Origin of the sequence: Blastococcus jejuensis (genome assembly GCF_039534705.1) — a bacterium.
Classification (GTDB): domain Bacteria; phylum Actinomycetota; class Actinomycetes; order Mycobacteriales; family Geodermatophilaceae; genus Blastococcus_B; species Blastococcus_B jejuensis.
The window spans coordinates 1-57,671 of sequence record NZ_BAAAVV010000015.1 but is presented as its reverse complement, the minus strand read 5'-3'; the positions used below and the strand labels follow the sequence as shown (position 1 = coordinate 57,671).

At 73.8% G+C, this 57,671-nt stretch carries 52 protein-coding genes, 2 tRNA genes, 1 other RNA gene and 1 pseudogene (1 of these 56 running past the window's edge); 21 read left to right on the top strand and 35 right to left on the bottom strand.

The features are described from left to right. On the bottom strand, positions 1–297 hold the 5' portion of the coding sequence (locus ABD644_RS20430) for a TlpA family protein disulfide reductase (RefSeq protein ID WP_344690896.1). Its footprint begins 282 nt before the window's first position; 297 of the gene's 579 nt are visible here — the first part of the coding sequence; the start codon lies at positions 295–297; its stop codon lies off the left edge, out of view. Continuing rightward, positions 294–1,109 carry an endonuclease III gene (gene nth / locus ABD644_RS20425; protein WP_344690926.1) on the bottom strand — a complete coding sequence of 272 codons (816 nt, stop codon included), beginning with the start codon at positions 1,107–1,109 and terminating at the stop codon, positions 294–296. The genes ABD644_RS20430 and nth overlap by 4 nt, the downstream gene beginning before the upstream one ends. Positions 1,110–1,177: 68 nt before the next feature. On the opposite strand from nth, the gene ABD644_RS20420 reads away from it, so the two are divergent. Further along, positions 1,178–1,468 carry a hypothetical protein gene (locus ABD644_RS20420; RefSeq protein WP_344690895.1) on the top strand — a complete coding sequence of 97 codons (291 nt, stop codon included), beginning with the start codon at positions 1,178–1,180 and terminating at the stop codon, positions 1,466–1,468. A gap of 152 nt (positions 1,469–1,620) precedes the next feature. Then, positions 1,621–2,295, top strand: coding sequence for a Crp/Fnr family transcriptional regulator (locus ABD644_RS20415; protein WP_344690894.1), 675 nt, complete (start codon positions 1,621–1,623; stop codon positions 2,293–2,295). Between the two features lie 163 nt (positions 2,296–2,458). Here ABD644_RS20415 and ABD644_RS20410 read toward each other — a convergent pair whose 3' ends face one another. From ABD644_RS20410 to sp36, 3 genes are read right to left on the bottom strand one after another with little or no spacing between them, the layout of a single operon-like run. Then, on the bottom strand, positions 2,459–3,259 hold the full coding sequence (locus ABD644_RS20410) for an NUDIX hydrolase (protein ID WP_344690893.1): 801 nt from the start codon (positions 3,257–3,259) through the stop codon (positions 2,459–2,461). Continuing rightward, positions 3,256–3,726, bottom strand: a complete 471-nt coding sequence (locus tag ABD644_RS20405; protein WP_344690892.1) for a RidA family protein — start codon at positions 3,724–3,726, stop codon at positions 3,256–3,258. The genes ABD644_RS20410 and ABD644_RS20405 overlap by 4 nt, the downstream gene beginning before the upstream one ends. After that, positions 3,723–3,893: a Sp36 family protein gene (sp36, locus tag ABD644_RS20400; protein WP_344690891.1), complete on the bottom strand. Its 171-nt coding sequence runs from the start codon at positions 3,891–3,893 to the stop codon at positions 3,723–3,725. The genes ABD644_RS20405 and sp36 overlap by 4 nt, the downstream gene beginning before the upstream one ends. A gap of 62 nt (positions 3,894–3,955) precedes the next feature. Between sp36 and bagA the strand changes: the two genes are divergently transcribed. Genes bagA through ABD644_RS20385 form a run of 3 tightly spaced genes read left to right on the top strand, consistent with a single transcriptional unit; the run spans position 3,956 to position 8,666 of the window. Then, positions 3,956–5,026 (top strand): ATPase BagA, encoded by a 1,071-nt coding sequence (gene bagA, locus ABD644_RS20395; RefSeq protein WP_344690890.1) that lies wholly within the window; start codon positions 3,956–3,958, stop codon positions 5,024–5,026. Next, a complete protein-coding gene (gene bagB / locus ABD644_RS20390) occupies positions 5,023–6,249 on the top strand; it encodes an ATPase BagB (RefSeq protein WP_344690889.1) in 1,227 nt (408 codons plus the stop codon). Before bagA ends, bagB begins: the two co-directional genes overlap by 4 nt. Positions 6,250–6,290: 41 nt before the next feature. Continuing rightward, positions 6,291–8,666 (top strand): penicillin-binding protein, encoded by a 2,376-nt coding sequence (locus tag ABD644_RS20385; RefSeq protein ID WP_344690888.1) that lies wholly within the window; start codon positions 6,291–6,293, stop codon positions 8,664–8,666. A gap of 57 nt (positions 8,667–8,723) precedes the next feature. Here ABD644_RS20385 and ABD644_RS20380 read toward each other — a convergent pair whose 3' ends face one another. Beyond that, entirely contained in the window at positions 8,724–9,176 is a 453-nt protein-coding gene (locus ABD644_RS20380; protein WP_344690887.1) for a GatB/YqeY domain-containing protein, read from the bottom strand. A 31-nt stretch (positions 9,177–9,207) separates the two neighbouring features. Between ABD644_RS20380 and ABD644_RS20375 the strand changes: the two genes are divergently transcribed. The 3 genes from ABD644_RS20375 (at position 9,208) to ABD644_RS20365 (ending at position 12,219) form a co-directional block, all read left to right on the top strand. Continuing rightward, on the top strand, positions 9,208–10,119 hold the full coding sequence (locus tag ABD644_RS20375) for a metallophosphoesterase (protein WP_344690886.1): 912 nt from the start codon (positions 9,208–9,210) through the stop codon (positions 10,117–10,119). A gap of 109 nt (positions 10,120–10,228) precedes the next feature. Beyond that, positions 10,229–10,302, top strand: a tRNA-Pro gene (locus ABD644_RS20370). 66 nt (positions 10,303–10,368) lie between these two features. After that, positions 10,369–12,219 carry a S9 family peptidase gene (locus ABD644_RS20365; RefSeq protein ID WP_344690885.1) on the top strand — a complete coding sequence of 617 codons (1,851 nt, stop codon included), beginning with the start codon at positions 10,369–10,371 and terminating at the stop codon, positions 12,217–12,219. A 100-nt stretch (positions 12,220–12,319) separates the two neighbouring features. Here ABD644_RS20365 and ABD644_RS20360 read toward each other — a convergent pair whose 3' ends face one another. After that, positions 12,320–13,378 (bottom strand): aspartate-semialdehyde dehydrogenase, encoded by a 1,059-nt coding sequence (locus tag ABD644_RS20360; protein ID WP_344690884.1) that lies wholly within the window; start codon positions 13,376–13,378, stop codon positions 12,320–12,322. Further along, the gene (locus tag ABD644_RS20355) at positions 13,375–14,643 is read right to left on the bottom strand and encodes an aspartate kinase (RefSeq protein WP_344690883.1); all 1,269 of its coding nucleotides are present in this window, start codon (positions 14,641–14,643) and stop codon (positions 13,375–13,377) included. Before ABD644_RS20355 ends, ABD644_RS20360 begins: the two co-directional genes overlap by 4 nt. Before the next feature lie 75 nt (positions 14,644–14,718). Here ABD644_RS20355 and ABD644_RS20350 point away from each other — a divergent pair, with 75 nt between their 5' ends. The 5 genes from ABD644_RS20350 (at position 14,719) to ABD644_RS20330 (ending at position 20,633) form a co-directional block, all read left to right on the top strand. After that, positions 14,719–16,311, top strand: a complete 1,593-nt coding sequence (locus tag ABD644_RS20350) for a phospholipase D family protein (RefSeq protein WP_344690882.1) — start codon at positions 14,719–14,721, stop codon at positions 16,309–16,311. A 239-nt stretch (positions 16,312–16,550) separates the two neighbouring features. After that, on the top strand, positions 16,551–17,183 hold the full coding sequence (locus ABD644_RS20345; RefSeq protein WP_344690881.1) for a helix-turn-helix transcriptional regulator: 633 nt from the start codon (positions 16,551–16,553) through the stop codon (positions 17,181–17,183). 176 nt (positions 17,184–17,359) lie between these two features. Continuing rightward, positions 17,360–19,114, top strand: coding sequence for a 2-isopropylmalate synthase (gene leuA, locus ABD644_RS20340; protein ID WP_425547487.1), 1,755 nt, complete (start codon positions 17,360–17,362; stop codon positions 19,112–19,114). Between the two features lie 53 nt (positions 19,115–19,167). Continuing rightward, a complete protein-coding gene (locus ABD644_RS20335) occupies positions 19,168–19,743 on the top strand; it encodes an RNA polymerase sigma factor (RefSeq protein ID WP_344690880.1) in 576 nt (191 codons plus the stop codon). Continuing rightward, a complete protein-coding gene (locus ABD644_RS20330; protein WP_344690879.1) occupies positions 19,740–20,633 on the top strand; it encodes a VOC family protein in 894 nt (297 codons plus the stop codon). Before ABD644_RS20335 ends, ABD644_RS20330 begins: the two co-directional genes overlap by 4 nt. Here ABD644_RS20330 and mnhG read toward each other — a convergent pair. The 7 genes from mnhG to ABD644_RS20295 form a co-directional block, all read right to left on the bottom strand. After that, positions 20,630–21,031 (bottom strand): monovalent cation/H(+) antiporter subunit G, encoded by a 402-nt coding sequence (mnhG, locus tag ABD644_RS20325; RefSeq protein WP_344690878.1) that lies wholly within the window; start codon positions 21,029–21,031, stop codon positions 20,630–20,632. The genes ABD644_RS20330 and mnhG overlap by 4 nt on opposite strands. Then, the gene (locus ABD644_RS20320) at positions 21,028–21,372 is read right to left on the bottom strand and encodes an MrpF/PhaF family protein (protein ID WP_344690877.1); all 345 of its coding nucleotides are present in this window, start codon (positions 21,370–21,372) and stop codon (positions 21,028–21,030) included. Before ABD644_RS20320 ends, mnhG begins: the two co-directional genes overlap by 4 nt. Next, the gene (locus tag ABD644_RS20315) at positions 21,369–21,959 is read right to left on the bottom strand and encodes a Na+/H+ antiporter subunit E (RefSeq protein WP_344690876.1); all 591 of its coding nucleotides are present in this window, start codon (positions 21,957–21,959) and stop codon (positions 21,369–21,371) included. Before ABD644_RS20315 ends, ABD644_RS20320 begins: the two co-directional genes overlap by 4 nt. Beyond that, a complete protein-coding gene (locus ABD644_RS20310) occupies positions 21,956–23,686 on the bottom strand; it encodes a Na+/H+ antiporter subunit D (protein ID WP_344690875.1) in 1,731 nt (576 codons plus the stop codon). Before ABD644_RS20310 ends, ABD644_RS20315 begins: the two co-directional genes overlap by 4 nt. Then, positions 23,683–24,210, bottom strand: a complete 528-nt coding sequence (locus tag ABD644_RS20305; protein WP_344690874.1) for a Na(+)/H(+) antiporter subunit C — start codon at positions 24,208–24,210, stop codon at positions 23,683–23,685. Before ABD644_RS20305 ends, ABD644_RS20310 begins: the two co-directional genes overlap by 4 nt. Then, a complete protein-coding gene (locus tag ABD644_RS20300; protein ID WP_344690873.1) occupies positions 24,207–27,095 on the bottom strand; it encodes a Na+/H+ antiporter subunit A in 2,889 nt (962 codons plus the stop codon). Before ABD644_RS20300 ends, ABD644_RS20305 begins: the two co-directional genes overlap by 4 nt. 340 nt (positions 27,096–27,435) lie before the next feature. Beyond that, entirely contained in the window at positions 27,436–29,256 is a 1,821-nt protein-coding gene (locus ABD644_RS20295) for an ABC-F family ATP-binding cassette domain-containing protein (protein ID WP_344690872.1), read from the bottom strand. Positions 29,257–29,416: 160 nt separating this feature from the next. Here ABD644_RS20295 and ABD644_RS20290 point away from each other — a divergent pair, with 160 nt between their 5' ends. Further along, positions 29,417–30,097, top strand: a complete 681-nt coding sequence (locus ABD644_RS20290) for a hypothetical protein (protein ID WP_344690871.1) — start codon at positions 29,417–29,419, stop codon at positions 30,095–30,097. 7 nt (positions 30,098–30,104) lie between these two features. Here the strand turns inward: ABD644_RS20290 and ABD644_RS20285 are convergent, their stop codons facing one another. From ABD644_RS20285 to ABD644_RS20255, 7 genes are all read right to left on the bottom strand, one after another. Continuing rightward, entirely contained in the window at positions 30,105–30,986 is an 882-nt protein-coding gene (locus ABD644_RS20285; protein WP_344690870.1) for a transglutaminase family protein, read from the bottom strand. After that, positions 30,983–31,948, bottom strand: coding sequence for an alpha-E domain-containing protein (locus ABD644_RS20280; RefSeq protein WP_344690869.1), 966 nt, complete (start codon positions 31,946–31,948; stop codon positions 30,983–30,985). Before ABD644_RS20280 ends, ABD644_RS20285 begins: the two co-directional genes overlap by 4 nt. Further along, positions 31,942–33,606 (bottom strand): circularly permuted type 2 ATP-grasp protein, encoded by a 1,665-nt coding sequence (locus ABD644_RS20275; RefSeq protein WP_425547486.1) that lies wholly within the window; start codon positions 33,604–33,606, stop codon positions 31,942–31,944. The genes ABD644_RS20280 and ABD644_RS20275 overlap by 7 nt, the downstream gene beginning before the upstream one ends. 67 nt (positions 33,607–33,673) lie before the next feature. Beyond that, complete coding sequence (locus ABD644_RS20270) at positions 33,674–34,954, bottom strand: MFS transporter (protein ID WP_344690868.1); 1,281 nt, start codon at positions 34,952–34,954, stop codon at positions 33,674–33,676. Beyond that, the gene (locus tag ABD644_RS20265) at positions 34,951–35,547 is read right to left on the bottom strand and encodes a winged helix-turn-helix domain-containing protein (RefSeq protein WP_344690867.1); all 597 of its coding nucleotides are present in this window, start codon (positions 35,545–35,547) and stop codon (positions 34,951–34,953) included. Before ABD644_RS20265 ends, ABD644_RS20270 begins: the two co-directional genes overlap by 4 nt. A 63-nt stretch (positions 35,548–35,610) precedes the next feature. Then, on the bottom strand, positions 35,611–36,375 hold the full coding sequence (locus ABD644_RS20260; protein ID WP_344690866.1) for a class I SAM-dependent methyltransferase: 765 nt from the start codon (positions 36,373–36,375) through the stop codon (positions 35,611–35,613). After that, a complete protein-coding gene (locus ABD644_RS20255; protein WP_344690865.1) occupies positions 36,372–37,385 on the bottom strand; it encodes a methylenetetrahydrofolate reductase in 1,014 nt (337 codons plus the stop codon). The genes ABD644_RS20260 and ABD644_RS20255 overlap by 4 nt, the downstream gene beginning before the upstream one ends. A gap of 218 nt (positions 37,386–37,603) precedes the next feature. Between ABD644_RS20255 and ABD644_RS20250 the strand changes: the two genes are divergently transcribed. The 3 genes from ABD644_RS20250 to ABD644_RS20240 all read left to right on the top strand — a co-directional run bounded on the left by ABD644_RS20250 (position 37,604) and on the right by ABD644_RS20240 (position 40,100). Next, positions 37,604–38,605: a pirin family protein gene (locus tag ABD644_RS20250; protein WP_344690864.1), complete on the top strand. Its 1,002-nt coding sequence runs from the start codon at positions 37,604–37,606 to the stop codon at positions 38,603–38,605. Positions 38,606–38,632: 27 nt separating this feature from the next. Beyond that, positions 38,633–39,601: a pirin family protein gene (locus ABD644_RS20245; protein WP_344690863.1), complete on the top strand. Its 969-nt coding sequence runs from the start codon at positions 38,633–38,635 to the stop codon at positions 39,599–39,601. Between the two features lie 70 nt (positions 39,602–39,671). Beyond that, positions 39,672–40,100, top strand: a complete 429-nt coding sequence (locus ABD644_RS20240) for a PPOX class F420-dependent oxidoreductase (protein WP_344690862.1) — start codon at positions 39,672–39,674, stop codon at positions 40,098–40,100. A gap of 41 nt (positions 40,101–40,141) precedes the next feature. On the opposite strand, the gene ABD644_RS20235 is transcribed toward ABD644_RS20240, so the two are convergent. The 11 genes from ABD644_RS20235 to ABD644_RS20185 all read right to left on the bottom strand — a co-directional run bounded on the left by ABD644_RS20235 (position 40,142) and on the right by ABD644_RS20185 (position 53,888). Then, the gene (locus ABD644_RS20235) at positions 40,142–40,918 is read right to left on the bottom strand and encodes a VOC family protein (RefSeq protein WP_344690861.1); all 777 of its coding nucleotides are present in this window, start codon (positions 40,916–40,918) and stop codon (positions 40,142–40,144) included. Positions 40,919–40,992: 74 nt separating this feature from the next. Further along, complete coding sequence (locus ABD644_RS20230; protein WP_344690860.1) at positions 40,993–43,026, bottom strand: TPM domain-containing protein; 2,034 nt, start codon at positions 43,024–43,026, stop codon at positions 40,993–40,995. Between the two features lie 65 nt (positions 43,027–43,091). Next, a complete protein-coding gene (locus tag ABD644_RS20225) occupies positions 43,092–44,237 on the bottom strand; it encodes an ABC transporter ATP-binding protein (RefSeq protein WP_344690859.1) in 1,146 nt (381 codons plus the stop codon). Next, positions 44,234–45,313 (bottom strand): ABC transporter ATP-binding protein, encoded by a 1,080-nt coding sequence (locus ABD644_RS20220; RefSeq protein ID WP_344690858.1) that lies wholly within the window; start codon positions 45,311–45,313, stop codon positions 44,234–44,236. Before ABD644_RS20220 ends, ABD644_RS20225 begins: the two co-directional genes overlap by 4 nt. After that, a complete protein-coding gene (locus ABD644_RS20215; protein ID WP_344690857.1) occupies positions 45,310–46,251 on the bottom strand; it encodes an ABC transporter permease in 942 nt (313 codons plus the stop codon). The genes ABD644_RS20220 and ABD644_RS20215 overlap by 4 nt, the downstream gene beginning before the upstream one ends. Before the next feature lie 97 nt (positions 46,252–46,348). Continuing rightward, positions 46,349–47,353, bottom strand: coding sequence for an ABC transporter permease (locus tag ABD644_RS20210; RefSeq protein WP_344690856.1), 1,005 nt, complete (start codon positions 47,351–47,353; stop codon positions 46,349–46,351). Positions 47,354–47,440: 87 nt separating this feature from the next. After that, positions 47,441–49,144, bottom strand: a complete 1,704-nt coding sequence (locus tag ABD644_RS20205; RefSeq protein WP_344690855.1) for an ABC transporter substrate-binding protein — start codon at positions 49,142–49,144, stop codon at positions 47,441–47,443. Positions 49,145–49,411: 267 nt separating this feature from the next. Continuing rightward, a complete protein-coding gene (gene recR / locus ABD644_RS20200; RefSeq protein WP_344690854.1) occupies positions 49,412–50,011 on the bottom strand; it encodes a recombination mediator RecR in 600 nt (199 codons plus the stop codon). A gap of 34 nt (positions 50,012–50,045) precedes the next feature. Then, positions 50,046–50,387: a YbaB/EbfC family nucleoid-associated protein gene (locus ABD644_RS20195; protein ID WP_344690853.1), complete on the bottom strand. Its 342-nt coding sequence runs from the start codon at positions 50,385–50,387 to the stop codon at positions 50,046–50,048. 56 nt (positions 50,388–50,443) lie between these two features. Beyond that, the gene (locus ABD644_RS20190) at positions 50,444–51,595 is read right to left on the bottom strand and encodes an acyl-CoA dehydrogenase family protein (RefSeq protein ID WP_344690852.1); all 1,152 of its coding nucleotides are present in this window, start codon (positions 51,593–51,595) and stop codon (positions 50,444–50,446) included. Positions 51,596–51,599: 4 nt separating this feature from the next. After that, complete coding sequence (locus tag ABD644_RS20185; RefSeq protein WP_344690851.1) at positions 51,600–53,888, bottom strand: DNA polymerase III subunit gamma and tau; 2,289 nt, start codon at positions 53,886–53,888, stop codon at positions 51,600–51,602. Positions 53,889–53,990: 102 nt separating this feature from the next. On the opposite strand from ABD644_RS20185, the gene ABD644_RS20180 reads away from it, so the two are divergent. Beyond that, entirely contained in the window at positions 53,991–54,752 is a 762-nt protein-coding gene (locus ABD644_RS20180) for a hypothetical protein (RefSeq protein ID WP_344690850.1), read from the top strand. Between the two features lie 9 nt (positions 54,753–54,761). On the opposite strand, the gene ffs is transcribed toward ABD644_RS20180, so the two are convergent. After that, positions 54,762–54,857, bottom strand: an RNA gene (gene ffs, locus ABD644_RS20175) — signal recognition particle sRNA small type. Between the two features lie 206 nt (positions 54,858–55,063). On the opposite strand from ffs, the pseudogene ABD644_RS20170 reads away from it, so the two are divergent. Further along, positions 55,064–55,954 (top strand): annotated as a pseudogene (locus ABD644_RS20170) (DMT family transporter); the annotation flags it as partial. A 15-nt stretch (positions 55,955–55,969) separates the two neighbouring features. On the opposite strand, the gene ABD644_RS20165 reads toward ABD644_RS20170, so the two are convergent. Further along, a tRNA-Ser gene (locus ABD644_RS20165) sits at positions 55,970–56,054 on the bottom strand. Between the two features lie 174 nt (positions 56,055–56,228). Between ABD644_RS20165 and ABD644_RS20160 the strand changes: the two genes are divergently transcribed. Both ABD644_RS20160 and ABD644_RS20155 read left to right on the top strand, forming a co-directional pair. After that, on the top strand, positions 56,229–56,576 hold the full coding sequence (locus ABD644_RS20160; protein ID WP_344690849.1) for a hypothetical protein: 348 nt from the start codon (positions 56,229–56,231) through the stop codon (positions 56,574–56,576). Positions 56,577–56,607: 31 nt separating this feature from the next. Then, a partial coding sequence (locus ABD644_RS20155) for a serine/threonine-protein kinase (RefSeq protein WP_344690848.1) occupies positions 56,608–57,671 on the top strand: 1,064 nt, incomplete at its 3' end.

Here is a 57,671-nt window from a genome sequence, read left to right as displayed (position 1 = left end):
CAGCAGCGGCAGCTCCTCGCGGCAGGGACCGCACCAGCTCGCCCAGAGGTTGACGATCGTGGGCACCCCCGGCGCCCGGGCCAGATCCAGCGAGCCCCCGCCGAGGCAGTCGAAGGCCAGCTTCGGCACGGCGCTGCCCCCGGCGGCCGGCTGGTCGGACTGCTCGGGGCAGGCGGCGAAGACCGACGACGTCTGGCCGGTGGTGGGCGACGCGCTGCCCGGCTCCGCATCGGCGGTGCACCCGGCCAGGAGGACACCCGCCGCGAGGAACGCGGCGGCGGCCCGGCGGCGGCTCACTCGGTGTCCGAGGCGGCCGGGGACTTCACGAGCTTGAGCGCCACCTCGGGGTCGATCGGCCCGATCCCGTAGGAGGGGCACCACGGGGCGAGCCCGCAGGCGCCGCACGCCGCCTTCTTCGCGTGGCAGACGCGCCGCCCGTGGAAGATCACCCGGTGGCTGAAGTCGGTCCACTCCTTCTTCGGGATCAGCTGCGCGATCTCGGCCTCGACCTTGACCGGGTCGGTCTCCTCGGTCCAGCCGAAGCGGCGGACGAGCCGGCCGAAGTGGGTGTCGACGGTCAGACCCGGCACACCGAACGCGTTGCCGAGCACCACGTTGGCGGTCTTGCGCCCGACGCCGGGGAGCGTGACGAGGTCGGCCATCCGGCCGGGCACCTGCCCGTCGAACCGCTCGACGAGCGCCTGGCTGAGCCCGAGCACGGAGTTCGCCTTCGCGCGGAAGAAGCCGGTCGGCTTGAGGATCGTCTCCAGCTCCTCGCGGTCGGCGCCGGCGAGGGCGACCGCATCGGGGTACCGCGCGAACAGGGCGGGCGTCACCTTGTTCACCATCTTGTCGGTGGTCTGCGCCGACAGGACCGTGGCCACCAGCAGCTCGAACGCGTTGGTGAAGTCGAGCTCGCAGTGCGCGTCGGGGTGGATCTCGGCGAGCTCGCGGGCCATCCGGCGGGCCCGCCGCGTGCGGCCGAGCGGGGTCTCCGCCGGGTCGAGCGGCGAGGCCCCGGTGCGAGCGGCCAGCGTCGGCCGGCGGAGGCGGACGGGGCGGGCGTAGCCGAGCGGGGACCCGGCCGGAGCGGGCTCGGACGCGGGCATCGACACGCGGTCGAGGGTAAGCGGCCCCGCTGACAGGCCGCGGATCGTGTCATCATCGAGGGAGTTCCGTGCCCGTCGTGCCGCCTCGTGCCGCGCTGTGTCCTGAGGAGGAGATCGGTCTGGTCGCCCTGAGCGTGATCCTGTTCCCTCCGCTGCTCATCGCCTTCCTGCTCGTCATGGAGCGCGTGGAGGAGCCCCTGCGCCGCCCGGCCGGGCCTCGCGAGGTGGCCGAGTTCCTCGACAGCGCCACCCCCGGCGAGGTCGACACCCTGGCCCACTCCGGCCTCCGCCGGGCGCTGACGCGCTGGCGGCGTCGCCGTCGCGGGCGGGGGAACACGACGAATCCGCCGATGGTCTGAGGTCGGCGCCCGGGCGCCTGTGGTGCAGCACACTCGCTCGGACGGAGGACCCCCCGGCCCACCGAACGGGTGACCGGAAGCACAGCCGCCTAGACTCCCTCCGGACACGGACGCCTGCGCGTCCGTCGGATCGGTGCGTGAGAGGACGTGTAGTGGACGAGGTGCTGGCCCAGTCCGGGCTCTTCCAGGGGCTCTCGGACGAGGCGGTCGAACCGGTCGTCAGCCGACTGGAGACGATCACGCTGCCCCGGGGCCGCGTCGTCTTCAACGAAGGCGAGCCCGGTGACAGCCTCTACATCGTCCTGAGCGGGAAGATCAAGCTCTCCCGACGCGCTCCCGACGGACGCGAGAACGTGCTCGCCGTCATGGGCCCGTCCGACCAGTTCGGCGAGCTGTCGGTCTTCGACCCCGGCCCCCGCACCGCGACCGCGACGGCCGTCACCGACGTGAAGATGGCCCGCATGCCCCAGTCGGTGCTGCGGCTGTGGATCGAGGCGCACCCGGAGATCGGCGAGCAGCTGCTGCGGGTCCTCGCCCGTCGGCTGCGGCGCACCAACGACTCGGTCGCCGACCTGATCTTCACCGACGTGCCCGGCCGGGTGGCCAAGGCGCTGCTGCAGATGGCCGACCGCTTCGGCAGCCGCGAGTCCGATGGTCTGCGCGTGAAGCACGACCTCACGCAGGAGGAGCTGGCCCAGCTGGTCGGCGCCTCCCGCGAGACGGTCAACAAGGCGCTGGCCGACTTCGTGCACCGCGGCTGGATCCAGCTGCAGGGCAAGTCGGTCGTCGTCCTCGACGAGGAGCGCCTCCGCCGCCGCGCCCGCTGAGTCGTGGCGAAGGCCCCGTTCCGGATCTGCGGAACGGGGCCTTCGCATGTCTGCCCCCACCGGCACGAGACCGCCGTACGGCCACCAGTACCGCGGTAGAACGCGGCACTCACGACCACACGGCGGCACCGGGTACGCGATGGCCGCGGTGTGATCCGGAGGATCACGAAGGAAGTGGCACGACCAGCTTCACGCGGGAACCGTCGGGGAGGACGGCGAAGCGACCGTCGGGGGTCTCCTCGAAGGTGGGGCTGATCGGGTGCAGCGGCTCCGGCGGCGCGCCGGCCAGCACGGCCGCGACGTCGGGGTAGCGCTCGAGCTGGCCGAGGGTGTGCGTCGTGGGCGGCAGCATCGGGCGGTTCCCGGCCCACGCCTCCGCCAGCGCCGCCGACGGCGTGAGCCACGAGGCCTCGTCGGCCTCCCCGGACACGTGCCGCGCCTCCTGGCCGACCGGCAGGGCGGCCGCGAAGAACTTCGTGTCGTAGCGGCGCGGCTCGACCGGCGGGGTGATCCAGTGCGCGAACGGCCGCAGCAGGTCAGAGCGCAGCGCCAGGCTGCGCCCCGCGAGCAGCTCGGCCAGCGACAGCTCGCGGCTCAGCAGCGCCTGCCGCTGCGCCTCCCAGTCGTCACCGGAGACGTCTGGGACGACGTCGTCCGGCCCGCCGTCGGGCGGACCGGCCAGCAGGACGCCGGCCTCCTCGAACGTCTCGCGGACGGCGGCGCACACCAGCTCGCGGGCCAGCCGCTCGTCGCAGCCGAACGCGGCCGCCCACCGGTCCGGCGAGGGTCCGGACCAGGCGATGTCGATGTCGCCGTCGCGGTCGTCGACGCCGCCGCCGGGGTAGGCGGTCATGCCGCCGGCGAACGGCATCCCCTTGGTGCGGCGGAGCAGGTAGACCTCGAGGCCGGGAGCGCCGTCGCGCAGCAGCAGGACCGTCGCCGCCTGCCGCGGTTGCGCGCTCACCTCAGCTCGACGGTGAGCTCGACCTCGACCGGCGCACCCAGGGGCAGCTCGGCGACGCCGACCGCGCTGCGGGCGTGCTGCCCGGCCTCGCCGAAGATCTTGCCCAGGAACTCGCTGGCCCCGTTGACCACCCGCGGCTGACCGGTGAACCCCTCGGCGCTGGCCACGTAGCCGACCACCCGGACGATCCGCGCGACCGAGTCCAGGCCGACGAGGTCGTCGATCGCGGCGAGCGCGTTGAGCGCGCAGACCTTGGCGTCGGCGGCGGCCGCCTCGATGTCGACCGAACCGCCGACCTTGCCCGTCCGGCGCAGGCCGCCGTCGACGAAAGGCAGCTGACCGGACGTGAAGACCAGCGAGCCGCTGCGGATGGCCGGCACGTATGCCGCGACCGGCGCGGCCACGGCCGGCAGCCGGATACCGAGCTCGGCGAGGCGCGCGTGCCAGCTCTGGGCCGGGGCGCTCACGCCGGGCGCTTCAGGTAGGCGACGAGCTGCTCGGCGCCGCCCGGGCCGGGGAGCACGGTCACCAGCTCCCATCCGTCGACGCCCCAGGAGTCGAGGATCGCCTTGGTGTTGTGGATCAGCAGCGGGATGGTGGCGTACTCCCACTTGCGACGGGCCGGTTCGGTCATGGGACGACGCTAGCGCGCAAGGCCCCGCGGCCCCCTGCAGGGTCCCTTCTACGCTGGTGCAGGTGAGCTCCGATCCGTCCCCCGTGCGGCTGCACGTCGTGACCGGCAAGGGCGGGACCGGCAAGACCACCGTCGCCGCCGCGCTGGCCCTCGCGCTGGCCGCCGACGGCGGGCACGTGCTGCTGGTCGAGACCGAGGGCCGGCAGGGCATCGCCCAGCTGTTCGACACCCCACCGCTGCCCTACGAGGAACGCCGGGTGGCCGTGGCGCGCGGGGGCGGCGAGGTGAAGGCTCTGGCGATCGACGTCGAGGAGGCCCTCCTCGACTACCTCGACATGTTCTACAACCTGCGCCGGGCCGGGCGGGCGCTGCGCAAGATGGGCGCCATCGACTTCGCCACCGCCATCGCCCCCGGCCTGCGCGACGTGCTGCTCACCGGCAAGATCAAGGAGTCGGTGACCCGCCGCCACGACGGGCACCGGGTCTACGACGCCGTCGTCGTCGACGCGCCGCCCACCGGCCGGATCACCCGCTTCCTCGGCGTCACCGCCGAGATGGCGCAGCTGGCGCGCTCGGGCCCGATCAAGACCCAGAGCGACGGCGTCATGGCCGTGCTCCGCTCCTCGCAGACGGCGGTGCACCTGGTCACGCTCCTCGAGGACATGCCGGTGCAGGAGACCGCCGACGCCATCGCCGAGCTCACCGAGGCCAAGCTGCCGATCGGGTCGGTGTTCGTGAACATGGTGACCGACCCGGTGCTGCCGCTCGACGGGCTGGACCGGGCCGTCGAGGGGACGCTGTCCGGCGCCGACCTCGCGCCCGGCCTGGCCCCGGCCCACCTGCCCGGGGGCGACGAGCTGGCCGAGGCCCTGGCCGTCGAGGCGATCGAGCACGCGCAGCGCTGGGCGTCGCAGGACGAGCTGCGCGAGGAGGTCGAGGCGCTCGGCCGCCCCACGGTGGAGCTGCCCCTGCTGGCCGGGCCGATGGACCTGGGCTGCCTGTTCGAGCTGGCCGGCCGGCTCGAGGAGCACCTGCGCGCCGAGGCCGAGGGAGCGGACAGGGGCGTGAGCATCGCAGCGAGGAACGAGCGAGGAGCGGAGCGTCCCGCGGGAGCGACAGGGAGCACCGCGTGAGCGCGCCTGCCGAGCAGCCGCGCAGCGCAAAGCCGAGCCGTCCGGCGCCCGTCGCCCCGGCGATGGACCTGGAGGCGCTGATCGAGGACCCCGCCACCCGGATCGTGGTCTGCTGCGGCGCCGGGGGCGTGGGCAAGACGACGACGTCGGCCGCGCTGGCCCTGGCCGCCGCCGAGGCCGGGCGCACGGTCGTCGTCCTCACCATCGACCCCGCCCGGCGGCTGGCCCAGAGCCTGGGTCTGGAGGAGCTGGACAACGAGCCGCGGCGGGTGGACGTCCCCGAGGCGCCGGGCGAGCTGCACGCGATGATGCTCGACATGAAGCGCACCTTCGACGACATCGTCGTGGCGCACTCGACCCCCGACCGGGCCCGGCAGATCCTCGAGAACCCCTTCTACCAGTCGCTGTCGTCGTCCTTCTCCGGGACGCAGGAGTACATGGCGATGGAGAAGCTGGGCCAGCTGCGGGCCAGCGACCAGTGGGACCTGATCATCGTCGACACCCCGCCGTCGCGGTCGGCGCTGGACTTCCTCGACGCCCCCAACAAGATGGGCCGCTTCCTCGACGGCACGATGATCCGGCTGCTCGCCGGCAGCGGCCGCGCCGGGCTGAAGTTCGCCAGCGCCGGGTTCATGTTCTTCAGCAAGATCATCAGCAAGATCCTGGGCGGGCAGCTGCTGCGGGACATCTCCGCGTTCGTCGCGGCGCTGGACACGATGTTCGGCGGTTTCCGGGAACGGGCGACGGCGACGTACGAGCTGCTGCGCCGCCCGGGCACCTGGTTCGTCGTCGTCGCGACGCCGGAACCCGACGCGCTCCGGGAGGCCTCCTACTTCGTCGACCGGCTCTCCGCCGAGGGGATGCCGCTGGCCGGGCTGGTCGTCAACCGCACCCATCCCCCGGCGACGACGCTGCTGTCGGCGACCCGCGCCGAGGGCGCGGCCGAGCGGGTGATCGAGGCCGACGCGGAGGGCGCCGACCTGGCTGCCGCGGCGCTGCGGGTGCACGCCGAGCGGATGATCCAGGCGGCGCGCGAGCAGCACCTCGCCGACCGGTTCACCAGCGCCCACCCGGAGGTCGCCGTCCGCACCGTGCCCGCCGCCGCGGGCGACGTGCACGACCTCGACGGGCTGCGGGTCATGGCCGAGGAACTCACCGGTCCCGACGACGACACCCCGACCGGCACGCCGCGCACGAGGATCCTGCCCGCGCGCCGGGCCTGACCTCGGCGGACAGGGCCGCCGGGCAGGTACCTTCGACGCCGATGTCGGAGAACGCGCGTATCCGGACCCGCACCCTCGCCAAGCTCGCCGCGACGATCGTCGTCGCCGGTGCGCTGCTGGCCGGTCTCCTGCTGCCCTGGGTCGGGGGCACCGGGCTGGTGGCCCGCAACTCCGCCTCGCTGCTCGACGCCCTGCCGGTCGAGCTCACCGACGCGACGCCGGCCGGCAACACCCGGGTGCTGGCCGCCGACGGCTCGCTGATGACGATGTTCTACAAGCACAACCGCACCCCGGTGGCGCCCGACCAGATCTCCGACGTGATGAAGCAGGCCCTCGTCGACATCGAGGACTCGCGCTTCTACGACCACAACGGCCTCGACGTGCAGGGCACCCTGCGCGCGCTGCTCACCAACGTGGCCGCCGGGTCGGTCCGCGAGGGCGGCTCCACGCTGACCCAGCAGCTGGTCAAGCAGACGCTCCTGCAGACGGCGACGACGCCGGAGGAGGCCGCCGCCGCCGACGAGGAGAGCGTGGCCCGCAAGCTCCGCGAGGCCCGCCTCGCGCTGGCCCTGGAGGAGAAGTACTCCAAGGACGAGATCCTCACCCGCTACCTGAACATCGTGTACTTCGGGCACGGGGCCTACGGCATCCAGGCGGCCGCGCAGACCTACTTCAGCGTCAACGCCGCCGACCTCACCCTCCCCCAGGCGGCGATGCTGGCCGGTCTGGTGCAGAGCCCGGCCAACGACGACCCGATCGCGAACCCGGAGAACGCCCAGGTCCGCCGCGACCAGGTGCTGCAGCGGATGCTGGACCTCCGGCACATCGACCAGGCCGAGTTCGACGAGATCGCCGGCCAGCCGGTCCAGGTCGTCCCGGGTCAGGCGCCGCCCAACGGCTGCATCGACTCCTCCATCGGCGGGTTCTTCTGCGCGTACCTGGAGGACTACCTCACCGGCGAGCTCGGTCTCACCCAGGCCCAGATCGACGACGGCGGCCTGACGATCCGGACGACGCTGCGACCCGACATGCAGGCGGCCGGTGACCAGGCGGTGCTCAACACCCTGCCGATGGGCGACCCGCTGGCGGGCATGTACACCGCGGTCGAGCCCGGCACCGGCAACGTGCTCGCCATGAGCGTCAACCGCCGCTTCGGGTGCGCCGAGGCCGACTGCGAGTCCGTCGTCCTCAACACCGTGGCCAGCCAGGGCGCCGGCTCCACCTACAAGACGTTCGTCGCCGCCGCGGCGCTGCAGCGCGGGTTCTCGCAGTACTACACGCAGACCACCGGCGACCCCTACACCTCGCGGGTGTACCGCGGGCCGTGCCAGGGCCGCAGCACCAACGGCATGTACTGCGTGCGCAACGCCGGCCGCTACCCGGCCACGCTCGATCTCGAGCGGGCCCTCTACATGTCGTCCAACACGTACTTCCTGGCCCTGGAGGACGCACTGGGCAGCATCGAGCAGCCCGTGCGCATGGCCGAGGCCATGGGCATGAACTTCGACCAGCCCAACCAGACCCCGGCCGACCAGATCATCGCCGAGAACAACGGCTCGTTCACCTTCGGCCCGTACGCGACGAGCCCGCTCGACCTGGCCAGCGCCTACAACACGCTGGCCGCCAACGGCACCCAGTGCGACCCGTCCCCGGTCACCGAGATCCTCGACCGCACCGGCCAGCCGCTGACCGACGCCGACGGGAACCCGGTGGTCCTGACGCCGGAGGAGCGGTGCACGCCCGAGGCGATCCCGCCGGGCGTCGCCACGACGCTCAACCAGATGCTGCGCAAGGACGTCGAGCCCGGGCACTCCGGGCAGACCGGGTCGCGCGCGTACGTCCCGGGGCACCAGATCGCGGGCAAGACCGGCACCTCGCAGAGCAACTTCTCGGTCGCGTTCGTCGGCTACACCCCGCAGTACACGGCCAGCGTGATGGTGCTCAACCCGAAGCGGAACCAGAACGTCGGCGGCTTCGGCGGCGGCAAGGGCGCCACCATCTGGCACGACGCGATGGCGCCCATCCTCCAGAGCCAGCCGAACGTGCCATTCCCGCCCGCCGACCCGCGGGTCCAGGAGGGCAACACCAAGATCGTCCCGAGCTGCGGCGGGGTGAACGACTGCGAGTCGAGGCTGCAGGCGGCCGGCTTCCGCACGATCGTCGTCGAGGTCGACAGCGACCGGAAGGCCGGCGTCGTCGTCGGCACCAGCCCGGCGGCCGGCTCCCGCGCGGTGCTCGAGCAGGAGATCGCGATCCAGGTGAGCAACGGCTCCGCCTATGTCGAGCCCACGCCCACCCCGACCCCGGCCCCGGCGCCGGCACCACCCCCGGCGCCCCCGGGCGACAACGGCGGGAACCCCGGTGGGGGACGCCCCGGTGGCGGCGATGGCGGCGGCAACGACGGCGGGGACGACTGAAAGGACCCGCCCTCCCCACCCGTCGCACGCTCAGGGCGGGACCCAGGACGGGGCCGATCAGCCCAGCTGGCGGCGGACCTCGGCGGCGACGCGGCCGCCGTCGGCCCGGCCGGCGACGGCGCCCTGCACGGCCCCCATGACCTTGCCCATGTCCTTCATGCCCGAGGCGCCGGTGCGGGTGACGACGTCGGCGACGAGCGCGGCCAGGTCGGCGTCGTCGAGCTGCGCGGGCAGGTAGCCGGCGAGCACCTCGCCCTCGGCCTCCTCGCGGGCGGCCTGCTCGGCGCGGCCGGCGGACCCGAAGGCCTCGGCGGCCTCCCGGCGCTTCTTCGCCTCGCGCCGCACGACAGCCTGCACCTCGTCGTCGGAGAGCTGGCGGGCCTCCTTGCCGGAGACCTCCTCCGCGCTGACGGCGGCGAGCACCATCCGCAGGGTCGCGGTCCGCAGCTCGTCGCGGGCCTTCATCGCGGTGGTCAGGTCGGTGCGGAGGCGATCCTTGAGGTCAGACACCCCTCCAGCCTGGCACGTACGCTGGCTCATCGTGCGCTGGTACACCGCCCTCCCCACCGTCGCCGTCGCCGGCGGCGCCACGATGACCGCCTACGCGAGCCTCTACGAGCGGACCCGGTGGACGCTGCGCCGCTTCGAGGTCCCGGTCCTCGCCCCGGGGTCGAAGCCGCTGACCATCCTGCAGATCTCCGACCTGCACATGACCGCCGGTCAGCGCTCCAAGCAGGAGTGGGTGGCCGGCCTCGCCGAGCTCGAGCCCGACCTGGTCCTCGACACCGGCGACAACCTGGCCGGCTTCGACGCCGTGCCCGCCGTGCTGCGCGCCCTGGACCCGCTGCTCGACCGCCCGGGCGCGTTCGTGACGTCGTCCAACGACTACTACGCCCCGAAGCCCAAGAACCCGCTCAAGTACTTCTTCCCCGACCACAAGCGGGTGCACGGGGTGCAGCTGCCCTGGCGCGACCTGCGCGACGGTCTGAAGGGGCGCGGCTGGCTCGACCTCACCAACGCCACCGGTGAGCTCGTCGTCGACGGCCGCCGCATCGTCTTCGCCGGCGTCGACGACTCGCACCTCCGGCGCGACCGCTACGACCTGGTCGAGGGCGAGGCCGACCGCTCCGCCGACGTCCGGATCGGGCTCGCGCACTCCCCCGAACCCCGGGTGCTCGACCGGTTCGCCGCCGACGGCTACGACGTGGTGCTCTGCGGGCACACGCACGGCGGGCAGCTGCGGGTGCCGTTCTACGGGGCGCTGGTCACCAACTGCGGCATCGACCGCGAGCGGGTGCGCTGGCTGCACCGGTGGGCCGACCCCACCCCGCAGCACCCCAACGGCACCTGGCTGCACGTCTCGGCGGGCCTGGGCACCAGCCCCTACGCCCCCATCCGGTTCGCCTGCCCGCCGGAGGCGACGCTGCTCACGCTGACCGCGCGCGAGGCCTGAGGAAGGACCCCCTCCTCCTCATCCCTCGCAAGCTCGGGACGAGCCTCGGGAGGGGGCCTCCCCCACTGCCGGGGCGCGGGCTGCCGGGCGCTAGACTCGGCAGGCACCGCGGGGTGTGGCGCAGCTTGGTAGCGCGCGTCGTTCGGGACGACGAGGCCGCAGGTTCAAATCCTGTCACCCCGACCCACTGCTCAGGGGCCGCCGATGGCGGCCCCTGAGTGCGTTCGGACCAACTGCGAGGATGGGCCGGTGACTGCCGAGCCGACGTCCGGATCTCCCGACCCCGCCGCGACGACCGTGATCCCGGAGACCCCGACCCCGTACGCGACCGCGCTCCCGGCGGAGGTCACCGCCCGCTGGCAGGCCCGCTTCCGGGCGCCGCGGGTGTCCCTGCCCGGCTGGGCCGAGGACGCCCCGCACCGCAACCTCTACACCTCCGACGTCAGCGGCGTCGTCGAGCAGTACGCGTGGGACCGCGGGACCGATGTGCACCGCCAGGCCACCGACCGGCCCAACGGCACGCTGATCGGCACGCTCTCCCCCGACGGCGAGACGATCTGGTGGTTCGCCGACACCGACGGCGACGAGTTCGGCATCTGGATGACCCAGCCCTTCGCCGGCGGCGAGGACGCCGTCGCCGTCCCCGAGGTCGAGCCCGCGTACCCGGCCGGGCTCGAGGTCGGCCGCACGCTGTCGGCGATCGGGCGGTCCACCGACGACGGCAGCGAGCTCTGGCTGGCGCCGTCCGGCTCGGCCCCGCGGGTCGTCTACCGGCACCCCGACCCCGCCTCGGTCGACGCGCTCACCCGCGACGACGAGCTGCTGGTGATCTCGCACTCCGAGCACGGCGACCCGCGCTACCCGGCGCTGCGCGTGCTGCGCACGGCTGACGACTCGGTCGTCGCCGAGAAGTGGGACGGCGAGGGGCGCGGCCTGCACGCCCTGGAGTTCGGGCCGCGGCCCGACGACCGGCGGCTGCTGGTCGGGCACGAGCGCCGCGGCCGCGAGGAGCTGCTGGTGTGGGACGTCGTCGCCGACACCGAGGCCGAGATCGTGCTGGACCTGCCCGGTGACGTGACGGCCGGCTGGTACCCCGACGGCTCGGCGCTCCTGGTCGGCCACGACCACGCCGCCCGCAGCGAGCTCTACCGCTACGACCTGACCTCGGGGGCGCTGGAGCGGCTGGACACCCCGCCGGGCGTCGTCCGTGGTGCCACCGCCCGCCCCGACGGCACCGTGGAGCTGGCCTGGTCCTCCTCGGAGCGCCCGCCGGTGATCCGCCGGGCCGACGGTCCCGTGGTCCTCTCGGTCGGCGACGGCGAGCCGCCGGCGGCCTACCCGGTCGAGGACCGCTGGATCCCCGGGCCGGGCGGCGACGTGCACGCCCTGCTGGTGCGCCCCCAGGGCGAGGCCCCCTACGCGACGGCCTTCCTGGTGCACGGCGGCCCCGAGGCGCTCGACGACGACTCCTATCGCGCCCGCCGCGCCGCCTATGTGGACGCCGGGTACGCGGTGGTGCACGTGAACTACCGCGGGTCCACCGGCTACGGCTCGACGTGGCGGGACGCGCTCACCGGCCGCCCCGGGCTGACCGAGCTCGAGGACGTCGGCGCCGTCTACGACGCGCTGGTCGCCGAGGGGATCGTCGACCCGGCGCGCGCCCTGCTGTCGGGTGGCTCGTGGGGCGGGTTCCTCACGCTGCTCGGCCTCGGCACCCAGCCCGAGCGCTGGGCCGCCGGGATCGCCGAGGTGCCGGTGGCCGACTACCTGGCCGCCTACGAGGACGAGATGGAGGGTCTGCGGGCCTACGACCGGGCGCTGTTCGGCGGCTCACCGGAGGAGGTGCACGACGTCTACGTGCGCTCCTCACCCATCACCTACGTCGACGCCGTCGCCGCGCCGGTGCTCGTCGTCGCCGGTGCCAACGACCCGCGCTGCCCGATCCGGCAGATCGACAACTACCTGGGCCGGCTCCAGGAGTTGGGCAAGGAGCACGAGGTCTACCGCTTCGACGCCGGCCACGGCTCGCTGGTCATCGAGGAGACCATCCGCCAGGTCGAGGTCGCCCTGAGCTTCGCGCTCCGGAAGATCAAGCCGTAGGGGACCACCGCGGTGGTCCCTGGCGCGGGGCCCGGAGGGTTCCCGCCAGGGAGCCACGCAGCGGCTCAGCGCGATCGGGGGACGGCACCTGGCCGCGGTGTCACGCGGAGCGTGACGATGCAATGAGCTCCGCGATCTGGATGGTGTTGAGCGCGGCGCCCTTGCGCAGGTTGTCGTTGCTGACGAACAGCGCCAGCCCGCGGCCGCCGTCGACACCCGGGTCCTGCCGGATGCGGCCCACGTAGCTGGGGTCGCGGCCGGCGGCCTGCAGCGGCGTCGGGACGTCGGAGAGCTCCACCCCGGGCGCGGTCGAGAGCAGCTCGGTGGCCCGCTCGACACTGAGCTCACGCTGGAATTCGAGGTTGAGCGACAGCGAGTGCCCGCTGAACACCGGCACGCGCACGCAGGTGCCCGAGACCCGCAGCTCCGGGATGCCGAGGATCTTGCGGCTCTCGTTGCGGAGCTTCTGCTCCTCGTCGGTCTCGAACGAGCCGTCGTCGACGACCGAGCCGGCCATCGGCAACACGTTGAACGCGATCGGGCGCACGTACTTCTGCGGCTCGGGGAAGTGCACGGCCGACCCGTCGTGGGTCAGCTCGGCGGCCTTGTCGACGACGGCCTTCACCTGGCTGTCCAGTTCCTCGACGCCGGCCAGCCCGCTGCCCGAGACGGCCTGGTAGGTGCTGGCGATCATCCGCACCAGCTGCGCCTCGGCGTGCAGCGGCGCGAGCACCGGCATCGCGGCCATCGTCGTGCAGTTCGGGTTGGCGATGATGCCCTTGCGCATCTCGGCGAGGGCGTGCGGGTTGACCTCGCTGACGATCAGCGGGACGTCGGGGTCGCGCCGCCACGCCGAGCTGTTGTCGATGACGGTCACGCCGGCCTCGGCGAACCGCGGGGCCTGGGCGCGCGAGGTGGTGGCACCCGCGGAGAACAGGGCGACGTCGAGGCCGGTCGGGTCGGCGGTCGACGCGTCCTCGACGGTGATCTCGCCGTCGCCCCAGGGCAGGGTGCTGCCCGCCGACCGCGCGGAGGCGAAGAAGCGCAGCTCGGCCAGCGGGAAGTTCCGCTCGGCGAGGATCCGCCGCATGACGGCGCCGACCTGCCCGGTGGCACCGACGACGCCCACGCGCAGGCCGTCACTGCTGAACGTGGTCATCGGCCGGTCCCTCCGTACACGACGGCCTCGACCTCGTCGGAGCCCAGTTCGAACGCGTCGTGCACCGCGCGCACGGCCACGTCCACGTCGGTGTCGCGGCAGACCACGGAGATGCGGATCTCCGAGGTGCTGATCAGCTCCAGGTTCACACCGGCGTCGGCCAGGGCGCCGAAGAACCGTGCCGAGACGCCGGGGTGCGAGCGCATGCCCGCCCCGACCAGCGACACCTTGCCGATGTGCTGGTCGAACCGCACGTCGCTGTAGCCCACCGTGTGCTTGACCTTCTCCAGCGCCGCGAGCGCTGTCGGCCCGTCGCTGACCGGGAGCGTGAAGGAGATGTCGGCGAGCTTGCTGGCCTCGGCCGACACGTTCTGCACGATCATGTCGATGTTGATCTCGGCGTCGGCGAGCACGCGGAAGATCTGCGCCGCCTCGCCGGGCCGGTCCGGCACGCCGTAGACGGTGATCTTGCCTTCGCTGCGGTCGTGCGCGACGCCCGTGATGATCGCCTGTTCCACCGGGAGGTCCTCCATCGAGCCGGCCACGATCGTGCCGGGAAGCTGTGAGTAGGAACTGCGGACGTGCACCGGGATGCCGTACCGGCGGGCGTACTCGACGCAGCGCAGCATGAGCACCTTCGCCCCCGACGCGGCCAGTTCGAGCATCTCCTCGTAGGTGATGGTGTCCAGCCGCCGGGCGTTGGGGACGATCCGCGGGTCGGCGGTGAAGACGCCGTCGACGTCGGTGTAGATCTCGCAGACGTCGGCGTCCAGGGCCGCGGCCACGGCGACGGCGGTCGTGTCGGAGCCGCCACGGCCGAGCGTGGTGATGTCCTTGGTGTCCTGGCTGACGCCCTGGAACCCGGCGACGATCACGATCGACCCGTCGTCGAGCGCCGAGCGCAACCGGCCCGGGGTGACGTCGATGATCCGGGCCTTGCCGTGGCTGCCCGTCGTGATGACGCCGGCCTGCGAGCCGGTGAACGACCGCGCCTCGTAGCCGTGCGTGGAGATCGCGATGGCCAGCAGCGCCATCGAGATCCGCTCGCCGGCGGTCAGCAGCATGTCGAGCTCGCGACCGGGCGGGTCGTCGGTGATCTGGCTGGCCAGGTCGAGCAGCTCGTCGGTGCTGTCGCCCATGGCCGAGACCACGACGACGACGTCGTCGCCGTTCTTCTTGGCAGCGACGATCCGCTCCGCGACGCGCTTCATGTGGTCGGCGGACGCGACGGAGGAGCCGCCGTACTTCTGGACGACGAGGGCCACGGGTCCACAGGCTACCGAGGTCGGTCCCGGACCCGGCGGTTGCGTCCGGACGGGGCACGGGTTGTGATCACCTGCGTGGACGACCCGGAGCAGTGGCTGCTCAGCGCCGAGGAACGCGGGAACCCCCACACGGCGATCCCCGGCTGGACGGCGGGCAACCTCTGCGAGCCCCTGTTCCACGGCGCCGCCTACTTCGACCGGCTGGTCGAGGAGGTGCAGGCCCTGAACGGCGGCGACCACCTGTTCTTCACCGACTGGCGCGGCGACCCCGACGAGCGCCTGCGCGACGGCGGCCCCACCGTGGCCGAGCTGTTCACCGACGCGGTCAAGCGCGGGGTGTGCGTGCGCGGCCTGGTGTGGCGCTCGCACATGCAGGCCCTCTCGCTGAACAAGGAAGCCAACCGCAGGCTGGACCGGGAGATCGAGCACGGCGGCGGCGAGGTGATCCTCGACCAGCGGATCCGCCGCATGGGCAGCCATCACCAGAAGCTGGTGGTGCTCCGGCACGACGAGGACCCCTCCCGCGACATCGCCTTCGTCGGCGGCATCGACCTCTGCTACAGCCGTCGCGACGACGCCGAGCACCGCGGCGACCCGCAGGCCCTGCCCATGGCCGAGGTCTACGGGCCGAACCCACCGTGGCACGACGTCCAGCTGCAGATCCGGGGGCCCGCGGTCGGCGTGCTCGACACGGTCTTCCGCGAGCGCTGGGACGACCCGACCAGCCCCGATTCCCACAACCCGATCGCGTGGCTGCGCGACAAGTGGCACAACGCCCGGCTGCAGGCCGACGAGCTGCCGCCGCAACTGCCCTCACCGCCGGAGTGCGGCCCCCACCTGGTGCAGAACCTCCGCACCTATCCCGCGGTCCGCCCGGGCTACGACTTCGCCCCCGACGGCGAGCGGTCGGTCGCCCTCGGCTACTCCAAGGCGGTCAAGCGGGCCCGGCGGCTGATCTACCTCGAGGACCAGTACATGTGGTCAGGAGAGGTGGCCCGGCTCTTCGCCGAGGCGCTGCGCGCCCACCCCGACCTGCACCTGGTGGTCGTCGTGCCACGCGTGCCCGATCAGGACGGGGCCTTCGCCGAGCGCCCGCAGCTGGTGGGCCGGTGGCAGGCGATCGAGATGTGCCAGAAGGCCGGCCGGGACCGGGTGCACGTGTTCGACGTCGAGAACCACCAGGGGACGCCGGTCTACGTGCACGCCAAGGTGTGCGTGGTGGACGACGTCTGGGCCAGCGTCGGCAGCGACAACTTCAACCGCCGGTCGTGGACCCACGACAGCGAGCTGTCCAGCGGCGTCCTCGACACGACCCGGGACCCTCGCGAGCCCCGCGACCCGGCGGGCACCGGCGACGGCGCCCGCGTCTTCGCCCGCGACCTGCGCCTGGCCCTCGCCCGGGAGCACCTGGACCTCCCCGGGGACGGCAGCCGCGACGACGACGTCCTCGACCCCGACCGCTTCGTCCAGACCCTCACCGCCGCCGCGGAGGCCCTCGACGCGTGGCACGAGGGCGGTCGCCAGGGACCGCGCCCGCCCGGCCGGCTGCGCCCGCACAAGGCGGAGCGGCTGCCGCTGCTCACGCGGCTCTGGGCGACGCCGGTCTACCGGCTCGTCGACGACCCCGACGGGCGCCCGCTGCGGCTGCGCCGAAAAGGCACGTTCTGAGCCGGCCGATCAGCCGCCGCGGAGTGCTCGCACCGTCGCCGAGCCGGCCGCGGCCCCGCACCCGGACCCTCCTCCCCGCGTTCTAGTGCTCTGCCCACCCCTGAGGGCAGAGCACTAGGATCGCGTGCAAAGGTTTCTTTGCATGCTTGTGCTCTGCCCACGCCTGTGGGCAGAGCACAACTGTCCACAGATGTGGTCCAGGGCTCCCCCGCGCGGCGCGCCGGCCGCACGCTGCACACGTGTCGTTCGACCTGCCCGGGCTGCTGCGGCGGATCCGCCGGCAGGCGGACATGTCCCAGCGGGAACTCGCGGGCGCCATCGACGTCTCGAAGTCCGCGGTAGCCGCGGCGGAGTCCGGGCGCTCCGGCCTCGACGCCCGGCTGCTCGCCCGGGCAGCGGGGCTGGCCGGCCTGCGGCTGGCCCTCCTCGACATCGCGGGCACCGAAGTGGCGGGAATGGCCGAGGGCGCCGTCCGCGACATGGCCGGGCGGCGCTTCCCCGCTCACCTGGACACGCGCTACGGCGACCAGGCCTGGTGGCACGGTCCGGAGCGCTACAGCCGTACCCAGCCCTGGTACACGTTCGACCGGGTCCGCGAGACCCGCGACTGGGAACGAACCCACCGCGGCACGCCCGACGACCACCAGCTGCCGCGGCCGGGTGACTCGCCCGCCGAGCGGGCCGAGGCCCGACGGCGCGCCTGGCTGGAGCGGCGGGACGAGGAGTTGCGGCGGTGGCTGGCCGAGCAACCGTGGACGCCGTTCGACGACGGCTTCACCTGCACCTGCCCGCCGCGGTGCGCGGAACTCGACGACCATTCCGGACCACCCGTGCACGCAGCGGATTGCGCATGTCACTGCGACCTGGCCTGATGCGCTGCTACCGTGGTCACGTGCGCGGCAGCCTCCTGCTTACCCGCCGCGGCGAGGCCCTCTCCTAGGTCGGCCCCCTCGCCGCGGTGATCTGCCGTGACCGAGTGCGTTCCCGGCGCCCGCTGACCGCCCCATCCCGGAGCTGAGTCCAGCCCGCGCCAGAGGAGCCCGAGACCGTGAGCACGAACCAGAGCGCCACCCACCCCGCCCATCCCCACGTACGCCATCCGCAGCAGCCGAGCGGCATGCCCATCCACCGCTACGCGCCCTTCATCCCGGTCGACCTGCCCGACCGCACCTGGCCGCAGACGGTCACCACGGTGGCCCCGCGCTGGTGCGCCGTCGACCTGCGCGACGGCAACCAGGCCCTGATCGACCCGATGACGCCCGACCGCAAGCGGCGCATGTTCGAGCTGCTGGTCCGGATGGGCTACAAGGAGATCGAGGTCGGCTTCCCCGCCGCGAGCCAGACCGACTACGACTTCGTCCGCCAGCTCATCGAGGAGGACCTGGTCCCCGACGACGTCGTCATCCAGGTGCTGACCCAGGCCCGCGACGAGCTGATCGAGCGCACCTTCGAGTCGGTGCGCGGCGCCAAGCAGGCGATCGTGCACCTGTACAACTCGACGAGCACCCTGCAGCGGCGCGTGGTCTTCGACTCCGACCGCGCCGGCATCGTCGACATCGCCGTCCACGGGGCGCAGCTGGTACGCAAGCTGGCCGAGCAGATGACCGAGACCGAGATCCGGTACCAGTACTCCCCCGAGTCCTTCACCGGCACCGAGCTCGATTTCGCCGTCGAGATCTGCAACGCGGTCACCGACGTCTGGGAGCCGACCCCGGAACGGCCGACCATCATCAACCTGCCGGCCACCGTCGAGATGGCCGAGCCCACGGTCTACGCCGACCAGATCGAGTGGATGCACCGCAACCTGGGCCGGCGCGACTCGGTCGTGCTGTCCCTGCACCCGCACAACGACCGCGGCACCGCCGTCGCCGCCGCCGAGCTGGGCTACCGCGCCGGCGCCGACCGCATCGAGGGCTGCCTGTTCGGCAACGGCGAGCGCACCGGCAACGTCGACCTGGTCACCCTGGGGCTGAACCTGTTCAGCCAGGGCATCGACCCGCAGATCGACTTCTCCGACATCGACGAGATCCGCCGCACCGTCGAGTACTGCAACCAGCTCGGCGTGCACGAGCGGCACCCCTACGGCGGCGACCTGGTCTACACCGCCTTCTCCGGCTCCCACCAGGACGCGATCAACAAGGGGTTCAAGGCTCTCGACGCCGACGCGCAGGCCGCCGGGAAGACCGTCGACCAGATGCCGTGGGCCGTCCCGTACCTGCCGATCGACCCGAAGGACGTCGGCCGCAGCTACGAGGCCGTGATCCGGGTGAACAGCCAGTCCGGCAAGGGCGGCGTCGCCTACATCATGAAGACCGAGAACCACCTCGACCTGCCCCGCCGGCTGCAGATCGAGTTCAGCGCGGTCATCCAGCGGCACACCGACGACGAGGGCGGCGAGGTCACCGCCGCGCAGATGTGGGACGCCTTCAGCAACGAGTACCTGCCCGACACCGTCGCGCCGTGGGGGCGCTTCGCCCTCACCGGGCACCGGCACCAGGCACACGGTGAACAGCTCGACGAGATGGTCGTCGAGCTGACCGACGGCGGCGTCCCGGTCAGCATCGAGGGCCGCGGCAACGGCCCGATCGCCGCATTCGTCAATGCTCTGGCCGCGCTGTCGGTTGACGTCCGGGTGCTGGACTACGCCGAGCACGCCATGTCCGCCGGCGGCGACGCCCGGGCCGCGGCGTACGTCGAGTGCGCCGTCGGGGACCGCGTGCTCTGGGGTGTCGGCATCGACCCCAACATCGTCACCGCCTCGCTGCGCGCGGTGGTCTCGGCGGTCAACCGGGCCCAGCGGTAGAAGAAGTCGTGGCGGGGGCGTCGGAGAACAGCGCCCCCGGACGACGACGGGACATGAGCAGCCCGGGATCGCGCGCGGTGGGACCACCGCCCGATCCCGGGCTGCTGTCGCTCTACGACCGGGCGCTGCCCGAGGTGTACGGCTACCTGCTGGCGCGCTGCGGGCAGCGCGCCCTGGCCGAGGACCTCACCGCCGAGACGTTCCTCGCGGCCGTGCGCGCCGAGGCCGACGGCGGCGGCCCCACGAGCGTCGGCTGGCTGATCGGCACCGCCCGCCACAAACTGGTCGACCACTGGCGGCGACGCGAACGCGAGCAGCGGTCGCTCCGGCTGCTCGACGGCGGTGCCGACGACGCCGAGGACCCCTGGGACGCGCGACTCGACGCCCTGCGCGCCCAGCAGGTCCTCGAGCGCCTGACCCCGGCCCAGCGCGCCGCCCTGACCCTGCGCTACCTCGACGACCTCCCGGTCCCCCGGGTCGCCGCCCTCCTCGGCCGCACGGTGCACGCGACCGAGGCGCTGCTCGTCCGGTCCCGCATCGCGTTCCGCCGCCGGTACGAGGCGACCGACACCGACACCGACACCGACACCGACACCGAGACCACGGAACCGACGGGAGGTGCCACGTGACCGACCCCGAACGGCCGTTCCGCGCCCTCGCCCGGCCCGTCACGCCGGTCGAACCCGACCCCGCCTTCGCCGCGGCGCTGCGCGACCGCCTGCGCCGCGCGCTGCTGAGCCAGCAGCCCGCCGTCCCCGCCCGAACCCCCACCCCCGGAGGTCGACCCGCCATGTCCCCGCTGATCCCCTACCTCGCCGTCCGGGATGCCCGCGCCGCCATCGCCTGGTACGTCGACGCCTTCGGCGCCCGGGAAGTGGGCGACCACTACGTCATGGACGACGACCGCATCGGGCACGCCGAACTCGACGTCGCCGGCGCCACCCTCTACCTGGCCGACGAGTACCCGGAGCTGGGTCTGACCGGGCCCGAGGAGGGGAAGACCAGCGTGTCGCTGCACCTCACGGTCTCCGACGTCGACGCGGCCGTGGCCCGCGCCGAGGCGGTCGGCGCCACCGTGACACGGAGGCCGGCCGACGCTCCCTACGGCCGGACCGGCGCGATCGTCGACCCGTACGGCCACCACTGGCTGCTCCAGACGCCGACCCGGCCGCCCGAGCCCGGTCCCCGCCCCGGCGACGCGGTGTACCTGACCCTGCAGGTGCCCGACGGCGCGCGGGCCCGTGACTTCTACGAGGCGGTGCTGGGCTGGTCGGCCGCGCCGGGCCGGGTGCCCGACGGCTGGCAGGTCGAGGGCACCACCCCGATGATCGGCATCGGCGGGGGCTCGTCCGAGCCGGGCACCGTGCCGATGTACGCCGTCGACGACATCGAGGTGGCCGTCGCCGCCGTCCGCACCGCAGGAGGTCAGGCCGGCGACATCGAGCGGCAGTCGTACGGGCTGTCGGCGCTGTGCCGCGACGACCAGGGCCTGCCGTTCTGGCTCGGTCAGCTGGCCTAGGAGCCCTGCTCCGGCGGGGCGTCGGCCGGCTCGTCCCCGCGGTGGACGGTGTCCTGGCTCTCCCCGCTGCGCAGCTCGTCGACCAGCAGCAGGTCCCGCCGCACGTGCCGGCGCCGGTAGGCCACCCGGCTGATCATGTGCGCGCTGACCGGCGCGGTGAGCAGCTGGAACGCGGCGACCAGCAGCAGCATCCAGGTCGCCGACCAGCCCTGCAGCCGGATCGCACCGCCGATCATGATCAGCAGCACGCCGAGCACCTGCGGCTTGGTGCCCGCATGCATGCGGGCGAGGACGTCGGGGAACCGCACCAGACCCAGGCCCGCCGTCAGACACAGGAAGCACCCGGCGAGCAGCAGGACGACGGCGACGACGTCGCCGACCGAGGCGGGGTCGATCATCGGTCGGCCTCCCCCGTCTGCCGGGCTTCCTGCTCCTCCGCGGCAAGCGGCAGCCCGACATCGGTGCCGTCGTCGGCGGAGTGGACGAGCATGCCGCCGACGTAGCGGGCCACGGAGACCGAGCCGACGAAGGCCAGGAGCGAGACCACCACCAGCACCGGGACGACGGTGGGGTCCCGCTGCAGGGCCGCGTACACGGCCAGCCCGGCCGAGATGATGACCAGCAGGATGTCGGTGGCGACGACGCGGTCGAGCAGCGACGGGCCGCGCGCCAGGCGGACCAGCGCCAGCAGGGCGCCCCCGCCGAGCATGCCGTAGGCGAGCACGAACACGACGGTCACGGCGTGGACCTCCCCGGGGTCGCGGCGGAATCCCGCGCCGCCCCGTCGAGGGCCGCGATCTCGGCGGCCGAGCCGAACGCGCGCACCACCCGGTCCTCGGTCAGGAGCACCGAGGCGCGGCGGCGCTCGACGTCGGCCAGGTCGGTCACGTGCAGGACGTGCACCGCCAGCGTCTGCCGCTCCCGGTCCATGTCGATGACCAGCGAGCCGGGCACGAGCGCGGTGGCCTCGGCGACGATGGTCATCAGCAGGTCGGAGTCGGTGCGCAGCTGCACCGAGAGGATCGCGCTGCGCCGGATGCCGCTGGGCCGGATCGTCTGCCAGGCCACCTGCGCGCCGGAGATCACCAGGTCGAGCAGGAACGTGCCGAGGAACACCAGGAGGGCGACCGGCCGGACCCGGGTGCCCCCGGTGACGGGGGGCAGCGGCAGCAGGACGGTGACGGCGAGAGCGACCAGCGTCCCCGAGATCAGGTTCGCCCACGACCAGGTGCCCCAGAGCAGGTTCCAGACGAGCACCAGCCAGACGAGCAGCGGCAGCTGGTGGCGCAGCCGGTGGCCGGCGTCGGCGACGGGTTCGGCGGTCACGGGTCCACCAGGTCGTCGAGGACCGCCTCCACGTAGGGGCCGCGGTCGAGCAGGTCCTCGGCGGCCTGGTCGGTCACGCCGTACAGCGGGCCGGCCAGCGCGGTCAGCGACACCGTGACGACGACCATGGCCGCGGTCGCACCGACCATCACCTGCGGCAGCGGCCGCAGCGCGCGCCGGCTGCCGACCTCCTCGCCCAGCCCGTCGGTGGCCGGCGTGGTCGCGGTGGCGACGGCGGTGTGCCGTTCCCACGCCGCGCGCCGGGCCGCCGTGCGGGGCGAGGGCCCGGCGTCGACGTCTTCGTCGGGCGGCTCCTCGTCCCCGCCGTCCCCGGTCGGCGCGGCGCCGGTCTCCGGGCCGGCGTCGGCGACCGCCGCGCCCGCCGTGTCCGCGGCCGGGGACTGCGCCGGCGGCCGCCAGAACGCCCGGCTCCACACGCGGGAGACGGCCACGAGGGTGAGCAGGCTGGTGACGACACCCGCGGCCACCAGGACGTGGGGCAGCCAGCCGCCGGTCGCGACGCCTGCCTCGAGCAGGCCCAGCTTGCCGATGAACCCGGAGAACGGCGGGATCCCGGCCAGGTTCATCGCCGGGACGAAGAACAGGACGGCGAGCAGCGGCGACGCCTTCGCCAGGCCGCCGAGCCGGTCCACCGCCGTCGAGTCGCCCCGGCGCTCGATCAGCCCGGCGACGAGGAACAGCGTGGTCTGGATGGCGATGTGGTGGACCACGTAGAAGATGGCCCCGGCCAGCCCGGCCGCCGTCGACAGGGCGATGCCGAACACCATGTAGCCGATGTGGCTGACCAGGGTGAACGACAGGATCCGGCGGATGTCGGTCTGCGCGACCGCCCCGAGGATCCCGACGACCATGGTCGCCAGCGCCGCCCACATCAGCACCTGGTCCAGCGCGCCGCCGGGGAACAGCAGCGTCTGGGTGCGGATGATCGCGTAGACGCCGACCTTCGTCAGCAGCCCGGCGAACACCGCGGTGACCGGCGCCGGCGCGGTCGGGTAGCTGTCGGGCAGCCAGGCCGAGAGCGGGAAGACCGCGGCCTTGATGGAGAACGCGATCAGCAGCAGGGAGTGCAGGAGCAGCTGGACGCCGTCGGGCAGGTCGCCGAGCCGCCCCGCCAGCTGGGCCATGTTCACGGTGCCGGTGGAGGCGTAGATCAGCGCGATCGCGGCCAGGAACAGCAGCGAGCTGAGCAGGCTCACCACGATGTAGGTGACACCGGCCCGGATGCGCGGCGCCGAGCCGCCGAGGGTCAGCAGCACGTAGCTGGCGGTCAGCAGGATCTCGAACCCGACGTAGAGGTTGAACAGGTCACCGGCGAGGAACGCGTTGGCGACGCCGGCCATCAGCACGAGGAACGTCGGGTGGAAGATCGAGATCGGCGTCTCCTCGTCGCCGTCGGCCGAGCCCTGGCCGACGGCGAACACCAGGACGCCGAGCCCGACGGTGGTGGCGACGACCAGCATCAGCGCCGAGAGCCGGTCGACCACCAGCACGATGCCCAGCGGCACCGGCCAGCCCCCGACCGAGACCGCGGTGGCCCCCTCGTCGTGGGCCAGCAGGAGCAGCAGCACCGACACGGTGAGCACCGACGCCAGGACGGCGATGCTCAGCGTCCGCTGCGTGCGTGGGTGCCGGCCCCCGACGAGCAGCGCGGCCGCGGCGCCGAGCAGCGGCAGCAGCACCGGCAGCGGGGTGAGGACGCGGATCACCGGCGTCTCCCCTGCGTGGGCGGGAGGTCGACGTCGTCGGACGGGATGCCGGCGTAGTGCCGGTCCAGCAACTCCTCGACGTGCCGATCGGTGTGCAGGCTGTCGGCGTGCGCCGGGAACCGGTCCTCGGGCGCCAGGTCGTCGGGGTCCATCTCGTCGGCGTCGGTGCCCGAGCGTCGGGCCACCCGGCGGTCCTCCTCGTCGACGCCGACCACCTCCTGGCGGACCAGCCGCCACGAGCGGTAGATGATCGCCAGCAGGAACGCCGCGATGCCGAAGGTGATGACGATCGCGGTGAGGATGAGCGCCTGCGGCAGCGGGTCGCTCATCTCCTCCGGCTCGGCCACGCCGAGGATCGGCGCCAGCCCCGCCGCCCCGCCGGTGGACAGCAGCAGCAGGTTGGTGGCGTTGCCGAGCAGCAGGAACCCGAGCAGGACGCGGGTGAGGCTCCGGTCGAGCAGCAGGTAGACACCGGCGGCGTACAGGCCCCCGATGATCACCGGCAGGACGACGGTGGGGGTCATCGGAGGATCACCTCGTCGGGGGCGGCGTCGATCGGGTCGTGCTCCTCGACCTGGCGGTCCAGTTCGGCGCCGAGGCTGCGGAGGACGTCGAGCACCAGGCCGACGACGATCAGGTAGACGCCGATGTCGAAGAACAGCGAGGTCACCAGCTTCACGTCGCCGAGCACGGGCAGCGTCGTCTCGAGGATCGCCGTCTGCAGGACCTCGGCGCCCAGCGCCAGCCCGACCACGCCGGTGCCGCCGGAGAACAGCAGGCCGGCGCCCAGGAGCAGGCCGGGGTCGACCGGAGCCGCCTCGCCGAGCTCGTAGCGTCCGCCGGCCAGGTAGCGCAGCACCAGCGAGAGACCGGCCACGAGGCCGCCGGCGAAGCCGCCGCCGGGGTCGTTGTGCCCGCTGAACAACAGGTACACCGAGAAGACGACGATGGTGTGGAACAGGATCCGGGTGATCACCTCGAGCACCACCGACCGGCGCTCGGGGGCCAGCGCGATGCTGGCGGCCAGCCACTGGCGGCGGGGTGCGCGCCGGCCCCGCCGTCCCGACTGCTCGTCGACCTGCCCCGGGGCGAGCCGGTCGACCGTGCCGGTGCGGCGGCGCAGGAACACCAGGCTGGCCACGCCGGTCGCGGCGACGACGAGCAGCGAGATCTCCCCGAGGGTGTCCCAGGCCCGGATGTCGACGAGGGTGACGTTGACGATGTTCTGGCCTCCGCCGAAGTCGTACGCCGCCTCGGGGTAGTCGACCGACACGGGCTCGGCGGTGCGGGCGCTGAGCGCGACCGCGCCCACCGCGGCCATGAAGACCCCGACGGCGACGGCGATGACGCCGCGGACGGCGCGTTCGCGGGGACGGTGCCGCTCGGTGATGTCCTTGGGCAGCTTGCGCAGCACCAGGACGAAGACGACCAGGGTGAGCGTCTCGACGAGGAACTGGGTCAGGGCCAGATCGGGAGCGCCCTGCAGCGTGAAGAGGACGGCGAGGCCGTAGCCGGTGACGCCGACGACGAGCACGGCCGACAGCCGTTGCCGGATCCGCAGCGCGAGCGCGGCGGCGACCAGCACGACCGCGCCGACGAGCGCCTGGATCGGGGTGTCCCAGGCCCGCCACTCCCCCGGCCACGGCGCGCGGAACAGCAGCACCGAGCCCGGCAGCGCGAGGACGACGACGAGGATCGTGCCGAGGTAGGCCGGCAGCGACCCGCGCTGGGTGGTCCCGGTGACCAGGACGGCGAGGCGGTCGAGGGCCTGCATCGTGTTCCAGTAGCCCTCGTCGGCCGAGGCGCCGACGGCGTGCCGCTGCTGGAAGCGGGTCAGCGCCGCCCGGCCGGCGAACAGCGCCGCGCCGCCGAGCAGCGTGACCGCCGAGAGCGCGAGCGCCGGCTGCAGCCCGTGCCAGAGCCCGAGTTCCTCCGGCTCCGCGGCCAGCAGCGGGAGCGTGTCGGCGTACCCCGCGGCCAGCGGCTCGAGCAGCGGGCTGGCCAGGCCGGCGACCAGCCCGGTCAGGGCCAGCACTGCCGGGGCGGCGAGGAACAGCGGGCCGGGCGGGTGGACCAGTTCGGCGGGTTCGGTCGGGGCCAGCCCGGGCTTGCGGGCGAACGCGCCCCACACGAAGCGCGCGGTGTAGCCGGCGGTGAGGGCGGAGCCGAGGACCAGGACGACGAGCACCGTGACCGCCGCGGTCCGGTCGGGCAGACCGCCGTCCCAGAGCGCGGTGAAGGCCGCCTCCTTGCCGACGAAGCCCAGCAGCGGCGGCAGCCCGGCCATCGAGGCGGCCGCCAGGCCGCCGACGACGGCGAGCGCGGGCAGGCGGCGGCCGAGACCGGAGAGGGCGCGCAGGTCCCGGGTGCCGGTGGCGTGGTCGATGACGCCGACGGTGAGGAACAGCGTGGACTTGAACAGGGCGTGCGCGACGGTCATCGCGAGACCCGCGGCGGCCAGCTCACGGCTGCCCGCGCCGACGAGCACCATGAGGAACCCGAGCTGGCTGACCGTGCCGAAGGCGAGCAGCAGCTTGAGGTCGTTCTGCCGCAGGGCGCGGTACCCGCCGACGAGCATGGTCGCGAGGCCCAGCCCGAGCACGATCGGCCGCCAGCCGGGGACGTCGGCGAACCCGGGCGCGAGGCGGGCGACGAGGTACACGCCGGCCTTCACCATCGCCGCCGCGTGCAAATAGGCGCTGACGGGGGTGGGCGCCTCCATGGCGGCGGGCAGCCAGAAGTGGAAGGGCACCATCGCCGATTTGGTGATCGCCCCGACCAGCACCAGGACGGTGCCGCCCACCAGCAGCGCTCCGCCGCCGGGGTCGGCCGCCACCTCGGACAGCAGGTAGCTGCCGCTGGACTCGCCGATCATGATCAGCCCGAGCAGCATCGCCAGGCCGCCCGCGGTGGTGAGCACCAGCGCCTGCCCGGCCGCCCGCCGCGCGGCCACCCGGGTGCCCGAGCCGCCGATGAGCAGGAACGAGAAGACGGTGGTGAGCTCCCAGAAGACGTAGAGGAGCAGCAGGTCGTCGGCCAGGACCAGCCCGAGCATGGACCCGGCGAAGGCGGTGAGGTTGCCGGCGAACCGGCCCACGCCCTCGTCGCCGGGCTCGAAGTACCGGGCGCAGTAGAGCAGGACCAGCGCGCCGACGCCGGTGACCAGCCCGGCGAACGCCAGCGCCAGCGGATCGAGCCGGAGCGTGATCGTCAGGTCGAGGGCCGGCACCCACGGCGTGGCCTCGCGCACCTCGCCGCCGCCGGTGACCGTCGCCCACTGCGCCACGACCCAGCCGAAGGCGGCGGCGGGGACGAGCGCGAGGACGAGGAAGGCCTGCCGCCCCCACCACCGCACGAGAACCGGCGCCAGGACGGCGGCGACCACGTGCAGGAGCAGGAGTGTGGTCACGGGTCTCCGGGAGTCGGGGGGCGGCTCGGGGACCACAGACGTCGGTCGGGACGACGGCCGGCGGTACCTGGAGTCTATCCGGAGGACGGCCTGCCCCGGCCGCGCCGCCTGACCCGGGGAGCCGGCCGCCCGGCACCTGTACCCCGGATCCTTGTGCTCTGCCCACCCTCGTGGGCAGAGCACAAGCCGCGGCGCAAGGAAGTCTTTGCAAAGCAATCGTTGCAAACAAACCCTTGCGCCGAACGCTTGTGCTCTGCCCACCAGAGGGGGCAGAGCACAAGCGTCGGCGGGGGAAGTCTGGGTGGCGGGCTGCTGCGGTCCCGGCTGGGCGACGAGGGGGTCAGCCCTCGGCGAGTTCCGCCGCTGCCAGCCACGCCTCCTCGACCTGTTCCTTCTCGGCGTGCACGGCCTTGAGCTGGGCGTCGAGCTCGGCGGCCCTCGCGTAATCGGACGCGGCGGCAGCCAGTTGCTCGTGCAGCTTCTTCTCGTCGGCGTCCAGCTTGAGCATGCGGCGCTCCAGCCGGCTCGCCTCCTTCTTCGCCGCGCGGGCATCGGCGGCCGACACCGCCGGTGCGCCGGCGGACGGCGCCCCGACCGACCGCGGCTCGGCAGCGGCGGCGGCGGTGGTCAACGGCGCACCGCCGGCCGCGCGCCGGGCCAGGTACTCCTCGACGCCGCCGGGCAGCTCCGCCAGCGTCCCGTCGCCCAGGAGCGCGACCACCTTGTCGCAGACCCGGTCGACGAAGTACCGGTCGTGGCTGACCACCAGCACCGTGCCCGGGAAGGAGTCGAGCAGGTCCTCCAGCGCGGTGAGCGTGTCGATGTCGAGGTCGTTGGTCGGCTCGTCGAGCAGCAGCACGTTCGGCTCGGCCATGAGCAGCCGCAGCAGCTGCAGGCGCCGACGCTCTCCACCGGAGAGGTCGCCGACCGGCGTCCACTGGCGGTTGGCGGCGAACCCGAACCGCTCGGCCAGCGACGACGCGGAGATCTCCTGGTTGCCGATCCGCGCGATGCGGGCGACCTCCTGCACCGCCTCGAGCACCCGTGCCCGCGGCGGCAGCTCCGTGACGTGCTGCGAGAGGTACGCCGGCGCCACGGTCTGGCCGACGACGACGCGGCCGGCGTCGGGCCGGGTCTCGCCGACGAGCAGCTTGAGCAGCGACGTCTTGCCGGCCCCGTTGACGCCGACGATGCCGATCCGGTCGCCGGGTCCGACGTGCCAGGTCAGGCCCGTGAACAGACTCCGCGGACCGTCCTCGGTGGGGACGGCGTAGTCGACGTCCTCCACGTCGTAGACGGTCTTCCCGAGCCGACGGGCGGCGAAGCCCTTGAGGGCCATCGAGTCACGGGGCGGCGGCTCGTCGGCGATCAGCGCCTGCGCGGCCTCGATCCGGAACTTCGGCTTGCTGGTCCGGGCCGGCGGGCCACGGCGCAGCCACGCCAGCTCCTTGCGGACCAGGTTGAGCCGCCGCTCCTCGGTCACCGCCGAGATCCGGGCCCGCTCCGCGCGGGCCAGCGTGTAGGCCGAGTACCCGCCCTCGTAGGCGTGCACCGAGCCGTCGGCCACCTCCCACGTCGTGGTGCAGACCTCGTCGAGGAACCAGCGGTCGTGGGTGACGACGACCAGCCCGCCGGCCCGCGCCCGCACGTACTCGGCGAGCCACGCCACGCCCTCGACGTCGAGGTGGTTGGTCGGCTCGTCGAGCACCAGCAGGTCCAGGGGCCGGATCAGCTGCGCCGCCAGGGCCACCCGGCGCCGCTCGCCGCCGGACATCGGCGCCACCGGGGCGTCGAGGCCGAGCCGGTCGAGCTCCAGACCGGTCAGCACCGAGCGGACGGCGGCGTCGCCGGCCCACTCGTGCTCGGCGGCGAACATCGACGGCGGGAGGACGACGTCGCGCACCGTCGTCCCGGCCGGGAGGGTGCCGGACTGGTCGAGCACGCCCATCGCCAGGTCCCCGCGGCGGGTGACCCGGCCGGAGTCGGGCTCGTCGGCGCCGGTCAGCAGCGACAGCAGCGTGCTCTTGCCGCCGCCGTTGCGGCCGACGACACCGATGCGCTCGCCGGCGGCGACGCCCAGGGAGACGTCGTCGAGGATCACGGTCGTGCCGTGAGCCTTGTGCACCCGCTCCAGGTTGACCAGGTTCAGGGGTGCGCTCATCGGGCGGTGGAGGCAGTCATGGGCCCCCAGTATCGCGGTCACGGTCCGGACACGAGTCGGGCCCTAGCTGTATCCAAGGCCGCTCCAAGTGATCTCCGGAGAGTCGAGCCCGACACAGCCGACGGTCGTCCCCGCCTCGGGGGACGAGAGGAGCGCCACGATGACTGCCCCGGCAGCCCGCCACGACGACCGCCACGACGACGACGACCCCGACGGCGGGCACCACCCGCACCGCGCCGGACTGCGGGCGGTCACGGCCCCGGGCGACGACGACCTGGCGACGGCGCCGGTCTGGTGGGCGCGGCTGGCCCACCGCGACAGCGTCCCGGTCGAGCACTCCCTGGTGGCGGTCGGTTCGGCGCGGTTCCCGGACGGCAGCGCCGTCGACCTCACCGCCGTCGACCCCCGGGGCCGGCGACCCGCCGGCTGGCTGGTCGACGTCCGCTACCGGGCCACCGACGGGCAGATCACGGGCCTGGAGGTCGCCGCCGACCCCGGGATGCCGCTGTGGTTCGCCGAGATCGCCCACGCGACCAGCGACGTCCCGTCGGCCTCGCTCGTCGTCTTCCGGGGCGACGCGTTCCCCGCCGGGACGCTGGTGACGCCCCGGGAGGTCTGCGCGCGCGGGCTGGCGATGACCGACAACGTGGGCGAGCTGCGCTGGTGGACCCGGTCGGGCCTGATCGAGACGGTGACCGTCGCGGACGAGCTCGCCGGGCGCGGTGTCGACCGGATGCTGACCGCGCTGGCCGGCGGCATCGCGAAGCTGCGCAACTGGCCGCCGCTGGTGCGCGAGCTCACGATGCACCCGGTCGTCGAGGACCGGATGCGCCGGCGGTGACCACGCGTCAGGCCAGGCGGGTGACCTCCACGGTCACGGTGTGGCCCTCGCTGTTGGGGCCGCTGAACAGGCCCTTGAACGGCGGGACGTCCCCGTAGTCGCGGCCCCGGCCGAGGGTCACGTGGCGGGTGCCGATCTCGACGGAGTTCGTGGGGTCGAAGGCGTTCCAGCCGCCGTCCCACCACTCCACCCACGCGTGGCTCTCACCGGTGACCGGGTCCCCGACCGCGGCGTCCTTCCGGGGGTGCAGGTAGCCGGAGACGTAGCGGGCGGGCAGGCCGAGCGCGCGCATCAGCCCGACCGTGACGTGCGAGATGTCCTGGCAGACGCCCTTGCCCTTGGTCCACGCCTGCATCGCGTTGGTCTTCACGTTGGTGGCGCCCGACAGGTACTCCATCCGCTCCCGGACGAACCGGCACAGCAGCGCCCCGGCCTCGTGGGGGCGGGCGTCCCCGATCGCCGCGCGCGCCTCGGCGACGACGTCGTCGTCCATGGCGGTCAGCGGCGTCGGTACCAGCAGCTCGCCGAACTGGTCGCGCACCTCGCGCGCGGCCAGCGCGTTCCAGCCGACCCGGTCGTGCCCGGCGAGGTCGGGGCCGGCCTCGACGATCGACGTCCCGGTGACCACCAGCTCGCTGTGCGGGCTGTGCAGGTCGAACGCGGTGACCGTGGCCCCCCAGTAGTCGCGGTAGGCGAAGGCGGAGGCGGCCGGCTCGATCTCGATCTTGGAGCGCAGCGTCGTCTGCCGGGTGCTGTTCTCCGGGGTCAGCCGCGCCTCGTTGTAGGAGGAGCGGACCGGGCCGCTGTAGTGGAACGTGGTGCGGTGCACGACCTGCAGCCGCCAGCGGCCGGCGGCCCGGGATGCCGTCTGGGTCTGGCTCTGGCTCACCCTGCCTCCTCCGGCACCCACACCTGCGGCGCCTGCTCGGTGAAGAAGCGGTGGGTGATGGCGGCGCTGGCCGCCGAGGACGCCCGCTGCAGCATCTCCAGCCGGGTCGGCAGCTGGCTGAGCAGCTCGGGCGTGCTCATGAACTCCAGCATCGTGCGGGCCCGCCCGACGATGCGGTGCGCCTCGCCGGCCACGCCGATGCGGGTGGTGTCGCGGACGGTGGAGCGCTCCAGCTCGACCAGGCACGCCTCGGCCTGCTCCAGCGCCGCGAACACCGAACGCGGGAACAGCCGGTCCAGGAGGAGGAACTCCGCCGCCCGGCTGGAGTCGACGACGCCGCGGTAGGTGCGCAGGTAGGGCTCGTAGGCGCCGGTGGAGCGCAGCACGAGGGTCCACGACGGCGCGGCGTCGCCGGCGAGCACGCGGGTGGAGATGATCCGCGAGGTCATGTCGACCCGCTCCAGCGAGCGGCCGAGGATGAGGAACAGCCAGCTCTCGTCGCGGCTCATCGTCGCGTCGGCCAGCCCGAAGACCATCGCCGAGCGCTCCCGCACGAACCGGAACAGCGAGTGCGGCCCGTACCGGCGGGCCATCGTCCGCTGCTGGGGCAGGGCGTTGTGGGTGACGTTCAGCGACTCCCAGATCTCGGCGGAGAGCACCTCGCGGGCGCCCCGGGCGTTCTCCCGCGCGGCCGACAGCGCGCCCACGATCGAGCTCGGGCTCGCACGGTCGAAGGCGAGCGCGGCCAGCACGCTCTCGGTGTCGGCGTCCTCCTGGGACGCCGGCCCGTCGGCCCCGGGGTTGCCCATCAGCGTCAGCAGATTGGCGCAGGCCCGGTGCTCGTCGATCCACGGGTCCTCGACCAGGCGCTGGGTGTGCACGTCGAGGATGCGGGCGGTGTCGTCGGCCCGCTCGACGTAGCGGCCGATCCAGAACAGCGACTCCGCGATCCGGCTCAGCACGGTGAAAGGTCCTCTTCGATTGCGCCCTTCGGCCTCGCCCGGAGGCTCGGCCCGAGCGTGCGAGGGTCGAGGGGGGCGAGGTCCTTCTCCTGCTGCTGCTGCTGGGACTGGCCGACGACGGTGTCGTTCAGCGGGCCCGGGTCCTGGGCCGGCGGGTCCTCGGGGAGGTCGTCGACGGTGAACTCGATCCGCGTGAGGTCGGGCTCGACGTCGTCCATCGACTGCCGCGGCGGGCTGAGCACCCAGGTGTCCTTGGAACCGCCGCCCTGGCTGGAGTTGACCACCAGCTCGCCCTCCGGCAGCGCGACGCGGGTCAACCCCCCGGGCAGCACCCAGACCTTGCTGCCGTCGTTGACCGCGAACGGCCGCAGGTCCACGTGCCGCGGCGCGATCCGGCCGCCGACCAGCGTCGGGCAGGTGGACAGGCCGATCGGCTTCTGCGCGATCCAGTCCCGCGGGCGGGCCCGCACCTTGCCCGCCAGCTCCTCGAGCGTCTTCTCGTCGGCGCGCGGGCCGATGACGATGCCCTTGCCGCCGCTGCCGTCGACCGGCTTGAGCACCAGCTGGTCGAGCGACGCCAGCACCCACTCCACGATGTCCTCGTCGTCGAGCCGGTAGGTCTCGGCGTTCTGCAGCAGCGGCTCCTCGGACAGGTAGTACCGGATGAGGTCGGGCACCCAGGTGTAGAGCAGCTTGTCGTCGGCGACGCCGTTGCCGACGGCGTTGGCGATGGTCACCCGCCCGGCGCGTGCGGCGTTGAGCACGCCGGCGCAGCCGATCACCGAGTCGGGCCGGAAGTGCACCGGGTCGAGGAAGTCGTCGTCGATGCGCCGGTAGATGACGTCGACCCGCTGCTGGCCGTCCGTCGTGCGCATGCTGACCTGGTTACCGGCGCAGACCAGGTCGCGGCCCTCGACGAGCTCGACACCCATCTGGCGGGCCAGCAGCGCGTGCTCGAAGTACGCGGAGTTGTAGACGCCCGGGGTGAGGACGACGACCGTCGGCTCGGCCACGCCGCTGGGCGCCGAGGCCTTGAGCGCGGCCAGCAACCGGCTCGGGTAGTCGGCGACCGGCTGGATGCGGTGGTCGGCGAACAGCTCGGGCAGCACCTGGCTCATCGCGGCGCGGTTGGTGATGACGTAGCTGACGCCCGACGGCGAGCGCAGGTTGTCCTCGAGCACCCGGAAGTCCCCGGCCTCGTCGCGCACCAGGTCGATGCCCGAGACGTGCACCCGCACCCCGTTGGGCGGCACCAGGCCGTGCGCCTGCCGGTGGAAGTGGGCGCTGGTGGTGACGACGCTGCGCGGGACGACCTGGTCGGCGAAGACCTGGCCCGGGCCGTAGACGTCGGCCAGGAACGCCTCGAGCGCGTGCACCCGCTGGGCGACGCCGCGCTCGATCACGGCCCACTCCTCGGCCCCGATCACCCGCGGCACGATGTCGAGCGGGAACGGCTGCTCCTCGCCCGCGTGCGCGAAGGTGACACCCGCGTCGCGGTAGGTCTGGCTCAGCAGGTCGGCACGGGCCGCGAGCTCCTCGCCGGCCATGGGCTGCAGCGACGCGAAGAGCCCGGTGTAGGGCGGCCGTGGCTCGGCGACCCCGCCGAACATCTCGTCCCACTGCTGCCCGAGGGGGTAGCCGTCGAAGAGGTCCGCCATGCGTCGAACCTAGTGACGCCGTGTGAACCGCGCGTTTCGAGGCCGCGGATCCACCCCCGCGCCGGGGTCAGGCGGGCACGAGCTCGACGGGCGCCTCGGGGCGGGTGGTGCGCGGAAGGCGGAGGCAGGCCACGCCGCCGAGCAGGACGACGCCGCCGACCGCGAGGAACGCGGCCTCGATGCTGACCGCATCGGCGAGCCCGGGGATCACCAGGTTGCCGAGGATGCCGCCGAGCGCCATGGCCAGCGACATCGCCGAGACCGCCGTCGCCCGGTGGGTGGCGCTCACGCGGGTGTGCAGCACGGCGCTCAGCAGCGGCCAGGTCGCCCCGTGGGCGAGGTAGAAGACCGCGAAGCCGGCCCCGGCCACGACCAGGACGTCGGGGCCGGCCACCACGACCAGCGCGCCCGCGCCCAGCAGGAACAGCGCCGCACAGGTCGCCCGGGTCGATCCCCGCAGCAGCCGCCGCAACGCCGTCGTCGCCATCGACCCCACCGCGGCGGCGGCGAAGGACACCGCCAGGACGGCGCCGTAGACGGCTGCGCCGTCGGCCCGGTCGCCGGTCAGGGCGGCGAAGCGCACCGGGCCGAGCAGCTCGCACACGACGAGGGCGGCACCGCCGACGGCCGTCAGGACGAGGACCAGCCGCATCGGCCGGTCGGTGACCGACAGCCGGACAGCCCCCGCGACGGTCGCCGGCACCGCCCGGACGCCCGCCGCCAGCGCCGCACCGACGCTCCCCTCGCGCGGCGGGCGCTGCTCGGTCAGCAACCGGGCGACGGCCAGGATGAACACCAGGTCGAGGACGGCGGCGCCGACGAAGGGCAGCGCAAGCCCCGCGGCCCCGGCGCCACCGAGCAGTCCCGGCAGGAAGCCGCCGACGACCGCGCCGACGGCCAGGCTGCCGCCGTCGGCCGCGGAGTGCCGGGCCAGCCCCGGGGCCACGTCGGCCGACGGGTCGAGCCGGTGCACGGTGTCGACGTACCAGGCCTCGACCGGGCCGGAGTCGAGCACCCGCCCGAGACCGAGCGCGACGATGCCCGCCAGGAACCCGGCGAAGCTCGTCGCGGTCGCGAACAGCACGCACGAGACGATGTGCAGCACCGCACCGGCGAGGACGACCGGCCGCCGTCCGAGCACGTCGGCCAGCCCGCCGGTGGGCAGCTCCAGGGTGACGACCAGGACGCCGTGCACGGTGAACAGCAGCCCGATCTCGGCCAGGGACAGCCCCCGCGCCTGGGCGAGCAGCACGGTGATCGGCGTGGTCAGCCCCACCGGAAGCCAGCGCAGCGCGGTCAGCCCGACCAGCCGGCGGGTGGCCGAGCGGACGGTCTGCGGCGCGCTCACCGCGGCATCTCCTTCAGCGGGACGACGTCGGCGAGCACGACGACGAGTTCGGCACCCTCGGCCGGCCGGTCGGCGGGGTGCGCCTCCATCCACCGGGTCAGGACGGCGGAGAGCTCGTCGCTGAGCGCCCGCGCCTGGTCCGGCCGGAGCCGCAGCGCGTAGTCGCTCAGGTCGGCCGCCCCGGCCCACTCCGGGCCCAGCCGGTCCTGCTGCTCCTGCCCGGCGCCGAGCACCCGCACCTGCACGTCGATGGCCATGCGCGTCATCTCGTCGCGCACCTCCCGGCCGCCCTCCTGGTCGACGAGATCGGTGGGCGTCCAGCTGGTCAGCCGGTGGCGCGCGCGCCACCAGCGCTCGCGGGCCGTGCCCTGGCCCTCGACCTCCTCGACGAAGCCGTAGGCCGCGAGCTGGCGCAGGTGGTAGCTCGTCGAGCCGCTGCTCTCGCCCACCACCCGGCCCAGCTGGCTGGCCGTGGCCGGGCCGCCCAGGCGCAGCTGCCCGAGCAGCCGGTTGCGGAGGGGGTGGGCGAGCGCCCGCAGGGCACGGACGTCGGTGACGCGGACGGCGGGCTCCAGCGGCTTCTGGTCGGGCACGGACCGACCCTAGGAGTGCAAAGACTTCTTTGCAAGGGTTTCTTTGCACCCTCCGTGCATGCACTACCCGGCGACGGCCACCCCCAGCCACGCGCGAAGCGATCCGTCCGAGAGCAGCCGGCCCACGCGGCCCGACTGCTCCTCCGCCTCGCGGAACGCCGGGTCGTCGCCGTGCCTCCTGGCGACCTCCGCCTCGACGGCGTCGGCCCGCTCGGTCCACTCCGGTGGGCTGTCGGCGAGGTCGGCCTCCGCGGTGCCGGTCAGCCGGAACCGCGCCCCGCGGAGCAGCGCGCGCAGCTCGGCCTCGCTCGGGAACTCGTTGCCCTCCGGCGCCGGCGCCGACAACGGCCCGTCGGCGACGAACACCAGCAGCCCGAGCCGGCCGCCGTCGGCCAGGACCCGGCGGAGCTCGGCCAGCGCCCCCGCCTTGTCCGACGTCGTGCAGAGCACGCCCAGGCACCAGGCGACGTCGAAGGACGCGTCGGGGAACGGCAGCGCCTGCCCGAGCGCGACGACCGACGGCAGGCCGAACAGCCGGCGCCCCGCCCCGGCCGCCGCGGCCATCGGCTCCGCGCAGACCGGCCGGACGCCCCGCTCGGCGGCCAGCCAGCCGGCCGGTCCGCCGACGCCCGCGCCGGAGTCGAGCACGCGGGCGCCCGGAGCGAGGTCGAGCCCGTCGGCCAGCCAGCGCAGCGCCCCCTCGCTCCCGCTCCCCCGGCACCCGGCGGGGATGGCGTGCTCGGGGCCGAGTGCCCGGACGGCGTCCTCGGTCCACCCGGCGACGGTGCCGAACTCCGCCTCCATCGCCTCGCTCTCGAGCTCGCTCATGGGCACTCCTCCCGCAGTCGTCCGGCGATCTCGGCCTTGACCCGCGCTCCGTCGTCGGCCCCTCGGCTCGAGCCCGAGCCGGACAGGTTGACGCCGACCACCCCCGGCACCGCCAGCAGCTCCCGCGCCTCCGTCACCGCCGCCTCGATCCCGGCCGCGCGGGGGTCGGGCGCAGCGAGCACCCGCTCGACGACGGCGTCGTCGAGGTGCAGGCCGGGGAACCGCTGGAGGATCCGCGCCGAGGCCTCGTCGGTGTACACCGCCACCCCGGCGACGAACGGCACGGTGGCTCCGGCCGTGCGGGCCGCCGCGACGAACCCGCGCACCACGCCCGGCGTGCTGACGTGGTTGAGCACGCACACCTGGGCGCCGGCCCGCTGCTTCTGCGCCACCCGCGCGGGGCGGTGCGCCACCGGCGGCGCCTCGGGCGACTCCGCCACGGCCACCGCCAGGCCCATGCCGGCGGCGAGCGCGGCCAGCCGGGTGCTGTCGAGGTCGAACACCTGGGTGACCCCCGGCCGGACGCCGGGTCCGCGACCGTCGCCGGTCACGCACAGCACGCCGTCGATCCCCAGCACGGCCAGGCCCGCCAGCTCCTGCTCGAGGACGACGCGGTTGCGGTCGCGGCACGCCAACGTCGTCCAGAGGCGTCCGCCGGCGCCGAGCACCTCGGCGGCGACCATCGTCGGCGGTAGGTCGGGCCGCTCGGCGTGCTCGCCCACCAGCAGGGCGTCGGCCGCCGGCCCGAGGACGGCGACGACGCGGCGCAGGGCGGCCGGGTCGAACGGCGGGACCGAGAGGTCGGCCAGGACGACGGGGCCCTCGGCCGCCGCCGTCACCAGGGCGGAGGACGCGACCGGCGCCGCGGGCGGGCCCGGCCACTCGACCGGCGGCTCGTCGAGGAAGACGCACCGGTGCTCGGTGAGCTCGCAGCGCTCGTCGTCGCGGACGCCCCCGCAGGGGCCGAAGACCATGCGCTTCGGGCACCCGAGCCGCCCCGCCGTCTCCACGCCCCGGAGCCTGCCCGCCGCCCCCCTCCCCCGAAACCCGCTCCACCCCCTTCTCCTGTCCGGGCCAGATCTGCACATTCGCCCGCTTCAGGGCGCGGAAGTGGGCCAGTGTGCAGATCTCGCCGGTTGTCGGGGAGGAGCAGAATCCGGTGGGAAGACAACGGGGGTCCGGAGCGCTACAGTCACCGTTAGTTGAGCCCTCAACCAAGGAGGCCGTCATGCCCGCCGTGACCGTCGAAGACACCACCGCCCTGCCGCGCGTCCCGGTCCCGGCCCCCGGCAGCGTCCGGCGCCGCGTCCGCTCGGTCACCACCGCGCCGTCCGGCTTCGAGGGCGAGGGCTTCCCGGTCCGCCGCGCCTTCGCCGGCGTCGACCTGCGCGACCTCGACCCGTTCATCCACATGGACCAGATGGGCGAGGTCGAGTACGCGCCGGGCGAGCCCAAGGGCACGTCGTGGCACCCGCACCGCGGCTTCGAGACCGTGACCTACATCATCGACGGCACCTTCGAGCACCAGGACTCGCACGGCGGCGGGGGCTTCATCACCAACGGCGACACCCAGTGGATGACCGCCGGCGGCGGCGTCCTGCACATCGAGCGGCCGCCGGAGCACCTCGTCCTCAGCGGCGGCCTGTTCCACGGCCTGCAGCTGTGGGTGAACCTGCCCAAGGCGCAGAAGTGGGTCGAGCCGCGCTACCAGGACCTGCGGGCCGACGAGTCCGTACTGCTGGCCAGCCCCGACGCCGGCGCGTTCCTCCGCGTCATCGCCGGTGACGTCGCCGGGCACCAGGGGCCGGGCACGACGTACACGGACATGGCGATGGTGCACGCGACCATCGCGCCCGGCGCCACCCTCGACCTGCCGTGGCGGCGCGACTTCAACGCCCTCGTCTACGTCCTCTCGGGTGCCGGATCGGTCGGCATCGACGGGCAGCCGGTGCGCACCGGCCAGCTCGCCGTGTTCGGGCCGGGCGACACGATCACGATCAACGGGGCCGTGAAGCAGGAGTCCCGGACCCCGGCGCTCGACGTCGTGGTCCTCGGCGGTGCGCCGATCCGCGAGCCGATTGCCATGTACGGGCCGTTCGTCATGAACACCCGCCAGGAGGTCATGGACGCGTTCACCGACTTCCAGGCCGGGCGCCTCGGGTCGATCCCGGCGTCGTACGTGCCCCACGGCGCGGTCAAGGGTGAGACCGGGCAGACCCCGGAAGCCTGACGGGCCGGCACGGAGGGGAGGACCCCGATGAGCAACCTCGACCGCCGTCCCGCGGCCCAGGAGCTGGGCGGGCTGGCGGCCACGGCCGCCGGCCCGGCGCTCGATCTGCTGCCGGGCAAGGAGGTGCTGCTCGGGGAGAGCACCCGCGTGCGCCGGCTGCTGCCGACCCTCGGCCGGCGCATGGTCGGGGCCTGGGCGTTCGTCGACCACTACGGGCCCGACGACATCTCGCGCGGCTCCGGCATGCAGGTCGCCCCGCACCCGCACACCGGGCTGCAGACGGTGTCGTGGCTGCTCGAGGGCGAGGTGCACCACCGTGACTCGATCGGCAGCGACGTGCGGTTCGGCCCCGGCCAGCTGGCGCTGATGACGGCGGGTCACGGGATCGCCCACTCCGAGCAGTCGCCGGCCACCCACCCGCGCTTCCTCCACGGGGCGCAGTTGTGGGTCGTGCTGCCCGACGCCGACCGGGAGACCGCCCCGGCGTTCGAGCACCACGCGACCCTGCCCGGGTTCACGTCCGACGGCCTGACCGCGACCGTGCTCATGGGCTCGTTCGGTGGGGCGACGTCGCCCGGGACGGCGTACACGCCCCTGGTCGGCGTCGACCTGGACCTGGCTGCCGGTGCCGACGTCGAGGTGCCGCTGGACCCCGACTTCGAGTACGGCCTGCTCGCCTCCTCCGGGTCGGCCGCGGTGGAGGGTGCGCCGCTGGACCGCGGCGCGATGCTCTACCTCGGCACGGGACGGCGCTCGCTGCGGCTGTCGGCGGCCGAGGCCACCCGCCTGCTGCTGCTCGGCGGCGAGCCGTTCGAGGAGCAGATCGTCATGTGGTGGAACTTCGTCGGCCGGTCCGGCGGGGAGATCGCCGAGTACGCCGAGCGCTGGAACGCCGAGGACGAGCGCTTCGGCGCGGTGCTCGGTTACGACGGCGCCCGGCTGGAGGCCCCGCCGCTGCCGCCGGTGCCGCTGAAGGCCCGGGGCAGGGAGAGGTGACGGGCCGGACCCGCGCCCCCGCACGCTCGCCACGGGGCCCGGGCGGGGGCCGAACTGCGAGCATGAGCCGATGAGCCCCGAGGCCCGCATGCTCGACTTCGTCGCCGGTCAGCACTGGGGTGTACTGGCGGTCGTCAAGGCCGACGGCCGCCCGCACCTGTCCAACGTCGGCTACGCCTACGACCCCGACGCCCAGCTGTTCCGGATCTCGGTCACCGACACCCGCGCCAAGACCCGCCACCTGCGCGCGGACCCCCGCGTCACGCTGCACGTGGCGTCGAAGGACTTCTGGACGTGGGTGGCCGTCGAGGGGACGGCCGAGCTCACCCCCGTCGCGGCCGCCCCGGACGACGCGACGGTCGACGAACTGGTCACGTACTTCCGCGCCATCAACGGCGAGCACGAGAACTGGGACGAGTACCGGGCGGCGATGGTCGCCGATCGCCGTCTCGTCGTCCGGTTCCGCCCCGAGCACACCTACGGGCAGCTGCCCTCCTGATCGGCGGACCGGCGCGCCCCGCCCGCGCCGGCCGCAGCGCGTTAGCTCGCGGCCGCCGGACCCATCACCTCGAACTGGGCGCCCCACGGGTCCGCGACGACGGCGAACCGGCCGAAGGGCGTGTCCATCGCCGGCATGACGACCGTGCCTCCCTTGCCCTGCACCGTGGCCACGGCGGCGTCGGTGTCGGCCACCGAGAAGCAGGTCAGCCAGCCCGTCGGCATGCCCTCCTGGGTCGCGCCCAGCCCGCCGAGCGGGTTGCCGCCGGTGGAGAAGGTCGTGTAGTCCATGTCGCCGCCGCCTGCCTCGGGGGGCATCTCGTCGAACCGGAACCCGAAGACGGCGCTGTAGAACGACCGGGCCGCTGCGGAATCGGCGACCATCGCCTCGTTCCACGCCAGCGAGCCGGGCTCGTTGTGGATGCGGCAGCCGGTGTGCGTGCCGGACTGCCACAGCCCGAACGGGTTCCCCTGCGGGTCGAGGGCGACGACCATCGTGCCCATCGGCCCGACCTCCATCGGCTCGACGACCACGGTGCCGCCGGCGTCGCGGATCTTCGCGACGGTGGCGGCGGCGTCGTCGGCCGCGAAGTAGGTGGTCCAGCGGGGCGGGTCGGCCGGGTCCATCTGCGGGCCGAGACCGGCCGCCTCCCGCCCTTCGCTGGTGGCGTTGAGATACCCGCCGAACTCCGGGTCACCTCCCGTGTACTCCCAGCCCAGCAGGGCCGAGTAGAAGGCCCGGGCGGCGTCGAGGTCGGCGGCGCCGTAGTCGACCCAGCAGGGCGTGCCGTTGGGCCACGGGGTGTCACGAGTGGGCATGTCTCCTCCTTGGGGACGGGAGGAGCACGCTCCCACCAGGGTCCGACAGTTCCCAGCGGTCGCGGCGCGTGGGATCAGAAGCGGCCGCCGCCGCCTCGGCGACCGCCGCCACCACCGCTGCGGCCGCGGCTGCGCGAGCCGCCGAAGCTGCCGCTGGACCGCCGGCCGCCCCCGAAGCCACCGCCCGAGTAGCCGCGGTTGCCGCCCCCGCCGAAGAGGATGCCGCCGAGAACGAGGCTGCCGAGATCCACGCCTCCCCGGCCCCCGCCGTACCCGCCCCCGAACCCGGGGGGCGTGCCATAGCCGCCGCCACCGCCCCCGCCGTACCCGCCGCCGGACCCCCAGTCCGAGGACCACCGGGACACGTCGGACTGGGCCAGGCTCAGCGCCGCCTGCGCCATCGAGCCCGCCTGCTGGGCCTCCCGCAGGGCGGTCACCGGGTCGTCGCGGCTCTGGTCGACGGCCACCTGGAGGTGGCGCTCGGCCTCCGCGAGGCGGGTGCGGGCCTCGGGACCGACGGCGCCACGGCGGGTGGTGATGAAGTCGCCGGCCGCGGCGATCGTCGAACGCGCGCTCACCAGGGCCTGCTCGAGCAGCTCCCCGGCACGCCGCACCCGGGTCTGCGCGTCGCGGGCCACCGAGAGGGTCTGCTCGAGGGCGATGTCGGCCTCCTCGAGCTGCCGCAGGACGGCGAGCGGGTCGGGCAGCGCGCCGTCGGCAGGGGCCAGGGCGGCGTCGGCCGCCGCGAGCGCCGCCTCCGCGCGGGCGATCTGCGGGCCGAGCCCGCTGCGGTCACCCCCCGCGACCAGGGCCTTGGCCTCGGCGATGTCCTTCTCGGTCTCGGTGCGCACCTCGGCCACGCGCCCGGCGGCGGCGTCGAGGTCGGCCGCGAGCCGGGCGATCGCGTCCATCAGGGTGATGCTCTGCGCGACGGCGTCCTCGGCCGCCCGGATGCCCCCGACGGCCGCGCCCGGCCGCTCGGCCGCCAGCGCCTCGCGCGCCTCGCGGACCTCGAGCTCGGCGGCATCGAGGCGGGCGCCGACCTGGTCGATGTTGTCCCGCACGGTCGCCGTCGCCGTCTCCGCGTAGCGCTGCTCCAGGCCGGCCAGCCGCTGCTCCTCCTGCGGGATGCGGGCGCGGAGCTCCGCGATGCGGGGAGTGAGCTCGTCGAGCACCTCCGGCGCGGTGTGCTCCAGGTCGCGCAGGCCGTCGAACGCCTCCGCCTGCGCGTCCAGCCGCTTGTCCGCGGCGTCGGTCAGGCTCAGCATCTCGCCCAGCATCTGGCGGGTGGTCGGCTCGTCCTCCGGGATCTCGTCGTCCAGCTGCTGGCGGATGGTGAACGCGCGGGACAGCTCGTCGCGCGACTGCGCGAGCGCGGTGCCGAAGCCCGCCACGGCCTCCTCGCCGTACTGCAGGGTGGCGAAGTCCAGGTCGAGCTGCGAGGTCTTCACCGCCTCGTCGAGCTCCAGCAGGGCGGTGTTGGCCCGGGCCTGCAACTCCGCCGTCGTGGTGCCGGCGTACGGGTCGGGCTTCTCCAGCCGGACCACCGGCGGCGGCTCGTTCGCCTTGCGCTTCCGCCGCGCCCGGCTCACCAGGTAGGCGCCGCCCCCGACGACGGCGATCGCGCCGACCACCAGCAGCGCGCCGCCGCCACCGGAACCGCCACCGAGCCCGTCGGCGAGGGCGATCGCCGCGCCGTCGAAGTCGCCGGCCGACAGCTCGGGCTCGACGTCGGAGGCGATCACGTCCTCGATCTCGGCGTCGGACAGCGGGAAGCCCTCGGACGGCAGGAACTGGTAGGCGCGGTCCTCCACGGCGACGGCGAAGAGCACGTCGTTGTCCCCGAAACCGGAGAGCTCGAACGTCTCGGCGGTCCACTCGGTCGGGGCGATGCCGTCGAAGGTGTCGACGTAGACCACCCAGAGCTGGATGCCCTCGTCGGCCTGCAGCTCCTCCACCGCGTCCTCGACCGCGGCCGTGTTGCCGACCAGCACGTCGGCCTCGTCGGTGACCTGCTCGGGGACGCGGAAGGGCTCCTCCGCCAGGGCCGGCCCGCCGGTGAGCAGCACGAGGGCGAGCACCCCCAGCACGACGCTCGACCGGCGCACGGGTTCCTCCTGGGAAGCGGGGATCGATCCGGAACCCCGACCCTACCGACGCCGGCGCCCCGCGCTCAGGTGCGCTCGATGGGCTCGTCGACGCCCTGCACCAGCGCGTCGGTCTCCATCGCCTCCGCGCCGGTCGGCCGCACCTCGACGCCCATCGTCGCCGCCACCTCCTCAGCGGACCGGGGACGCAGGGCGCCGTCGCGGATCTGCTCGGCCCAATGGCAGCTGACCAGCCGACCCGGCAGGAGCTCGCGCAGCACCGGCACCTCGTCGTCGCAGCGCGTCTCCTGCCGCCACGGGCAGCGGGTGTGGAACCGGCAGCCGCTGGGCGGGTTCGCCGGCGAGGGCAGATCGCCGGCGAGCAGGATCCGCTCGCGCCGCTCCTCGACCACGGGGTCGGGCACGGGGACGGCGCTCATCAGCGACCGCGTGTACGGGTGCAGCGGCTCCTCGTAGAGCGCGTCGGCCGGGGCCTGCTCGACCAGCGAACCGAGGTACATGACGCCGACGACGTCGCTGATGTGCCGGACGACGGCGAGGTCGTGGGCGATCACCAGGTAGGTCAGCCCCAACCGCTCCTGGAGCTCCTCGAGCAGGTTCAGCACCTGCGCCTGCACCGAGACGTCGAGGGCCGACACCGGCTCGTCGGCGATGAGCAGGTCGGGCTCGAGGGTCAGCGCCCGGGCGATGCCGATGCGTTGGCGCTGGCCGCCGGAGAACTCGTGCGGGTACCGGCGCAGCGCGGCCGTGGGCAGGCCGACCGCGTCCAGCAGGCCGCGGATCTTCGCGGCGATCCCCGTCGTCCCGCCGCCGAGGCCGTGCGCCTTCAGCGGCTCGGCCAGCAGCGACTCCACGTTCTGCCGCGGGTCCAGGCTGCCCAGCGGGTCCTGGAAGACCATCTGCATGCGCTGGCGCATGTGCCGCAGCGGCTCGCCCTTGAGCGCGGCGACGTCGGTGCCGTCGAACAGCACCCGCCCGGCCGTGGGCTCGACCAGCCGGAGGATGGCCCGGCCGAGGGTCGACTTCCCGCAGCCGGACTCCCCGACCAGCCCGTAGGTGGACCCGCGGGGCACGGCGAGGTCCACGCCGTCGACGGCGCGGACGTGCCCGATCGTGCGGTCGAAGAAGATGCCGCGCTTGATCGGGAAGTGCACCTTCAGGCCCTCGACGCGCAGCAGATCGTCGGTGCCGACGGTCGGGACGGCGGTCATCGGGCGGCTCCCGTCGCGGTGGCGTCGGCGGCCGACGGGTACTCGATCGGGTGCCGGCAGCGCAGTTCCCGGCCGGGACCGTCGTACTCCAGCGGCACGATGCTCCCCGACACCTCGGTGAGGCAGTCGTCCTCGGCGTTGTCGCACCGCGGGGCGAAGGCGCAGCCCTGCTCCCAGGCGATCGTGTCGCGGGCCGAGCCGCGGATGGGGTGCAGCGGCGTGCCCCGCCCGGTGTCCAGGCGCGGCACCGATCCGAGCAGCCCGCCGGTGTAGGGCTGGCGCGGCCGGGCGAACAGGTCGTGCCGGTCGGCGGTCTCGATGATCTTCCCGGCGTACATGACGTGCACGCGGTCGCAGAGCCCGGCGACGACGCCGAGGTCGTGGGTGATCATCACCAGCGCCGTCCCCGAGTCGACGACGAGCTCGCGCAGCAGCTCGAGGATCTGCGCCTGGATCGTGACGTCGAGGGCGGTGGTCGGCTCGTCGGCGATGAGCAGCCGCGGCGAGCAGGCCAGCGACATGGCGATCAGCGCGCGCTGCCGCATGCCGCCCGAGAGCTGGTGCGGGTACTCGCCCAACCGGCGCACGGGGTCGGGGATGCCGACCCGGTCGAGCAGGTCGACCGCCTTCTCGACGGCCTCCTTCTTCGACATCTCCGTGTGCTCGAGCAGCACCTCGGTGACCTGGGTGCCGATCTTCACCGTCGGGTTCAGCGAGGACAGCGGGTCCTGGAAGATCATCGCCATGTCCGCGCCGCGCAGGCGCCGCAGCTCCCGGTCGCCGGCGCCGAGCAGCTCCCGCCCGTCGAGACGGACCGAGCCGGTGACCTGCACGCCGCGGGTGGGCAGCAGCCCCATCACGGCCAGCGAGGTGACCGACTTGCCGCAGCCGGACTCCCCCACCAGGCCGATCGTCTCCCCCGGCGCGACGGCGAAGCTGACGCCGTCGACGGCGCGGGTGCCCTGCTCGCCCTTGCGCTTGAAGGTGACCGCGAGCTCGTCGACCTCCAGCACGGGTGTGGTGGTGCGGACGTCGGCCGGCGGGGTGGCTCCGATGGATCCGGTCAGCGGGCTCACCTCCGGAACTTCGGGTCGAGGGCCTCGCGCAGCGATTCACCGAGCAGCGTGAAGCCGAGCGCGACCACGATGATGCACAGCGCGGGGTAGACCGCCAGCTCCGGGCGGATCGACAGGAACGCCTGCGCGTTGGCCAGCATCGCTCCCCATTCCGGGCGGGCGAGGTCGGGGTCACCGAGGCCGAGGAAGGAGAGCGCGGCGGCCTCGATGATCGCCGTCGCCAGCGACAGCGTCGCCTGCACGATGACCGGCGACAGCGAGTTGGGCAGCACGTGCCCGAACACGATCCGCCCCTTCTTCACCCCCAGCGCCTGCGCCGCGACCGCGTAGTCGCTGCCCCGCTGGGCGAGCATCGACCCCCGGAGGAGCCGGGCGAAGATGGGCACCTGGGTGACCGCGATGGCGATCATCAGCGCGTACTGGTTCTGGCCCAGCAGCACCGAGACGCTGATCGCCATCAGCAGGCCGGGGACCGAGAGCAGGATGTCGACGAACCGCATGACCACGGTGTCCACCCAGCCGCCGAACGCCCCGGCGAGGACGCCGAGCGCCATGCCGACGATCACGCCGAGGATCGTCGAGACGACCCCGATCATCAGTGACTGGCGGGAGCCCCAGATCAGCCGGGAGAGCAGGTCGCGGCCGAGGTTGTCGACGCCGAGCGGGAAGCCCTCCCGGCTGCCGGGGATGGACCCGGGCCGGATCTCCGACAGCAGCGTCTGGGCCAGCGGGTCGCGCATCGCCAGCAACGGCGCGAAGGCCGCCACCAGCAGGAAGACCACGACGATGACCGCGCCGATGATGGCCACCGGGTCACGGCGCAGCCGGCGGAACGCGCTCTTGGTGAGCGAGACCCCGCCCTCGCCCTCGGGCACCTGACCCGCCCGCGCGGCCAGCTCGTCGATCCGCCGGCGCTTGAGATCACCCACCGTGCTCACCGACCCCACCCCCGGTCCGCCGCCGCCGGCGCAGCTTTCTGTACCGAAAGCTGCGGTGGCGACGTGAGCTTTCGGTACCGAAAGCTGGAGGGGGCGGTCATCGGACGCGGACTCTCGGGTCGAGCAGGCCGTAGGAGATGTCGACCAGCAGGTTCACCAGCACGTAGACGACCGCCAGCATCAGGATGAAGCCCTGCAGGACGGCGAAGTCGCGGGCGAAGATGGCGTCGTAGATGGCCGAGCCGACCCCGCCGAACGCGAACACGGTCTCGGTGAGCACCGCGCCCGACAGCAGCAGCCCGGTCTGCAACCCGATCGTCGTCGACACCGGGAGCAGCGCGTTGCGGATGATGTGCCGCCGCCGCACGGTCGCCGTCGCCAGGCCCTTCGCGTTCGCCGTCCGGACGTAGTCCTCGTTGACGACGTCGAGGACCGACGCCCGGGTGATCCGCACGATGATCGCGAGCGGGATCGTGCCCAGCGCGATCGCCGGCAGGATCAGGTGCAGGACGGCGTCCCAGGCGGCGTCCCACTCGCGGGTCAGGAGCCCGTCGAGGACGTAGAAGTTGGTGATGCGGGTGGCGTCCATCCGCACGTCCTGTCGGCCGGAGCCGGGCAGCCAGCCCAGCTCGACGGCGAACAGCAGACGCAACAGGTAGGCGAGGAAGAAGACCGGGATGGCGACGCCGATCAGCGAGCCGATCACCGACGTCGAGTCCAGCCAGCTGCCGTGCTTGCGGGCGGCCAGGTAGCCGAGCGGGATGCCGAGCCCGATCGCGAAGATCATCGCGACGATGGTCAGCTCGATCGTGCCCGGGAAGCGCTCGAGGAACTCCGTCGTCACGGTGCGGCCGGTGCGCGCGGAGGTGCCGAAGTCGAGGCGGATCGCGCGCCCGAGGAACCGCAGGTACTGGACGGCCAGCGGCTCGTCGAGCCCGAACAGCTCGTTGTAGCGGGCGATGGCCTCGGGGGTGGCGCGCTCACCGAGCGCGGCTTGGGCCGGCCCCCCGGGGAGTGCGCGCAGCCAGGCGAAGAGGAGGACCGACAGCCCCAGCAGGATGGGGATCAGCTGGAGGAGCCGCCGGACGATGAAGCGGAGCACGCGCTCGGTTCAACCTTTCCGGAGCCGGGAACGATGCGGCCGCGCCGACGGTAGCTGGTGCCACCGCCGGCGCGGCCGACGAACCGATCAGTCGCTGAGCGACACCGTCGAGAAGACCTCGGCGGTCAGCGGGCTGGGCTCCATGCCCTGCACGTTCTCCGCCACGACCAGGGCCGGGGGCGAGTGCGAGATCGGGACACCCGGCAGGTAGTCCATGATCAGGCGGTTCGCCTCCTGGTACTGCTCGGTGCGGTTGGCCGGGTCCGGCTCGGCGTCGGCCTCGGCCAGCGCCGCGAAGATCTCCGGGGCGCTGAAGGCACCGAACTCCGCGGACGCCTGGTTGTTCGAGGCCTCGGCGAAGAAGGTCCCGATGAAGTTGTAGGCGTCGTTGTAGTCACCGGTCCACCCGAGCAGGTGGATGTCGGCCTGGCCGGCCTGGACCGCGTTCAGGTAGTCCGGGTTCCAGGGCAGCGCCGTCGGCTCGATGGTGAAGCCGGCGTCGGTCAGGTTCTGGCTGATGACCTGGAACATCGCGGCCGGGTCCGGCAGGTACGGCCGGCTGACGTCGGTCGGGTAGAAGAACCGCAGCGTGGTGCCCTCGGCGCCGGCCTCGGCCAGGAGCTGACGCGCCCGCTCCGGGTCGTAGTCGTAGGTCGTCACGTCGTCGGCCCAGCCGTCGACCGTCGGCGGCATGAACTGCGTGGCCACCTCGGCGCCCGCGGGGAGCAGCGAGTTCACGATCGTCTCGCGGTCGATCGCGTGGGCCAGGGCCTGGCGCACGCGCTCGTCCTGCAGCGCCGGGTTGGCCTGCGTGCCCTCGACGTTCCCGCCGTTGATGCCCAGGTACAGGATGTTGAACGGGTCGCGCGGGAGGACCTGGAAGCCGGCGTCCTCGAGCGTCTCGTAGTCGGCCGGGGCGACGAAGTCGTAGCCGTCGATCGAGCCGGCCTCGAGCTCCTGCCGGCGGGTGTTGCCGTCGGAGATCGTCCGGAAGATGACCTCGTCGAGCAGCGCCGGCTCACCCCAGTAGTCGTCGTTCTTGACGATGGTGACCTCGCCGTTGCCGCGGTCCCAGCTCTCGAACTTGAACGGGCCGGTGCCGACGGGGTGCTCGAGGGCGTACTCGGAGTAGGTCAGCGCGTCCTCGCTGCCGGACACGTTGTCCGCGTCGTACTCCTCCAGCGCCGTCGGGCTCTGGATCGAGAACGAGGGCAGCGCCAGGGCCGCCGGGAACTTCGAGGTGACCTGGGTCAGCGTGATGACCGCGGTGTTCTCGTCGGTCGCCTCGCAGCTCTCGTAGATGCTCGGGGTGTCCGGAGTGTCCGCGAAGCCGCCGAAGACCGCCTGGTAGTAGTACGAGGCGCTCGGGCTCTGGGCCAGGCCGGTGAAGTTGTACCAGCGGTCGAAGTTGAAGCAGACCGCCTCGGCGTTGAAGTCGGTGCCGTCGTGGAACTTCACGCCCTCGCGCAGCGCGAAGGTGTACTCGAGACCGTCGTCGCTGACCTCGTAGTCCTCGGCCAGCTCGGGCACGGGCTCGGTGCCGCCGATCTCGTTGCCCAGCAGGCCCTCGAAGATCTGGCGGGAGACGCGGAAGGTCTCGCCGTCGCTGCCGAACGCGGGGTCGAGCATGGCCGGGTCGCCGGCCGCGCCGAAGACGAGGGTGCCGCCGGTCTGCTCGGCGGCGTCGCCGCCGTCACCGGAGTCACGATCACTGGAGGCGCACGCAGACAAGGTGACTGCGGTCAGTGCGGCCGCGGAGGCGGCGAGCACTCGGGAGTGGCGACGTTGCATCGCGGAAGACCTGCCTTCTGGACCCTTGCGGGCCGGATGAGCTCCGGACGGGACAGCCGTGGACGCGAAGACGTCCACAGACGCGCCTAGCGACCCTAGGACGCCGCCGTCGGTGCTGGTGAGGGCGTGATCGGCATCGTCACCAAGCCGTGATCTCGGCCGACGCCGGTCTTGCGCGACTTCTGCTGCGCTTGCGGCGGTACATCGGCGCAACAGCGGTGGAAACCGCGCAAGAGCTGCGCTGAAAGCGTCCGGGCAGGCCGCCTGTCAGGCGTCGATGCGGCGGCGGCCCTCGAAGGCCCGGCCCAGCGTGATCTCGTCGGCGTACTCGAGATCCCCGCCCACCGGCAGCCCGCTGGCCAGGCGGGAGACCGCCAGCCCCATCGGGGAGACCAGCCGGGCCAGGTACGCCGCCGTCGCCTCGCCCTCGAGGTTGGGGTCGGTGGCGATGATCAGCTCGGTGACGGCGCCGTTCATCAACCGGGTCATGAGCTCCTTGACCCGCAGGTCGTCGGGGCCGATGCCGTCGATCGGGCTGATCGCCCCGCCGAGCACGTGGTAGCGGCCGCGGAACTCACGGGTGCGCTCGATGGCCACGACGTCCTTGGGCTCCTCGACCACGCACAGGACGTCGTCGGTGCGGCGCGGGTCGCGGCAGATGCGGCACTGCTCGCCCTCGGCGACGTTGTAGCAGGTCACGCAGAAGCGGACCTCCTCCTGCACGCGGGTCAGGGCGGCGACCAGCCGGCTCACGTCGGCGGACTCGGCGGCCAGCAGGTGGAAGGCGATGCGCTGGGCGCTCTTGGGCCCGACGCCGGGCAGGCGCCCGAGCTCGTCGATCAGGTCCTGGACGGCACCCTCGTACACGGAGTTCCTCGGTTCTTCGCAGAGTGTGGGGCGCTCAGAGCCCGGGGAGCCCCAGGCCGCCGCCGCCGAGGCCGCCGGCCAGCGGGCCCATCGTCTTCGCGGCGAGCGCGTCGGCCTCGCGCTTGGCGTCGTGCAGTGCGGCGACGACGAGGTCCTGCAGCGTCTCGACGTCGTCGGGGTCGACGGCGTCCTTCGCGATGGTGATCGCGGTGACGTCGCCGCTGCCGGTCATCGTCGCGGTGACCAGGCCACCGCCGGCGGAGCCGGTGACCTCGGTGCGCGCCAGCTCCTCCTGGGCGGCGACCAGTTGCTGCTGCATCTGCTGCGCCTGCTGGAGGAGCGCTGCCATGTCGGGCTGACCACCACCGGGGAACATGCCACGAGAGTAGGCCGCGGGTACGACCTGCGACGGCACGCCGTCACGCCTACCCCTCAGGCCTCGCGGGCGCGCTCCACGAGCTGCCGGGCGATGACGCCGCGCTGGATCTCGTTGGTGCCCTCGCCGACGATCATCAGCGGCGCGTCGCGGAAGTAGCGCTCGATGTCGACCTCGGCGGAGTACCCGGCGGCCCCGTGGATGCGCATCGCGTCGAGCGCGACCTGCATGCACGTCTCGGAGGCGAACAGCTTGGCCATGCCCGCCTCGAGGTCGCTGCGCCGGCCGGCGTCGATGCTGTCGGCGGCGTCGAGGGTGAGCAGGCGGGCGGCGCGGGTCTTCGTGGCCATGTCGGCGAGCAGATTGCCCACGGACTGGTGCTGCCAGATCGGCTGCCCGAACGACTCGCGCTGCTGGGCGTAGGCCAGGGCGTCGTCGAGGGCGGCCTGCGCGACGCCGACGGCGCGGGCGGCGACCTGCACCCGTCCGAGCTCGAGCCCGGCCATGAACTGCGCGAACCCCCGCCCCTCCTCGCCGCCGAGGAGCGAACCGGCCGGCACGCGCGACCCGGCGAAGGAGAGCTCGCAGGACTCGACCCCCCGGTAGCCCAGCTTGGGCAGGTCCTTCGACACCTCCACCTGGTCGGGCTCGACGAGCAGGATGCTGATGCCACGGTGCCGGGGCTCGGCGTCGGGATCGGTCTTGACCAGCGTCGCGATCAGGCCCGCGTGCCGCGCGTTGGTGATCCAGGTCTTGCTCCCGTCGACGACGTAGTCGTCCCCGTCCCGCACCGCGCGGGTGCGGATGTCCTGCAGGTCGGACCCGCCGCTGGACTCGGTGAGCGCCATCGCCGCCCGGACCTCGCCGGTGGCCATGCGCGGCAGCCAGCGCTCCTGCTGCTCCTCGGTGCCGAAACGGGCGAGCAGCCGGGCGACCACGCTGTGCCCGCCCATCGCGCCGGCCAGGCTCATCCAGCCCCGGGCCAGCTCCGCGGTGACCAGGGCGAAGCAGCGGGTGGACACGGCCGACTCGCTCCAGCGCTCGGGGACGGCGAGCCCGAAGACCCCCATCTCCTTCATCTGGTCGATCAGCGCCGTCGGGTACTCCTGCGCGCGCTCCAACCGGCCGGCGTGCGGGCGCACCTCGCGGTCGACCCAGCGTGCGACGGCCTCGACGATCGCCTGCTCGTCGTCGCTGCGCGCCGTCATCGCGTCAGCCGTCGACGGGCCGGGCGCCGAGCTGGGCGCGGAGCAGCGAAAGCGCGGCCTGCTCGGGGTCGACGACGGGCTCGGGCTCCTTGTCCCCGCCGGTCTCGGCGGCGCGCTCGGCCATGAGCTCGCGGGCCTCGGCCGCCTCCGCGGCGCGGGCCGCCTCGCGAGCCTGCTCGGGCGGGACGGTCGGGCCCGAGGTCGCCGCCGCTCCCTCGACGACGGCGTCGACCCGCCAGCGGACCCCCAGCAGCTCGTTGAGCGCCTCGCGGACGACGTCCTTGTTCAGGTCGTCGGCGAGCCGCCGCGCCAGCGCGGGCGACGACGTCGACAGCGTCAGGACGCCGCCCGCGAGCTGGTGCACCTGCGCGTTCTTGAGCAGCGCCTCGGTCGTGCGCTTGTGCCGCTTGACGACGGCGAGCAGCTCGGGCCACACCCGCCGGACGTCGGCCGTCGTCAGCTCGCCGTCGGCGGCCTGCTCGGGCGGGTTGGCGGAGACGACCGGGGTCGGCTCGGCGCCGCGAGGCGTGGGCGCGGACTCGGCGGCCGCGCGGGGCGGGTCGGCGGGTGCGCTCGGCTCCGCGACCCGTGCCGCGGCCGCCTGCACCGCGGCCGGGCTGGCGGCGTGCGGCCAGTCCTCGTCGTCGGTCGGCTCGGGCGGCAGCGGGATGTCGGGATCGGCGGCGGCGGGAGGGGGCTGCGTGGAACCTGCCGGGGCTGCGGGGGCTGCCGGGGCGGGGGGCCGTGCTGCGGACGCCGCGGGTGCGGCCGGCTCGGCGGGCCTGCGGGCGGCACCCGACCCGGGGGGCACGGTCTCGGGCCAGTCGTCGGCGGCGGCCGCCTTCGCGGCGGGCGCGGGTGTCGGCTCGGGCCGGGCGCGCGGCGACTCGCTGCCCTGGGACCGCCGGACGAACTCGCGCCGGGGTGCGGCGGCCTCGCTATCGGCGGCCGGAGCCGCCGGCGGGGCGGCTGCCGGCGGGGCAGCTGCCGGCGGGGCAGCTGCCGGCGGCGCCTCGCGGACCGGGGCCTCGCGCACCGGCGCCTCGCGGACCGGGGCCTCGCGCACGGGGGTCGCCTGCGCCGGAGCCTCGGCCGGCCGCTCCCCACCCGTTCGGCCGGGGTGCTCGCCGGCGATCGACATCCGCCGTTCGAGACGTTCCAGCCGCTGCAGGGTGGCCGCGGCCGAGCCGTCGGTGGCCGGCAGCAGCATGCGGGCGCAGACCAGCTCCAGCAGCAGCCGGGGTGCCGTCGTGCCGCGCATCTCGGTGAGGCCCTCGTGCACGACGTCGGCCATGCGCGAGAGGGTCGCCGACCCGAGGGCCTGGGCCTGCTGGCTCATCAGGTCGACCCGGTCGGGTGGGCAGTCGAGCAGCCCGTTGCCCCCGGCGTCGGGCACGGCGTCGAGCACGATCAGGTCGCGCAGCCGGTCGAGCAGGTCGGTGGCGAACCGGCGCGGGTCGTGCCCCGCCTCGACGACGCGGTCGACGGCGCGGAACACCCCCGGGGCGTCGTGCGCGGCCAGGGCGTCGATGGTCTCGTCGAGCAGCGCGTCGTCGGTGACGCCGAGCAGGCCGACCGCGCTGCGGTAGGTGACGCCCTCGGGCCTCGCGCCGGCGAGCAACTGGTCGAGGATCGACAGCGAGTCGCGCACCGAGCCACCGCCGGCGCGGACGACCAGCGGGAAGACGGTGGGCTCGACGGTCACGCCCTCGGCCTCGCAGGTCTTCTCCAGCAGCCCGCGCAGCGTCGTCGGCGGGACCAGCCGGAAGGGGTAGTGGTGGGTGCGCGACCGGATGGTCGGCAGCACCTTGTCGGGCTCCGTCGTCGCGAAGACGAAGACGAGGAACTCCGGCGGCTCCTCGACCACCTTGAGCAGGGCGTTGAAGCCCTGCGTGGTGACCATGTGCGCCTCGTCGACGATGTAGACCTTGTAGCGGCTGCTCACCGGGGCGAAGAAGGCGCGTTCGCGCAGGTCGCGGGCGTCGTCGACGCCGCCGTGGCTGGCCGCGTCGATCTCGATCACGTCGAGCGACCCGGGACCGTCGGGCGCGAGCGCGACGCAGGACCCGCACACCCCGCACGGGGTCGACGTCGGCCCCTGCTCGCAGTTCAGCGAGCGGGCGAGGATGCGCGCCGACGACGTCTTCCCGCAGCCGCGCGGGCCGCTGAAGAGATAGGCGTGGTTGATCCGGCCGCCGTCGACCGCGTTGACCAGCGGGCCGGTGACGTGCTCCTGCCCGACCACCTCGGCGAAGGTCGCCGGGCGGTACTTGCGGTAGAGAGCCAGGGCCACGCCGCGAGGTTACGTGGCGCCACCGACGCTCCGGCGGCCGTTCCCGGTCCGCTGCGCGCCGCTTCGCTCAAGTCCGGCCGGCAACGCGCCGATGCACCCGGTATGACCGACGACACGACGTCCGTCCTCGACACCCGGCCGACCCAGGCCGACGGCGCGGGGGCAGAGCCGACCGACGTGCCGACCCTGAACTGGCGCGTCCCGGTCGCCCTCCTGGCCGCCGCGTCGGTGATCGCGGCGCTCGTCGTCTGGTTCTTCGGTGGCGACGACCCGGCGACCACGGAGCGGGCGGCTGCCGATCGGACCTCTGCCGGGGTGACCCTGCCGACCGCTGTGGCACCGGTGACCACCGATCCGGCTGCGACCACACCCGCACCCGCGCCGGCCGACGCGCCCGCGCCCGGGACCGCCGCGCCCGCCCCCGGGACCGCCGCCCAGAGCGCGCCGGGGACGACGACGTCCCAGCCCGCCGGGTGGGAGCCCCGCACCTTCCAGGGAGTCACCTTCGCGGTGCCCGCCGGTGCCCGCATGCCGGACGTGGTCGACGAGGGCGGGAACGGCGCCTCGCCGCTGTTCGCCTGGAACGGCCCGGCCATCGGCGGGGACATCTACTCGCAGGTCTCGATGTGGGTGCTGCCGGCCGACGGCGCGACCCCGCCGGACGCCTACCAGCCGGTCAGCGTGCCGGGCGCCGGACAGGCGTTCGTGCTGATCGGTCCCGGCGGCACGCAGCCGGAGACGATCACCGTCGACCTGCACATGCTGACCGCCGACCGCCACATCAACCTGTTCGGGATGTTCGCGGCCGGCCCGGCCGGCGAGCAAATGGTGCAGGACCTGATCGCCTCGGTGGTCGTGGGCTGACGCAGGGCAGCAAAGGACCCCCCGCGCACCCGCCAGAGCCCGCTTATCCTTGCTGCCTTCCGGCCCTGGGGAGGTTCACAGGATGACGCCACACGAGGGGTCTGGCGTCCACTGTAGAGGAATGTCCGAGCGGGCCGACGGCGGCGCCCGCTACTGTCCCCGGCCATGACGCCCCGGCACGCGCTCGTCCTCCCCCCGCCGCGCTCCTGATCCGGAGCGCCGCGGGCTGATCCCGCAGCCGCCGCACACCGTGGCGGCGACCAGCCGTGCTCCGGAACCGAGTCCCGCATCGGAACCGACCCTGGAGCGTCATGTCCTCCCCCGTCTCCTCCTCGCCCCTGACGACCCCCGCCTCCCGGCGGGGGTTCCTGCTCGTCGTCCTGGCCGCGCTGTGCTGGGGGACGTCGGGCATCAGCGGCCAGATCGTCGCCGACCGCGCCGGTCTCGGCCCGCTCGACATCGCCTGGCACCGCATGGCGATCGGCGCCGTCGCGCTGCTGGCGATCCACGCCCTGACCCGCCGTCGCCGCGCGGCCCCTGCCGCCCGCCTCGGGCGCGGCACCGCCGTCCGGCTGCTCCTCATCGGGGCCGGGCTGGCGGCCTACCAGCTGGCCTACTTCGCGGCCGTCGCGACGGCGGGCGTGAGCATCGCGACCCTCGTGGCACTCGGACTCGCGCCGCTGCTCATCGCGGTCGGCGCGGCCCTCCTCGGCCACGGGCGCCCCGACCGCGCCACCGTGCTCGCCCTGGTCGTCGCGCTGGTCGGCCTGGTGCTGCTGGTGGGCATCTCGGCCGGCGCCGACACCGGGACGGCGGTCGTGCTGGGCGCGCTCATGGCGGTCGGCTCGGCGCTGGGCTACGCCGTCGTCACGCTGGCGGGTGCGGGCGTGCCGGCCGGGGTGCCGGTGACCCTGGCCGGGTTCGCGGGCGGGGCGGTGCTGCTGACCCCGGTCGCCCTGATCGCCGGGCTGCGGTTCACCACCGAACCCGGTGCGCTGGCGGTGCTGCTCTACCTGGGCCTGGTGCCCAGCGCGCTGGCGTACACGCTGTTCTTCACCGGGCTGCGGACGGTGCCGGGTGCGGTGGCGTCGATCGTGACGCTGCTCGAGCCGCTGACCGCGACCGCGCTGGCGACGGCGTTCCTGGGCGAGCGGCTCGCCCCCGGCGCACTCGCCGGGGGCCTGCTCGTGCTCGCCGCCGTCGCGGGGCTCTACCTGCGGAGGATGGGAGATTCGAACTCCCGAGGGGTTGCCCCCAACCCGCTTTCCAAGCGAGCGCCATAGGCCACTAGGCGAATCCTCCAGTGCACCGGGGATGCTACCGGGCGGCCTCCGGCGCCGGACGCACGCGGTCGGACCGCGCGCGCCCCGGGCAGCCGGAGCCGCCCGCGTACGGCATCCTTCCCGCAGGTGGTTGGGCATCCGGCCACCGGGGAAGGCTCCTGTGTGGGGGATTCCCAGTGGGAGGAGGCAGGACATGAGCGAGTCCAGCGACGTGCGGCCGGAAGTGGTCGCCGCCATCGTCGGCGTCCTCAAGGGCGGTGACCCCGCGGCCCTGCCACCGGGCGCGACGCCCGCGGAGAAGACGGCGGCCAAGGACGCCTATCTCTCGGAGTTCGTCGCCGAGCGCAGCAAGCGCGACCGGCAGGCCCATGCGTGGGAGCTTCTGCTGACCCGCAGCTACGACGAACCGCCCACGTGGGAGCGGCTCTTCGACGACCTGGACCCCGAGGTGCACACCGAACTGGGCGAGCTCTACGACGTCCTCCCTGCCGGCGCCCAGGAGGAGTACGCGCGCCGGTACGGAGTGCCCTCCGCGGTCTGATCCCCGTCGACCACCCGGTGCCCGTCCCGTCATGACCCGACCGATGACCGCTCCCGGCCGCCTCGTCGCCGGGCGCTACCGGTTGCAGTCGCAGATCGGCGGCGGCGGGATGGGCACCGTCTGGCTGGCGCGCGACGAACTGCTCGGCCGGCAGGTCGCGATCAAGCAGGTGCTCTCCCCGCCGGGCGCCGACGAGGCGCAGATCGACGAGCAGCGACAGCGGGCGCTGCGCGAGGGCCGGATCGCCGCCCGGCTGAGCCATCCGCACGCGATCTCGGTCTACGACGTCGCGCTGGAGAGCGGCCAGCCGTGGCTGGTCATGGAGTACCTGCCCTCCCGCAGCCTGGCCGCGGTGCTCACCGAGGACGGCGTGCTGAGCACCGGCGTCGTCGCACAGGTGGGCGCCCAGGTGGCCGATGCGCTCGCCGCCACGCACGCCGCCGGGATCGTGCACCGCGACGTGAAGCCGGCGAACATCCTGATCGGCGAGGGCGGCCGGGTCGAGGGCCTGGTCAAGATCACCGACTTCGGCATCTCGCACGCCAGCGGCGACGTGACCCTCACGCAGACCGGCCAGATCACCGGGACGCCGGCGTTCCTCGCGCCCGAGGTGGCGCAGGGCCGGGAGATGACCGAGGCCAGCGACGTCTTCTCCCTCGGCGCGACGCTCTACACCTGCCTCGAGGGCCAGCCGCCCTTCGGCATGGAGGACAACGCCCTCGCGATGCTGCACCGCGTCGCCGGCGGGCAGATCCGCCCGCCGTTGCGCGCGGGGTCGATGGCCGAGCCGCTGGTCCGCATGCTGGCCGCCGATCCCGCCGACCGGCCGACGATGGTGGAGGTCCGCGACGAGCTGGCCGCGCTCGCGGCGGGCCGGGACGGCGACACGACGACGGTGCTGCTCGCCCGCACCGATCTCCGGTCGGGGCCGCCCGGCCCCGGCCGGACGGCGACGTTCCCGGCGCCGGCACCCGAGGCGCCCGAAGCACCCGCGGCACCCGCGCCGGCGTCCGAGGTGCCCGCGCCACCGCCCGCCCGGCCGCCCGCCGCGGCCCGCGCTGCGGCCCCTGCCCCGGCCCCGGCGGCCGCCCGCAC

Excerpts from the sequence above, each read along its gene's own strand:
- ABD644_RS20225 (WP_344690859.1), bottom strand. The coding sequence starts at position 44,237 with ATGACCGCCGTCCCGACCGTCGGCACCGACGATCTGCTGCGCGTCGAG.
- ABD644_RS20305 (WP_344690874.1), bottom strand. The coding sequence starts at position 24,210 with ATGACCCCCACCGTCGTCCTGCCGGTGATCATCGGGGGCCTGTACGCC.
- ABD644_RS20205 (WP_344690855.1), bottom strand. The coding sequence starts at position 49,144 with ATGCAACGTCGCCACTCCCGAGTGCTCGCCGCCTCCGCGGCCGCACTG.
- ABD644_RS20385 (WP_344690888.1), top strand. The coding sequence starts at position 6,291 with ATGTCGGAGAACGCGCGTATCCGGACCCGCACCCTCGCCAAGCTCGCC.
- sp36 (WP_344690891.1), bottom strand. The coding sequence starts at position 3,893 with ATGACCGAACCGGCCCGTCGCAAGTGGGAGTACGCCACCATCCCGCTG.
- ABD644_RS20235 (WP_344690861.1), bottom strand. The coding sequence starts at position 40,918 with ATGCCCACTCGTGACACCCCGTGGCCCAACGGCACGCCCTGCTGGGTC.
- ABD644_RS20180 (WP_344690850.1), top strand. The coding sequence starts at position 53,991 with ATGACCGACGACACGACGTCCGTCCTCGACACCCGGCCGACCCAGGCC.
- ABD644_RS20275 (WP_425547486.1), bottom strand. The coding sequence starts at position 33,606 with ATGGCGGACCTCTTCGACGGCTACCCCCTCGGGCAGCAGTGGGACGAG.
- ABD644_RS20240 (WP_344690862.1), top strand. The coding sequence starts at position 39,672 with ATGAGCCCCGAGGCCCGCATGCTCGACTTCGTCGCCGGTCAGCACTGG.
- ABD644_RS20160 (WP_344690849.1), top strand. The coding sequence starts at position 56,229 with ATGAGCGAGTCCAGCGACGTGCGGCCGGAAGTGGTCGCCGCCATCGTC.
- ABD644_RS20290 (WP_344690871.1), top strand. The coding sequence starts at position 29,417 with ATGACTGCCCCGGCAGCCCGCCACGACGACCGCCACGACGACGACGAC.
- nth (WP_344690926.1), bottom strand. The coding sequence starts at position 1,109 with ATGCCCGCGTCCGAGCCCGCTCCGGCCGGGTCCCCGCTCGGCTACGCC.
- ABD644_RS20195 (WP_344690853.1), bottom strand. The coding sequence starts at position 50,387 with ATGTTCCCCGGTGGTGGTCAGCCCGACATGGCAGCGCTCCTCCAGCAG.
- ABD644_RS20190 (WP_344690852.1), bottom strand. The coding sequence starts at position 51,595 with ATGACGGCGCGCAGCGACGACGAGCAGGCGATCGTCGAGGCCGTCGCA.
- ABD644_RS20360 (WP_344690884.1), bottom strand. The coding sequence starts at position 13,378 with ATGACCACGTTCAGCAGTGACGGCCTGCGCGTGGGCGTCGTCGGTGCC.
- ABD644_RS20260 (WP_344690866.1), bottom strand. The coding sequence starts at position 36,375 with ATGAGCGAGCTCGAGAGCGAGGCGATGGAGGCGGAGTTCGGCACCGTC.
- ABD644_RS20335 (WP_344690880.1), top strand. The coding sequence starts at position 19,168 with ATGAGCAGCCCGGGATCGCGCGCGGTGGGACCACCGCCCGATCCCGGG.
- mnhG (WP_344690878.1), bottom strand. The coding sequence starts at position 21,031 with ATGATCGACCCCGCCTCGGTCGGCGACGTCGTCGCCGTCGTCCTGCTG.
- ABD644_RS20250 (WP_344690864.1), top strand. The coding sequence starts at position 37,604 with ATGCCCGCCGTGACCGTCGAAGACACCACCGCCCTGCCGCGCGTCCCG.
- ABD644_RS20245 (WP_344690863.1), top strand. The coding sequence starts at position 38,633 with ATGAGCAACCTCGACCGCCGTCCCGCGGCCCAGGAGCTGGGCGGGCTG.
- ABD644_RS20295 (WP_344690872.1), bottom strand. The coding sequence starts at position 29,256 with ATGAGCGCACCCCTGAACCTGGTCAACCTGGAGCGGGTGCACAAGGCT.